The sequence below is a fragment of the Epibacterium ulvae genome (assembly GCF_018678075.1).
In the GTDB taxonomy this organism is placed as follows: domain Bacteria; phylum Pseudomonadota; class Alphaproteobacteria; order Rhodobacterales; family Rhodobacteraceae; genus Epibacterium; species Epibacterium ulvae_A.
In genome coordinates this window covers 112640-169678 of the sequence record NZ_JAHHIR010000035.1, presented here as the reverse complement: position 1 = coordinate 169678, position 57039 = coordinate 112640, and the positions used below count along the sequence as shown (strand labels likewise).

The 57039-nt window shown below is 57.9% G+C and carries 54 protein-coding genes, 1 tRNA gene and 2 pseudogenes (2 of these 57 only partly in view); 31 read left to right on the top strand and 26 right to left on the bottom strand.

All coding sequences use genetic code 11. From position 1 onward, the window contains the following. The 10 genes from KMP13_RS10065 to KMP13_RS10020 all read left to right on the top strand — a co-directional run. Window positions 1-747: the 3' portion of a LysR substrate-binding domain-containing protein gene (locus KMP13_RS10065; RefSeq protein WP_215265719.1), read on the top strand. It extends 141 nt beyond the left edge of the window; the window shows 747 of its 888 coding nt (coding positions 142-888); the start codon falls outside the window, past its left edge; the stop codon is at window positions 745-747. 44 nt (window positions 748-791) lie between these two features. Next, window positions 792-1676: a LysR substrate-binding domain-containing protein gene (locus KMP13_RS10060; RefSeq protein ID WP_215265718.1), complete on the top strand. Its 885-nt coding sequence runs from the start codon at window positions 792-794 to the stop codon at window positions 1674-1676. A 127-nt stretch (window positions 1677-1803) separates the two neighbouring features. Further along, on the top strand, window positions 1804-2853 hold the full coding sequence (locus tag KMP13_RS10055) for an ABC transporter ATP-binding protein (RefSeq protein WP_251363783.1): 1050 nt from the start codon (window positions 1804-1806) through the stop codon (window positions 2851-2853). Window positions 2854-2880: 27 nt separating this feature from the next. After that, window positions 2881-3993 (top strand): ABC transporter substrate-binding protein, encoded by a 1113-nt coding sequence (locus tag KMP13_RS10050; protein ID WP_215265717.1) that lies wholly within the window; start codon window positions 2881-2883, stop codon window positions 3991-3993. A gap of 49 nt (window positions 3994-4042) precedes the next feature. Then, window positions 4043-4849: an ABC transporter permease gene (locus KMP13_RS10045; RefSeq protein ID WP_215265716.1), complete on the top strand. Its 807-nt coding sequence runs from the start codon at window positions 4043-4045 to the stop codon at window positions 4847-4849. After that, complete coding sequence (locus tag KMP13_RS10040) at window positions 4846-5658, top strand: ABC transporter permease (protein WP_215265715.1); 813 nt, start codon at window positions 4846-4848, stop codon at window positions 5656-5658. The genes KMP13_RS10045 and KMP13_RS10040 overlap by 4 nt, the downstream gene beginning before the upstream one ends. Window positions 5659-5715: 57 nt before the next feature. Further along, on the top strand, window positions 5716-6693 hold the full coding sequence (gene speB / locus KMP13_RS10035) for an agmatinase (protein WP_215265714.1): 978 nt from the start codon (window positions 5716-5718) through the stop codon (window positions 6691-6693). A 34-nt stretch (window positions 6694-6727) separates the two neighbouring features. After that, complete coding sequence (locus KMP13_RS10030; RefSeq protein ID WP_215265713.1) at window positions 6728-7489, top strand: class II aldolase/adducin family protein; 762 nt, start codon at window positions 6728-6730, stop codon at window positions 7487-7489. Window positions 7490-7592: 103 nt separating this feature from the next. Continuing rightward, complete coding sequence (locus KMP13_RS10025; protein ID WP_215265712.1) at window positions 7593-8873, top strand: MFS transporter; 1281 nt, start codon at window positions 7593-7595, stop codon at window positions 8871-8873. Window positions 8874-9129: 256 nt separating this feature from the next. Continuing rightward, a complete protein-coding gene (locus KMP13_RS10020) occupies window positions 9130-10737 on the top strand; it encodes a glucan biosynthesis protein (protein WP_215265711.1) in 1608 nt (535 codons plus the stop codon). 122 nt (window positions 10738-10859) lie between these two features. On the opposite strand, the gene KMP13_RS10015 is transcribed toward KMP13_RS10020, so the two are convergent. After that, complete coding sequence (locus tag KMP13_RS10015; RefSeq protein WP_215265710.1) at window positions 10860-10997, bottom strand: hypothetical protein; 138 nt, start codon at window positions 10995-10997, stop codon at window positions 10860-10862. 528 nt (window positions 10998-11525) lie between these two features. Between KMP13_RS10015 and KMP13_RS10010 the strand changes: the two genes are divergently transcribed. Next, window positions 11526-12056 (top strand): carboxymuconolactone decarboxylase family protein, encoded by a 531-nt coding sequence (locus KMP13_RS10010; protein ID WP_215265709.1) that lies wholly within the window; start codon window positions 11526-11528, stop codon window positions 12054-12056. Between the two features lie 86 nt (window positions 12057-12142). Here the strand turns inward: KMP13_RS10010 and KMP13_RS10005 are convergent, their stop codons facing one another. Together KMP13_RS10005 and KMP13_RS10000 are read right to left on the bottom strand one after the other, a co-directional pair. Further along, on the bottom strand, window positions 12143-13207 hold the full coding sequence (locus tag KMP13_RS10005) for a winged helix-turn-helix domain-containing protein (protein WP_251363782.1): 1065 nt from the start codon (window positions 13205-13207) through the stop codon (window positions 12143-12145). Window positions 13208-13454: 247 nt separating this feature from the next. Beyond that, a tRNA-Thr gene (locus KMP13_RS10000) sits at window positions 13455-13530 on the bottom strand. Window positions 13531-13755: 225 nt separating this feature from the next. Between KMP13_RS10000 and KMP13_RS09995 the strand changes: the two genes are divergently transcribed. The 3 genes from KMP13_RS09995 to KMP13_RS09985 all read left to right on the top strand — a co-directional run bounded on the left by KMP13_RS09995 (window position 13756) and on the right by KMP13_RS09985 (window position 17002). Beyond that, entirely contained in the window at window positions 13756-14580 is an 825-nt protein-coding gene (locus tag KMP13_RS09995; RefSeq protein ID WP_251363781.1) for a hypothetical protein, read from the top strand. A gap of 44 nt (window positions 14581-14624) precedes the next feature. After that, window positions 14625-15614: a hypothetical protein gene (locus KMP13_RS09990; protein WP_215265706.1), complete on the top strand. Its 990-nt coding sequence runs from the start codon at window positions 14625-14627 to the stop codon at window positions 15612-15614. A gap of 95 nt (window positions 15615-15709) precedes the next feature. Then, on the top strand, window positions 15710-17002 hold the full coding sequence (locus KMP13_RS09985) for an O-acetylhomoserine aminocarboxypropyltransferase/cysteine synthase family protein (protein WP_215265705.1): 1293 nt from the start codon (window positions 15710-15712) through the stop codon (window positions 17000-17002). Between the two features lie 44 nt (window positions 17003-17046). On the opposite strand, the gene KMP13_RS09980 is transcribed toward KMP13_RS09985, so the two are convergent. After that, window positions 17047-17781 (bottom strand): SIMPL domain-containing protein, encoded by a 735-nt coding sequence (locus tag KMP13_RS09980; protein WP_251363780.1) that lies wholly within the window; start codon window positions 17779-17781, stop codon window positions 17047-17049. Window positions 17782-18036: 255 nt separating this feature from the next. Here KMP13_RS09980 and KMP13_RS09975 point away from each other — a divergent pair, with 255 nt between their 5' ends. From KMP13_RS09975 to KMP13_RS09965, 3 genes are all read left to right on the top strand, one after another. Beyond that, complete coding sequence (locus KMP13_RS09975; protein WP_215265704.1) at window positions 18037-21024, top strand: hypothetical protein; 2988 nt, start codon at window positions 18037-18039, stop codon at window positions 21022-21024. Window positions 21025-21275: 251 nt separating this feature from the next. Further along, window positions 21276-22496, top strand: a complete 1221-nt coding sequence (locus KMP13_RS09970) for a PAS domain-containing protein (RefSeq protein ID WP_215265819.1) — start codon at window positions 21276-21278, stop codon at window positions 22494-22496. A 256-nt stretch (window positions 22497-22752) separates the two neighbouring features. After that, window positions 22753-24645, top strand: a complete 1893-nt coding sequence (locus tag KMP13_RS09965) for a monovalent cation:proton antiporter-2 (CPA2) family protein (RefSeq protein WP_215265703.1) — start codon at window positions 22753-22755, stop codon at window positions 24643-24645. Between the two features lie 36 nt (window positions 24646-24681). Here KMP13_RS09965 and cobT read toward each other — a convergent pair whose 3' ends face one another. Further along, a complete protein-coding gene (gene cobT, locus KMP13_RS09960) occupies window positions 24682-25698 on the bottom strand; it encodes a nicotinate-nucleotide--dimethylbenzimidazole phosphoribosyltransferase (protein ID WP_215265702.1) in 1017 nt (338 codons plus the stop codon). A 103-nt stretch (window positions 25699-25801) separates the two neighbouring features. Here cobT and cobS point away from each other — a divergent pair, with 103 nt between their 5' ends. Beyond that, window positions 25802-26557 (top strand): adenosylcobinamide-GDP ribazoletransferase, encoded by a 756-nt coding sequence (gene cobS, locus KMP13_RS09955; protein ID WP_215265701.1) that lies wholly within the window; start codon window positions 25802-25804, stop codon window positions 26555-26557. A 69-nt stretch (window positions 26558-26626) separates the two neighbouring features. Here cobS and KMP13_RS09950 read toward each other — a convergent pair whose 3' ends face one another. The 5 genes from KMP13_RS09950 to KMP13_RS09930 form a co-directional block, all read right to left on the bottom strand. Next, a complete protein-coding gene (locus KMP13_RS09950) occupies window positions 26627-27145 on the bottom strand; it encodes a CarD family transcriptional regulator (RefSeq protein WP_215265700.1) in 519 nt (172 codons plus the stop codon). Window positions 27146-27470: 325 nt separating this feature from the next. Beyond that, window positions 27471-27809 carry a ferredoxin FdxA gene (gene fdxA / locus KMP13_RS09945; RefSeq protein ID WP_215265699.1) on the bottom strand — a complete coding sequence of 113 codons (339 nt, stop codon included), beginning with the start codon at window positions 27807-27809 and terminating at the stop codon, window positions 27471-27473. Between the two features lie 65 nt (window positions 27810-27874). After that, window positions 27875-28249 (bottom strand): RNA-binding S4 domain-containing protein, encoded by a 375-nt coding sequence (locus KMP13_RS09940; RefSeq protein ID WP_215265698.1) that lies wholly within the window; start codon window positions 28247-28249, stop codon window positions 27875-27877. A gap of 6 nt (window positions 28250-28255) precedes the next feature. Continuing rightward, a complete protein-coding gene (locus tag KMP13_RS09935) occupies window positions 28256-31174 on the bottom strand; it encodes a helicase-related protein (protein WP_215265697.1) in 2919 nt (972 codons plus the stop codon). A gap of 31 nt (window positions 31175-31205) precedes the next feature. Further along, window positions 31206-31772, bottom strand: a complete 567-nt coding sequence (locus KMP13_RS09930; protein WP_215265696.1) for a tetratricopeptide repeat protein — start codon at window positions 31770-31772, stop codon at window positions 31206-31208. Between the two features lie 104 nt (window positions 31773-31876). Here KMP13_RS09930 and KMP13_RS09925 point away from each other — a divergent pair, with 104 nt between their 5' ends. The 4 genes from KMP13_RS09925 (at window position 31877) to KMP13_RS09910 (ending at window position 35539) form a co-directional block, all read left to right on the top strand. Beyond that, complete coding sequence (locus tag KMP13_RS09925) at window positions 31877-32167, top strand: SCP2 sterol-binding domain-containing protein (RefSeq protein ID WP_215265695.1); 291 nt, start codon at window positions 31877-31879, stop codon at window positions 32165-32167. After that, the gene (locus KMP13_RS09920) at window positions 32167-33135 is read left to right on the top strand and encodes an alpha/beta fold hydrolase (RefSeq protein ID WP_215265694.1); all 969 of its coding nucleotides are present in this window, start codon (window positions 32167-32169) and stop codon (window positions 33133-33135) included. The genes KMP13_RS09925 and KMP13_RS09920 overlap by 1 nt, the downstream gene beginning before the upstream one ends. Before the next feature lie 77 nt (window positions 33136-33212). Then, window positions 33213-35033, top strand: coding sequence for a M3 family oligoendopeptidase (locus KMP13_RS09915; RefSeq protein ID WP_215265693.1), 1821 nt, complete (start codon window positions 33213-33215; stop codon window positions 35031-35033). Continuing rightward, a complete protein-coding gene (locus tag KMP13_RS09910) occupies window positions 35030-35539 on the top strand; it encodes a GNAT family N-acetyltransferase (protein WP_215265692.1) in 510 nt (169 codons plus the stop codon). The genes KMP13_RS09915 and KMP13_RS09910 overlap by 4 nt, the downstream gene beginning before the upstream one ends. Window positions 35540-35551: 12 nt before the next feature. On the opposite strand, the gene KMP13_RS09905 is transcribed toward KMP13_RS09910, so the two are convergent. After that, window positions 35552-36070, bottom strand: a complete 519-nt coding sequence (locus KMP13_RS09905) for an SRPBCC family protein (protein ID WP_215265691.1) — start codon at window positions 36068-36070, stop codon at window positions 35552-35554. A gap of 98 nt (window positions 36071-36168) precedes the next feature. On the opposite strand from KMP13_RS09905, the gene KMP13_RS09900 reads away from it, so the two are divergent. After that, window positions 36169-37014, top strand: a complete 846-nt coding sequence (locus tag KMP13_RS09900; RefSeq protein WP_215265690.1) for a LysR family transcriptional regulator — start codon at window positions 36169-36171, stop codon at window positions 37012-37014. 83 nt (window positions 37015-37097) lie between these two features. Here KMP13_RS09900 and KMP13_RS09895 read toward each other — a convergent pair whose 3' ends face one another. Beyond that, a complete protein-coding gene (locus KMP13_RS09895) occupies window positions 37098-37511 on the bottom strand; it encodes a cupin domain-containing protein (protein WP_215265689.1) in 414 nt (137 codons plus the stop codon). A gap of 202 nt (window positions 37512-37713) precedes the next feature. Between KMP13_RS09895 and KMP13_RS09890 the strand changes: the two genes are divergently transcribed. After that, complete coding sequence (locus tag KMP13_RS09890; protein WP_215265688.1) at window positions 37714-38250, top strand: MarR family winged helix-turn-helix transcriptional regulator; 537 nt, start codon at window positions 37714-37716, stop codon at window positions 38248-38250. Between the two features lie 344 nt (window positions 38251-38594). Here KMP13_RS09890 and KMP13_RS09885 read toward each other — a convergent pair whose 3' ends face one another. From KMP13_RS09885 to KMP13_RS09865, 5 genes are all read right to left on the bottom strand, one after another. Then, window positions 38595-38774, bottom strand: coding sequence for a hypothetical protein (locus tag KMP13_RS09885; protein WP_215265687.1), 180 nt, complete (start codon window positions 38772-38774; stop codon window positions 38595-38597). 380 nt (window positions 38775-39154) lie between these two features. Continuing rightward, window positions 39155-40516: an amidase family protein gene (locus KMP13_RS09880; RefSeq protein WP_215265686.1), complete on the bottom strand. Its 1362-nt coding sequence runs from the start codon at window positions 40514-40516 to the stop codon at window positions 39155-39157. A 33-nt stretch (window positions 40517-40549) separates the two neighbouring features. Then, the gene (locus tag KMP13_RS09875; protein WP_215265685.1) at window positions 40550-41812 is read right to left on the bottom strand and encodes a TRAP transporter large permease; all 1263 of its coding nucleotides are present in this window, start codon (window positions 41810-41812) and stop codon (window positions 40550-40552) included. After that, window positions 41805-42278 carry a TRAP transporter small permease gene (locus KMP13_RS09870; protein ID WP_215265684.1) on the bottom strand — a complete coding sequence of 158 codons (474 nt, stop codon included), beginning with the start codon at window positions 42276-42278 and terminating at the stop codon, window positions 41805-41807. The genes KMP13_RS09875 and KMP13_RS09870 overlap by 8 nt, the downstream gene beginning before the upstream one ends. A 53-nt stretch (window positions 42279-42331) precedes the next feature. Next, window positions 42332-43309 (bottom strand): TRAP transporter substrate-binding protein, encoded by a 978-nt coding sequence (locus tag KMP13_RS09865; RefSeq protein ID WP_215265683.1) that lies wholly within the window; start codon window positions 43307-43309, stop codon window positions 42332-42334. A 144-nt stretch (window positions 43310-43453) separates the two neighbouring features. On the opposite strand from KMP13_RS09865, the gene KMP13_RS09860 reads away from it, so the two are divergent. Beyond that, window positions 43454-44524 carry a LysR family transcriptional regulator gene (locus tag KMP13_RS09860; RefSeq protein ID WP_215265682.1) on the top strand — a complete coding sequence of 357 codons (1071 nt, stop codon included), beginning with the start codon at window positions 43454-43456 and terminating at the stop codon, window positions 44522-44524. Between the two features lies 1 nt (window position 44525). Here KMP13_RS09860 and KMP13_RS09855 read toward each other — a convergent pair whose 3' ends face one another. The 7 genes from KMP13_RS09855 to KMP13_RS09825 form a co-directional block, all read right to left on the bottom strand. Then, window positions 44526-45047 carry a RidA family protein gene (locus tag KMP13_RS09855; protein WP_215265681.1) on the bottom strand — a complete coding sequence of 174 codons (522 nt, stop codon included), beginning with the start codon at window positions 45045-45047 and terminating at the stop codon, window positions 44526-44528. Between the two features lie 841 nt (window positions 45048-45888). Further along, on the bottom strand, window positions 45889-46671 hold the full coding sequence (gene eutC, locus KMP13_RS09850) for an ethanolamine ammonia-lyase subunit EutC (protein ID WP_215265680.1): 783 nt from the start codon (window positions 46669-46671) through the stop codon (window positions 45889-45891). Continuing rightward, complete coding sequence (locus tag KMP13_RS09845) at window positions 46668-48050, bottom strand: ethanolamine ammonia-lyase subunit EutB (RefSeq protein WP_215265679.1); 1383 nt, start codon at window positions 48048-48050, stop codon at window positions 46668-46670. Before KMP13_RS09845 ends, eutC begins: the two co-directional genes overlap by 4 nt. 103 nt (window positions 48051-48153) lie before the next feature. Then, complete coding sequence (locus tag KMP13_RS09840) at window positions 48154-49188, bottom strand: TRAP transporter substrate-binding protein (RefSeq protein WP_215265818.1); 1035 nt, start codon at window positions 49186-49188, stop codon at window positions 48154-48156. An 82-nt stretch (window positions 49189-49270) separates the two neighbouring features. Continuing rightward, on the bottom strand, window positions 49271-50602 hold the full coding sequence (locus tag KMP13_RS09835; protein ID WP_215265678.1) for a TRAP transporter large permease: 1332 nt from the start codon (window positions 50600-50602) through the stop codon (window positions 49271-49273). Next, window positions 50599-51144 carry a TRAP transporter small permease subunit gene (locus KMP13_RS09830; RefSeq protein ID WP_215265677.1) on the bottom strand — a complete coding sequence of 182 codons (546 nt, stop codon included), beginning with the start codon at window positions 51142-51144 and terminating at the stop codon, window positions 50599-50601. The genes KMP13_RS09835 and KMP13_RS09830 overlap by 4 nt, the downstream gene beginning before the upstream one ends. Beyond that, window positions 51137-51919 carry a DeoR/GlpR family DNA-binding transcription regulator gene (locus tag KMP13_RS09825; protein ID WP_215265676.1) on the bottom strand — a complete coding sequence of 261 codons (783 nt, stop codon included), beginning with the start codon at window positions 51917-51919 and terminating at the stop codon, window positions 51137-51139. Before KMP13_RS09825 ends, KMP13_RS09830 begins: the two co-directional genes overlap by 8 nt. A 231-nt stretch (window positions 51920-52150) precedes the next feature. On the opposite strand from KMP13_RS09825, the gene KMP13_RS09820 reads away from it, so the two are divergent. From KMP13_RS09820 to KMP13_RS20450, 6 genes and pseudogenes are all read left to right on the top strand, one after another. Continuing rightward, the gene (locus KMP13_RS09820) at window positions 52151-52510 is read left to right on the top strand and encodes an FAD-dependent oxidoreductase (RefSeq protein ID WP_215265675.1); all 360 of its coding nucleotides are present in this window, start codon (window positions 52151-52153) and stop codon (window positions 52508-52510) included. Window positions 52511-52589: 79 nt separating this feature from the next. After that, window positions 52590-52958, top strand: a complete 369-nt coding sequence (locus tag KMP13_RS20800) for a (2Fe-2S)-binding protein (RefSeq protein WP_215265674.1) — start codon at window positions 52590-52592, stop codon at window positions 52956-52958. After that, window positions 52955-53938 (top strand): NAD(P)/FAD-dependent oxidoreductase, encoded by a 984-nt coding sequence (locus tag KMP13_RS09810; RefSeq protein WP_215265673.1) that lies wholly within the window; start codon window positions 52955-52957, stop codon window positions 53936-53938. Before KMP13_RS20800 ends, KMP13_RS09810 begins: the two co-directional genes overlap by 4 nt. Before the next feature lie 140 nt (window positions 53939-54078). Beyond that, a pseudogene (locus KMP13_RS20920) lies at window positions 54079-54192 on the top strand (hypothetical protein); the annotation flags it as partial. 16 nt (window positions 54193-54208) lie between these two features. Next, window positions 54209-54892 carry an FGGY family carbohydrate kinase gene (locus tag KMP13_RS20455; protein WP_251363777.1) on the top strand — a complete coding sequence of 228 codons (684 nt, stop codon included), beginning with the start codon at window positions 54209-54211 and terminating at the stop codon, window positions 54890-54892. Further along, window positions 54855-55472 (top strand): annotated as a pseudogene (locus KMP13_RS20450) (FGGY-family carbohydrate kinase). Before KMP13_RS20455 ends, KMP13_RS20450 begins: the two are co-directional and overlap by 38 nt. Window positions 55473-55585: 113 nt before the next feature. Here the strand turns inward: KMP13_RS20450 and KMP13_RS09790 are convergent. Together KMP13_RS09790 and argE are read right to left on the bottom strand one after the other, a co-directional pair. After that, window positions 55586-56266 (bottom strand): GntR family transcriptional regulator, encoded by a 681-nt coding sequence (locus tag KMP13_RS09790; RefSeq protein ID WP_215265670.1) that lies wholly within the window; start codon window positions 56264-56266, stop codon window positions 55586-55588. Next, a protein-coding gene (argE, locus tag KMP13_RS09785; RefSeq protein ID WP_215265669.1) for an acetylornithine deacetylase crosses the window boundary here: on the bottom strand, window positions 56259-57039 show its 3' portion. The gene runs 380 nt beyond the window's last position; 781 of the gene's 1161 nt are visible here — the last part of the coding sequence; the start codon falls outside the window, past its right edge; it ends in the stop codon at window positions 56259-56261. The genes KMP13_RS09790 and argE overlap by 8 nt, the downstream gene beginning before the upstream one ends.

Here is a 57039-nt window from a genome sequence, read left to right as displayed (position 1 = left end):
TTTGCGCTGACCATCGCCAAGGGGCGCGGTGTTGCCCTGACGGGTGAGGCGCGCCGATATGTTGCGGCGATCCGCCCGGCGCTGGCTCTTTTGCACGACGCGCATGATGGTCTGGATCAGGCCAAGGGCCGTCTTGAGATTGCGGTGACATCCGGATTTGCCGCCACATGGCTGGCACCGCGCCTGTCGGATTTCTTGAACCGCTACCCCGAGATCTCGTTCAAGATGCGCAGCGTCGCGGTTGGTGAGGAAGTGCCCGCCTGCGACCTTGGCATTGTGTTCACCGACACGCCGCCACGCGGGGCAAAGCGGTTGTTTGATGTCACCTTCTTCCCGGTTTGCAGTCCGGATTTTCTGCACAAACACGGAGCGTTGACGGCGGATGCAATCCTGCCGGACATGTTGTTGCATCTGGACACCCATGCCGATTGGGCGCAGTGGCTAGAGATGGCGGGACAGCCCCAGCAGGTAGAGGACGCGGGCGTGGTGTTCTCTGGGCTTTTGGCCATGTATGCCGCCGCCGAAGCGGGGTTGGGCCTGTGTCTGGGCGATGCTGTAACGTCTGAACATGCGCTCAGATCCGGGCGGTTGCTGCGCCCGTTTGAGGCGGAGATCCCGGCGCGCGCGGCCTATTGGATCACGCCCGCCCCGGGAGGGTTTACCGCGCCGGCTGCGGCATTTGCGGATTGGTTGCAGGACAGGTTTGATCGTGCCCCCAGAAGTTCATTTGCAGCTGACGGCAAATAAATTTAGTCTTCACCGGACAACCACCCCGAACAACAGGTCATTTTATGCAACGGGTCCCCTCCACCCAGGCGCTGCGGGCGCTGGAAGCTTTTGCGCGTCTCGGCACCATTTGGCAGGCCGCAGAAGAGCTGAACCTGACCAAAAGCGCCGTCACCCATCAGCTGCGCCAATTGGAGCGTGACCTTGGATTTCCGATCAGTGACAAGGTCGGAACCAAGCTTGCGCTGACCCCGGCGGGGCGCAGATATGCGTTAGATGTGCGCAAAGCATTGGACGCGTTGAATAATGCCGCCGCACGTTCCGCTACCTCTGGCCCCAGCGGCGTATTAACCGTCAGCTGCCCACCCGGCTTTGCCAGCCATTGGCTGTGCACCGTGGTCGAAGGGTTTCATACGGCCTTTCCCGACATCCATCTGAACCTAACAACACCGCGCCGTCTGGACGACGTCAGCAACCCGGAAGTTGATGTTTTCATTTCCTTTGGGCGCGAATTCTCTGGCGGTGTGGCATTGGAGTTGCTACGCGAGATTGCCTATACCCCCCTGTGTAGCCCGGCCTATCTGAATAAATTGGACGGGCTGGCAACCCCGGCTGCGCTGGCCCGTGCCACCTTGCTACACCTTAATGACTATGGGGAGTGGAGCAGTTGGATGCGGATGGTTGACCTGCCCGAGGAATGGGCGCGCAAAGGCATTCGATTCGCCGATATGAACCTGGCCTATTCGGCAGCGTTGGCCGGCCAGGGGATCGCGATGGGTGACGAATTTGTCTGTTCTGCAGATCTTTTGAGCGGAAAATTGGTGCGGCCCTTCCCCGATCGTTTGGCAACCCAGAACGCCTATTACCTGGCTGTGCCCCGAGATCGGCCGCGAAATGCAACAGTTGCCGCCTTTGTGAGCTGGATCAAAGAGGCTCTGCCTGAAATCTAGGCGGGAATAGGATGCGCGCCGCTATGACAAATTTTCTTTGTCATAGCCGTGAATATGTTTCACTTGTTCATAGCCGAATTTACCGCGCACAATTTTGTAACCGCAGCAAACTGCAGGATACAAAACCTTGTCCGCACGCAAACCCGCCATCGAAGCCATCGACATAGGCAAAGACTACGGAACGTTTACCGCGCTGAGCGATGTCTCTATGAAGATCATGCCCGGCGAGTTCCTGACCCTTTTGGGGCCGTCGGGATCAGGCAAGACTACATTTTTGATGATGTTGGCCGGGTTTGAAGCTGTCACCCGTGGGTTTTTGAAGATTAATGGCTTCGACAAGACCCATGCGGATGCAGAGTCCCGTGGTTTTGGCATGATGTTTCAGGGCTATGCTTTGTTTCCCCATATGACGGTCGAACAGAACATCGCCTTCCCGCTGAAAGTGCAGAAACGCCCCAAGTCCGAGATCCGCGACCGGGTCACGGATATGATCGATTTGGTTGGCCTGTCGGGACATGGGCACAAACGCCCGTCTGGCCTGTCGGGGGGGCAACAACAACGGGTCGCCCTGGCCCGTGCGCTGGCCTATGAACCGCCGGTTTTGCTGCTGGATGAACCGTTTTCCGCGCTGGACAAAAACCTGCGGGGCCAGATGCAGGACGAGCTGCGCCGGATCCATGCCAAAATGGGCACCACCTTTGTTTTTGTCACCCATGATCAAAGCGAGGCACTGGCCCTGTCCAGTCGGGTTGCGATTTTTGATCAAGGAAAACTGCAGCAACTGGCGGATCCGACAACTGTCTATGAACGCCCCAGCACCCGGTTCGTGGCGGAGTTTCTCGGCGATATCAACGTCCTGCCGGCCATTTTTGACGGACCAGTGTCCAAGGTCGGCGATTTCTCGGTGACCTTGCCAGAGGCGCCGGCCGCATCTGCCCGCCATATTGCGGTGCGCCCCGAGAAGCTGGCGCTTCAACCAGAGAGCAGCCAGATCGGCCTACCCTGCGTGATCACCGACCGCATCTATATGGGCGCGCAATCGCGGTTGCAGCTGAGCTCGGTTGCGGATGGCAGCCCCCTGGTGATCGACATCAAGACCGCAGACCTCAGCAGCGCGGCTGAACCTGGGCATCAGATCCGGGTCGGCTGGGCCGCCAAAGACAGTCTGATCTTCTGATCAGCCCTCCAACAGAAAGGTATCAAAATGCACAAGCACTTCCAGCAAGACCAAGTGATGATGTTGAAAGAGAAGCTGAAATCGGGTGAACTTTCACGCCGCGGCTTCTTGCAGGGCCTCGCGCTTTTGGGGGGCACCTCGGCCCTTGGCCTGTCCGCAGGCAGCGCCTATGCGGCTGACAAAGAGATGGTTTTTGTCAACTGGGGCGGCGATGCGATCGAGGCCATGTCCGAGGCCTTTGGCAAAGGTTATGCGGCAGAAACCGGTGTGAAGGTTCTGTATGATGGCTCGGGTCCCCTGGAAGGCTCGATCAAGGCACAGGCCGAAAGTGGCAATCCCACCTGGGATCTGGTCGATTGCGATCCCTTCTCCGGTCAGGCGCTTGGCAAATTGGGCCTGATGCGCCCCATCGATTGGGAGATCGTGGACCCCGGCAAGCTGCGCGATGGGTTCCAATGGGATTATGCCGCCAACAGCTATTTCTACAGCTACGTCATTGCCTATGACAAAACCAAATACGACACACCGCCGACCTCGATGGCGGATTTCTTTGACGCCGAGAAATTCCCCGGCAAACGCGCCCTGTATAAATGGGGTGTGGGCATGTGGGAGGCCGCGCTTCTGGCCGATGGCGTTGCGCCCGAGGACCTGTATCCGCTGGACATGGACCGCGCCCATGCCAAGATCGCAGGCTTCAAAGAGCACATCGGCGCCTACTGGGGTGGTGGCGCCGAAAGCCAGTCGTTGTTGTTGAACGGCGATGTGTCGATGGCGATCATCTGGAACACCCGCGCCATGCTGCTGGATCGCGACACCGAGGGCGAGGTGGCCATGACCTGGGCCGAGGGCATTATCGCGCCGGGCTCTACCGGCGTTTTGGCGAACAACCCGGCCGGTGGAAAAGCCGCGATGGAATACATCGCCTACTCGCAAGCGCCCGAAGCCCAGGCCAAGCTGTTTGCTCTGTTGGGCAATGGCCCCGCCAATCCGGCCGCAGACGCGCTAATCCCGGATGAGGACAAGTTCTATAACCCTGTAGATCCTAAGAACTTTGCCCAGCAGACTCCGTTGGATATGGCCTGGTATGAGGAAAACTATGGCGCCGCCCTTGATGCATACCTTGGTGTGATCTCCGCCTGATGAAAGGAGCTGTTCGCGGGGCAACGCGCGGACGGCTACACAATGCCTCATGTCCAGACTTCTTCTCCTGTCGCCCTTACTGCTGTTTCTGGGGCTTGCCTATCTGCTGCCGCTGAGTGGGGTGATGTTGCAAAGCGTCACCACGCCGGAACCGGGGTTGCAAAACTACAGTGCTGCGCTGGGGGATCCCCTGGTGTGGAGCGTGATCTGGCGCACTCTGCGTGTTTGCCTCTGTGTCACCGTTCTGGCGGTGGTGCTGGCCTATCCGCTGACGCTGCTCTGGCTCAAAGGCAACACCGCCACGCGGGTGCTGGTGGAGCTCGCGATTATGATCCCCTTCTGGCTTTCGGTGCTGAGCCGGGCCTTTGGCTGGCTGTCGCTTCTGTCCAATCGCGGCCTGATCAACAGCTGGCTGCAATCCCTTGGCATCATTGCCGAACCGCTGACGATGGTGCGCAATGAATTCGGCGTTGTCATTGGCATGATGCATTTCCTGATCCCCTTTGCCGTCTTTCCACTGGCCAGTGCCATGCGGTCGGTCGATGACCGGGTGATCTTGGCCGCGCGTGGCATGGGGGCCTCCCGTATGCGGATCTTCTGGCAGATCTTTGTGCCGATGACCAAAAGCGGCATCGTGGGTGCGGCGCTCTTGGTCTTTGTCTTCTCGCTTGGCTTTTACATCGTGCCGACCCTTTTGGGCGGTGGGCGCAGCGTGATGATTGCCGAACTGATCTACTTGCGGATTTTCCAAATTCCCAACTGGGGACTGGCCGCAGCCCTGTCGGCGCTGTTGATGGTCTCCATCGGGGCCTTCCTTGTCGCCCTGATCAAACGCGCAGGAGTATCCACCACATGACCGGACTGCGCCCAGGCCCCTTTGCCACCGCATTGGCAGCGATGACCGCCGTGTTCTTGCTGCTGCCGTTGCTGGCGGTGATCCCCGTCAGCTTCACCCCGAAACGCTTTCTCAGCCTGCCCAAGGACAGCCTGTCCCTGCGCCACTACCAGGCGTTGTGGACCAAACCCGAATGGGGGGACGCCATCGCCCTGTCGCTGCAGGTGGGGGTGACGGCGGCGATCTTGTCGACGCTTCTGGCCACGGCATTTTGTATGGGGCTGTGGATGATGCGCCCCCGATTTGCCGGGGTGATGGCAGGTCTTGCGCTGTTGCCCATGGTTGCGCCGCCGGTGGTTTCGGCACTGACGCTGTATTACTTCCTGCGCACCGTCTCGAACTGGAACAGCCTTGTGGTCTATGACGGCTGGCTCGGCGTTGCCGTGGCCCATACGGTGATGGTGGTGCCTTATGCGGTGGTGATCATCATGGTGGCCCTGTCACAGGTGGACCGCAAAATCGATCTCGCCGCACGGTCCATGGGGGCGCCGGTCTGGACGCGGATCTTTGCGGTGATATTGCCCAATATCCGCTTTGGCATGGTCTCTGCCTTTTTGCTGAGCTTTGTGCTGTCCTGGGATGAGATCGGCGTCACCCTATTTGTCACCTCGATCAAGGCGATCACCTTGCCCCGGCGTATGTGGATGGGGCTGCGCGACAATGTGGATCCGGCGGTGGCAGCGCTGTCTGTCGTGTTGATCGTGCTAGTCACGATTGTGATCCTGGGGCGTTTGATCTGGCAAAACAGAAGCCCGCGCAATTCGAGGTAAGCCACTGGCTGTCCCCACTTCCCAATTCTCATTCGAAACACAGGTGCAAGAAGTCTAATGCCAAATTTCAATCAACCCCTTGGTGGAAATGAAATGCCGCGCGTGGGTGGTCCGGCCACAATGATGCGGCTGCCGACCCAAGACACGGCCGCCGGGCTCGACGCCTGTTTCGTCGGCATCCCAATGGATATCGGAACCTCAAACCGACCCGGCACCCGGCTGGGTCCCCGTCAGATCCGCGATGAAAGCCGCATGATCCGCCCCTATAATATGGCAACCGGGGCCGCACCGTTTGAGCATTTGCAGGTGGCAGACATTGGCGATGTGCCGATCAACCTGTTTGATCTGAAGAAATCCGTCGACATCATCACCGCCTATTACCAAGGCGTGCTGGCCCATGGTGCGATCCCGTTGACGCTGGGCGGTGATCACACCCTCACCTGGCCGATCCTGCGCGCGGTGGCCGAGAAACACGGACCCGTCGCCCTGATCCATGTGGATGCCCATTCCGACACCAATGATGAGATGTTTGGCGAAAGCATCGCCCATGGCTGCCCCTTCCGACGCGCTCATGAGGATGGGGTGTTGGACAATGACAAGGTCTTTCAAATCGGGCTGCGCGGCACCGGCTACACGGCCGAGGATTTCGATTGGGGCCGTTCCAAAGGCTGGACCTGTATCCAGGCCGAGGAATGCTGGCACAAATCCCTCAAACCCTTGATGGCGCAAATTCGCGCGCGTATCGGCGATACGCCGGTCTATCTATCCTATGACATCGACAGTCTCGATCCCGGTTTTGCCCCCGGCACCGGCACGGTAGAGGTCGGCGGGTTGACCACATTGCAGGGGCTAGAGATCATCCGGGGCTGCGCGGGGCTCAATCTGGTGGGTGCGGATCTGGTGGAAGTTGCCCCTTCTTTCGACACAAGCGGCAATACCGCTATTATCGCTGCGGAATACCTTTATGAAATGCTCTGTGCGCTGCCAAATGTGCCGCAAACGCGTGCGCATGTGAAACCGCAAATCGAATTTTGACACCGCAGTTGCTGCGGCCAAGGAGGCTTCATCGATGGAACAGACCCAGCGCCCCAACGGGATTGGCCAAGCGGAGTGGGAGGCGCGCGTAAACCTTGCCGCCTGTTACCGGCTGGCCGCGCATTTTCGCCTGACCGATCTAATCTATACCCATATCACCGCGCGGGTGCCCGACGCGGACGGGCATTTCCTGATCAACCCCTATGGTCTGCGCTGGGAAGAGATCACCGCGTCGAACCTGGTGAAGATCGACGTGGACGGAAACAAGATCGCACCCTCTACCTATAATGTGAACCCGGCTGGATTTACCATTCACTCAGCCGTCCATCGCGCCAGCCACGATGCGGCCTGGATCATGCACACCCATTCGCGCGCAGGCGTTGCGGTCTCAACCATGGAAGAAGGTCTGCTGCCGCTGAACCAGATCGCACTGCAGTTTTACAATCGTGTCTCTTATCACGACTACGAAGGCATCGCGCTGGATCTCGCAGAACGGGACCGGATCGTCGCAAGTCTTGGCAACAACCAAGCGCTGGTGCTGCGCAACCACGGGCTGCTGACCACCGGCGCAACTGCGGCGCGGATGTTCAACAATATGTTCTATCTGGAGCGCGCCTGCGAAATTCAGGTGGCCACTCTCTCCATGGGCCGCCCCCTGCGTGTGGTTGAAGATGCTTTGGCCAAACACGTTGCCCAGCAATATGACAGCCCCATGGGTGAGGATGACGATCTTGATCTGGAATGGGCCGCGCATCTGCGGCTCTTGGACCAGATCTGCCCCGACTATAAGAGCTGACAAGGGCTGAGCGCGGGCCGCTGGATTGCGGTGGCCCGGCTAAACAGGCAAAGATTACCGAAATACGTTTCCCTCTCTGACGCGAAGCTCTCTGAAGCCGACCATGCCTGCTGAGATCGTATTTTCCTTCCGCCAACTGACCCGCGTCGCGCAACGCCACATTCGCGTTTTTCAGGTCCAGCAGTTTCTGGACCGTTTTGCGATGGGCTTGACGGTGGCCGTCGTGGCGCTGACTTTGATCGACCGTGATATGGATCTTTTCCAGATCTCACTTCTGTTTGGCGTTTATTCAGTCACAACCATGGCGATGGAACTGCCCTTTGGCGGGCTCGCCGATAACATAGGACGCAAGCCCGTGTTCCTGACAGCGGTCGTTGCCAGCCTGATCTCGCTGGTTATCTTTTTGTCGTCCAACGATTTTTACGTTTTGGCTCTTTCCTTCGCCTTTATTGGTTTTGGTCGCGCCTTGCGCTCGGGAACGCTCGACGCATGGTTCGTTGAGAGGTTCAAGGTCATGGCCCCGAACGTCGATATTCAAGCTGCGCTCGCCAAAGCCCAATGGGCAAACGCCATGGGGCTGGCTTTTGGTGCAATTTGTGGGGGCCTGTTGCCTGATGCCTTCGGTGACGTCGCAACCCGGCATGGTTTCAGCGTTTACGATACGTCCTACGCCGCTAGCCTGATCATGATGACTGGTTTGTTTTTCTTCACTCTAGTCGCCATCACCGAAAAGCCACGCCCACTGAATCCCAAGGCGCTCAGCCAAGGGTTTACGCGCGTACCTGCAGTGATCAAGGAAACCAGCCTCCTTGCCTTGAAACATCCGACCCTCTCGGTGCTTCTACTTGCCTTGGCGTTGGTATTAATGGCAACGAACCCAGTCGAAGTGCTCTGGCCCACCCACGTCAAAGGTATGTTGGACGAAGGCTACGCCAACACTGCAATTGGTGCTCTGACGGCGGTGTACTTCTTCTCAATCGCGATTGGTGCGGCGCTATCTCCCCACATCAATCGGATGTTCAAACGCCAAAATGCCGTCTCGCTTTGCGTGGCGTCGGCCTGTCTCGCAACTCTCCAAATCGTATTGGCGTTTCAGGGCGGCATTGTCGGTTTTGTTGGGATCTTCATATTTTTCTCTGTTGTCCTTGGCGCAACGGAAACGCCCGCCAGCAGCATTCTGCATGCCTGTGTCGAGAACCATCAACGGTCCACACTGCTGTCACTGCGATCCCTTGTGCAACAGTTTGGTGCGGCAACTGGTCTAATAGCCGTTGGTGGACTTGCGGAAAGCTACTCGCTGTCAATCGCTTGGATAGGAGGCGCCGGTTTCCTTATGATCGCCGTGTTGTTGACAGCCGCGCTGGCCAAGAGAGTAAGGCGCTGAGGCCGGCACCAACATCGTGGCTCCTGCCCTGTGCGGCATTTTGCCAATCCCCCGCCGTTTGGCGCAGCTACGTTGCCCCGGACGGCCCAGGCCTGATATCGCAACCGGGCATCCGGTTCCGGTCGCGCCTTGCGGATTTGGCAGGGTGTGCGCCCCATGAGTGTCAGTTTTCCTGCGTGGATGTGACTTAAGGACCGGCGCGAAACTGATATTGTTATTCTGGACACGTCCTGATCCCAATCGGAGCCCGATCGAAATGCGGTTTGCACCCTCTTTAACCCGACGCAGCTTTGTTGCCATGCTTTTGGCCACCACGGCCGTTCCCTCTTTTTCCGTGGCGCAAACAACAGCTGAGGCAGAACCGTTCTCGTTTGACTGGCTCAAATCCTACATGAAGGCCAAATCGGCAATGCCGGATACCCCCCCTGCGAAACTTGCAGGTTTTCTCGATCAGCTGTCTTATGACGACTACCGCAATATCTATTTCCTGCCCGAGGCCGCGCGGTGGAGCAATGACGGATCGCCGTTTCGGCTGCAGGCCTTTCACCCAGGCTGGTTGTTTCAGGAACCTGTTGAGATCTTTGAGATTTCCAACAGCACCGCAACGCCGATGGCGTTTTCCACCGATGATTTTGAATATCGCAACGCCCTGGAACGCCGGGTTCCTCCCCATGCGGAGCTGCCGGGGATTGCCGGGCTGAAAGTCACTGCGCCGTTCAACAGTGCGAAAAAATATGACGAGCTCATCACCTTCCTTGGGGCCAGCTATTTCCGCGCACTTGGTCGGGGCAACAGCTATGGTCTGTCTGCGCGCGGCCTGTCCATCGATACATGGTTGGGTGGCCCCGAAGAGTTTCCGCGGTTCTCGGCCTTTTGGGTGGTGAAGCCCGAAACCGAAACGGACGTGTTGGAGATTTACGCGGCGATGGACAGCACCTCGGTCACTGGGGCCTATAGGTTTGTGATCAAGCCCGGCGATGACACGGTGATCGAAGTGGAGGCCGAGCTGTATTTCCGCAATGCAGTCCAACAGCTTGGCCTCGCGCCGCTGACGTCGATGTTCTATTTTTCTGAACATTCCGAACGTCGGTTTGATGACTTCCGCCCACAGGTTCACGACACAGACGCGTTGAAGGTGGTGTTGACCTCGGGCGATGAATTGCTGCGCCCGTTGAACAACCCGCCGCGGGTATCCAACTCCTATTTCCCGGACACGGAGATGGCGCAGTTTGGCCTCATCCAGCGCGACCGTTCCTATGACGACTACCAAGACGCAGGCGCCCAGTACCACAACCGACCCTCGGTGATGATCGAGCCTGTTGGCGACTGGGGCGCAGGCAGCGTACGTCTGGTTGAGATCCCGGCAGAGCTGGAGATTGACGACAATATCGTCATGTTCTGGATCCCAGAGGACGCACCCCAAGCAGGCGACACGCGCAGCTATAGCTACAAAATGCACTGGGGTGCCCTGCCCCCGCTGGTGAATTCAGATCTGGCCTATGTCCTAAGCACCCGCACCGGCGTCGGTGGCCCCTCCGGCGTGCCGCTGACCAACCCCAATCTGCGGAAATTTGTGATCGACTTCGAAGGGGGCGCTTTGGGCGAGATGGCAGCCGATGCGGAACCGGTGCCGGTTGTGGCGACATCCGCCGGCGAGTTCTCCAACGTGGTGCTGCACAAGATCGACGACACGGCCAACCGCTGGCGGCTGTTCTTTGATGTTGATGGACAGGATGCGGATCTGATTGAGCTGACGGCTCATGTGGCCGGTGAGGCGCAGAAGCTGTCGGAAGTCTGGCTGTACCAATGGGTGCGCGACCCCGTTGTCGATACAGCACTTCAGACAGACCCACCGGGTCAGTAACACGCTGATCCCGGCATCTAATGCCCGAAAATGAGCGCCCGGTAAGGCGCTCAGATACGACAAGGAGAAGGCCGTCGTTTTTGCAGGTTCACCCCTATGGCTGGGGTCTAATCGGGCATTATTTAGCTGCCCTTGAGGTCTACCAATGTCGCCAGCGATTGGTTTGACAATGGCAGCTTCACAGGCTCGTCGACCTCGGCAGAGACGTCCGCCGTGGAGTAGGTCTCCATCACCATGCGGGCGTGCTCGAGGTCTACCATGACATTGCCGTCCAACGGCACCGCTTCGAGGAAGTGCAGCGCCTCTGGGCCCGTCTGCCCAGCAAAGGCATGGTCGACTTGGGATTTCGCGTGCCGTCCTTGACCGTGTTCAGCCAGTTGTCACGGCTGATGTCATTCAGGGTCAAGACGCCTTCGGTGCCGGTGATTTCGATCCAGGTGCCACAATAGTTCGGATAGCTCGGCGGCAAATTCTACCCGCCGCCGACAATGTTGGGAGAGGCGCTTTACACTTTCACCAACGAAGAACTGGTCCACAATATCGAGATCCTGGAAACTATCGCGCGTTCCGCCGAAGACCGCCGGACCGTTCATATCTCTGAGGTTTAAAACGCCAAAAATCTATCGAGCGACACGCGACGAATTTGGGGGAGACCATGTCACAACGACTAACCGGCACAATCCACGAAGACGCAACCGGAACCGCAAAACTGATCTTTGACGGATCGGACAAATTCCTAGGGCGCACAGCCAACCTGCAACGCATTCTGGCCACTCACAGCCCCTACCTTGCCCGATGGTTCGGCGATCTGGTGGCCGCGGTGCGTCAAGCCCGATCTGGGTGCCAGCACAGACCCGCGCCTGCGTGTACTAGCCTGCATCAAAACTTCGATTACCAATGCCTGCGAATATAGCACCGCGCATACAACGGTCTTTGGTCTGGGGCTTGGCATTTCCGAACCCGAGCTTGAGGCGATGCTGGACGACAGCTGTAAAACCAGCCCGCTGTTTGACGCCCGTGACAGCGCGACCATTGCCTGGTCAGAAGCGATGACCAAGAACACCGCCCAACGCGACAAGGCAGTGTGGGCCGCCATGAAAGAGAATTTCACCGATACAGAAATCGTCGAAATCTCCATGGCCTGCGCGATGCTCAACATGATCAACCGCCTCAACGACAGTTTCTGGACCGATCTTGAGACGGAAGAATACAACCAAAAGCAATGGGATGCCGTCGACGGTCTTTCGGTTGAAGATATCGAGGCCTTTGCCGCAAGCTTTGCCGAATTGAGCGCTGCGGAGCGCCCAGCGAAAGGCTAGCGTGACCCGCATGTAACATCACAGAAGGGCCCGGTGCAGCATGCTGCACCGGGCCCTTTTCAATTGGGGTCACAGGTCCATTGAGGTCAGCTTACGGCCCAATCCACTGTGCCCAAACCCGCAAGTTTCGCCAATCGGGCCAGCTCGGCCTCCAGCTTGGCCGCCCGTTTGGGCGTTTTGAGGCGCTCTGTTTCGGTCCAATAATTGGTCAATGTCAAAGTGCCTTTTGAGCGGTCGCCCTTGGCCTCGATCCGGCCAACGAATTTACTGCCCTCCAGCAGAGGATAGACATAATAGCCCCATTTGCGTTTGGCGGCGGGTACGAACATTTCAACCGTGTAGTCGAACCCGAACAACCGCGCCAGACGCACGCGGTCGCGAATGGCGGGATCAAAGGGGTTCAAGATCCGCAACCGCGTGGTGGGGTCTTTCAGTTCTTTGATCCGCTCTTCAATCTCCGCACAGGCCAGCGCGGGCGTCCAACTGCCATCGGCACCTTGCACGTCGACTTCAACCAGATCTGCCGTGTTGCTGTCGGCCCAGGCTTTGACCTCAGACGTCTCGCACGCTTCCCAGAATTTGCGGATCTCCCCCAATGTGCCAAAACCGATCCGGTCCAGGGCAGCATGGCACAGGTGGTCAACCTGTTGGCGGTCAGTCAGGTGCGGCAGGTCCTGCGGAAAGACCCGCTCCGCCAGATCATAGAACTTCTTGAACCCATCGCGGTGAGATGTCGCCAGTTCACCAGAATACCAAAGGTAGTCGAGCACCATCTTGTGGGGCGGCCGCTGCCACATGGCTTTTTCGCCTTTAACCTTGGTGTCAAAGTTTTGCGTGGACAAAGGCCCCTCTTCGGTGATCCGGCGCAGCACCTCAGCAATCAAATCGGGGTCGAGATGTTTGCAAAACCAATTGGACCGGCCGACCTGTTCCTTTTTGCGCTGAAACTGACGCTGCCACATGGGCAACGCATCCATCGGCAAGACCGAGGCATCGTGAGTGAAATGCTCAAACACCTGTCGCTTGTGACGCAAGAGCGGGTCCAGCATCTCTTCGCGGTAGTTCTGATTGCGGCTCCACAGGATATGATGATGCGCCCGCGAGACGACCTGGATGGTGTCGAGCTGCACGAACCCCAGTTGTTGGATCATCTGCAACACATCCAACGTACCCGTCGGTGTCTGCGCGAGACCATGCGACGTTAGCCAAAGCGCACGCGCTGTTGAATTTTTGATCTGTAGCCGAGCCATGCCGCCCCCTGTCGTTCACCTTTTGTTTCACACATGATCGCAAGATCGTTCGGATTTCAAGCGAAGTCTTTTGTGAGAAGGATCCCATCGCAATACGACGTCAAATTACCCCTGGGGCAAGACTACGGTGTTGCAACTAGGAGAAGAATGGTGCCCCCACACGGACTCGAACCGCGGACCTACTGATTACAAATCAGTTGCTCTACCAGCTGAGCTATAGGGGCATTGGCGGTGCTCCTACCGTATTGATTTGGGCTCTGCAAGAGACAATTGACCAGAAATTTCGAAAATTCTGCACGGCTGCGTATCAGTGTCGCCAAAAGCCAGCGTGAAATTTGACCCGCTCCCACCGAGGGGCTATGGCTGGATGCAACGACAGGTTTTTGAAAGTCCCATTTATGCAGGTAAACATTCATTGTGGCGCACATGCGACCGAGGAAGACCGGTTGATGAAAAGCTTGCTGCGCAACAAGGAAATCTTTGTCAAAACCCGCACCGCTGTGCCCGGCCCCGGAAAATATCGTGAACTGATCAAGGGTTGCATGGCCGCGATGGAAGATGGGCGACCAGCCGACACACAAGGACAGGCCCTGTGGGATGCTATTTTGGACGGCGAGGATACGGACCGCGTGATCCTGTCCAACCCGCATTTCTGGGGGTCCCAGCGTATGGCGTTGAGCGACAACCAATTGTACCCGCACGCCGAACAGCGCGTCTCTTATCTGAAGCAATTGTTTGCTCAGGACGACCTGCATTTGCACCTGTCCTTACGCAGCCCGGTAGGATTTGTGCCGGCGCTGCTGGAGAACGCCAACCACCAGCGCAAACGTGAGCTGCGGCGCGACAATGACCCGATACACATCCATTGGTCGGAACTTTTGCTGCGTCTGCGGCGAAACTTCCCTGAGATCCCGATCACTGTCTGGTGTTACGAGGATCTGCCGATGATCTGGGCCCAGGTGATCCGCCACATGGGCGGGATTGAACCGGGCGCGCGTATCAACGGGGGCATGGATCTTCTGTCTGCGATCATGTCCAAGGAAGGCATGCAGCGCTTACGGGCCTATATGCATCAGCATCAAGAGCTGAATGAGGAGCAGAAACAGCGGGTCACCCTGGCCTTTCTCGACAAATACGCGCTGGATGATGAGGTCGAGGAAGAGCTCGACATGCCCGATTGGACCGATAGCATTATCGAAGAGGCCTCGGACGCGTATGACCGCGATCTTGAGCTTATTGACCAGTTGGACGGTGTCACCCTTATTTCCACCTGACACCGTTTTCTCTTTTCTTCCTACCCTCGCGGAAATCCTGACATATGACCGATCCCGCCTTTAACATTGTCGTCGTCGCTCAGGCCGGCCGCCTGCAGTATGAAGCGCTGTTGTTTGCGGCCTCCTTGCGGCAGATGTCGCCGGATTTCAAAGGCAAGCTGTTTGTCGCCACGCCCCAACCCAATGATCTGTGGCCCCGTGATCCAAGCCTACGCGATGGCGCGGTGTTGGAGACCTTTGCCCGCCTCAACGCCACGATTTTACCGTTTGAGAACAAAGTCTTTGGCGCGCGCTACCCCCATGGCAACAAGATCGAGCTGCTGCAGGCCCTGCCCGCAGGTGAGCCCTTTGTGTTCTTTGACAGCGATACGCTGATCACCGGCGACATCACCAAAGTCCCCTTCGACTTTGATCGCCCGTCAGCCTCGCTCAACTGCACCCAGACCTGGCCGAAACCGACGCTGTATGGCCCCGGCTACACCGGCATCTGGAAATCGCTTTATGACCGGTTTGAGCTGGATTTCGACACCAGCCTCGATCTGGATCAGCCGGACGAGTTTTGGCGACGCTACCTCTATTTCAATGCCGGGTTTTTCTTTGGATCTTGCCCTGCGAAATTCGGCGCGCTGTTTCTCGACTATGCGCGCACCATTCAAGACGATCCGCCGATCGAACTGGTGGGCCAGCCGATGGATCCCTGGTTGGATCAGGTGGCCCTGCCGCTGGTGATCCATGCTTTGGGTGGGGGCCGCGACACATTGCCTGCGGGTTATCTGGACGGCGAAGTCAGCTGCCATTACCGTCTGTTCCCCCTGCTTTATGCCCGCGAAAGCGACCGCGTGATCGAGGTCTTGGAACAGGTGGCCGCCCCCAACTGGTTGAAAAAGGTCCTGAAAACCTATGAGCCGATGAAACGCATGATTTATCAGGGCAAGGGCCACAAGGTGCGCGCCCTGTTTGACCGCGACAATCTACCGGGGCGCGAACAGGCAATCCGCAAGCTGATCAAAGCCGAAGGCTTCTGGATCCGCTGAAGCCATTTTGCGGGCCTCCTTCTGCGCCCACCCTATTGTAAGCCACGCATACGATGCCTAACCTCCGCCCTCAGTAACAGGGAGGTTTATGAGTTATGACAGATGGTACCACCTATGGGTTCGACACGCTGCAAGTTCACGCAGGCAGCCAACCCGATCCCGCAACTGGCGCCCGCCAGACCCCGATTTACCAGACCACGGCCTATGTGTTTCGCGATGCGGAACATGCGGCCAAACTCTTTAACTTGGAAGAAGTGGGATATATCTACTCCCGCCTGACCAACCCAACCGTGTCTGCATTGCAGGAACGGATTGCGGTGCTGGAAGGTGGCGCGGGTGCGGTATGTTGTTCCTCGGGCCATGCGGCACAGATCATGGCGCTGTTCCCGCTGATGGGTCCGGGCTGCAATGTGGTGGCCTCGACCCGGCTTTATGGCGGCACGGTGACCCAGTTCAGCCAGACCATCAAACGCTTTGGCTGGTCTGCGAAATTTGTCGATTTTGACGATCCAGCAGCGGTTGCTGCAGCCATTGATGACAACACGCGCGCGATCTTTGGCGAGTCCATTGCCAACCCCGGTGGCTATGTCACCGATATTCGTTCGATCGCGGATGTGGCCGACGCGGCAGGCATCCCGCTGATCATCGACAATACCTCCGCCACGCCCTACCTGTGCAACCCGATCAAAGACGGCGCGACGCTGGTGGTGCATTCCACCACCAAATACCTGACCGGCAATGGCACCGTCACCGGTGGCTGCGTTGTGGACAGTGGTAAATTCGACTGGTCCGCCAACGACAAATTCCCCTCCTTGTCGCAGCCCGAACCCGCCTATCACGGTCTGGTCTTTCACGAGGCATTGGGCCCCATGGCCTTTACCTTCCACTCCATCGCCATTGGCCTGCGCGATCTAGGCATGACCCTGAACCCGCAAGCGGCGCATTACACGTTGATGGGGATCGAAACCCTGTCGCTGCGGATGGAGCGTCACGTTGAAAACGCGGTCAAAGTCGCCAGCTGGCTGGAACAACACCCGGCCGTCGACTATGTGACCTGCGCCGGGCTGAAGTCCTCGCCCTATTATGAGCGGGCGCAGCGCTGCTACCCCAAGGGCACGGGCGGTCTGTTTACCTTTGCGCTCAAAGATGGCTATGACGCCTGCGTCAAATTGGTGAATGCGCTGAACCTGTTCAGCCATGTGGCCAACCTGGGCGACACCCGGTCGCTGATCATCCATTCGGCCTCCACCACCCACCGTCAGCTCACGCCAGAACAGCAAGAGGCGGCTGGCGCCAACCCAAATGTGGTGCGCCTGTCAATCGGGATTGAGGACGCCAAGGATCTGATCGCCGATCTGGATCAGGCGCTGGCTGCGGCAACCGCCTAAGACTGAAAACCAGGCGCGCTGTTCAGGGCGCGCCCGTTGTTTTGCTATTCGCTGACATCCAGATCAAACACGACCGAGACGGAGTGATTGAACTCCAGCGATCCCGGCGCGATGGGAACAAAATCGCTGCGCGCGGCCTCCATGGCCATCATCTGCCCACCGCGATGCCCGCTTTGGTCGGTGATCTGGCGCACCGCCCCCAATTGGGCACCAGCGGCCTCGCTCAGAAGTGTCGCCTTGGCCATCGCGTCCTGAACAGCCGCCACGCGCAAAGCGTCTTGCAATGCGTCGGTGTCCTGCACGCCAAAGCGTAAACCCCTGAAATGATTGGCGCCAACTGCCAGAACCTGATCCAGAACCGGGCCAACATTGTCCAGATCAAACAGGCGGATGGTCAACATGTTGGAGGCTTCAAACCCCACGACATAGCGCCGCCCCTGACCATTGACCGTGCGGTCCTGCTCCCACCGGGGCGACAGGCTCAGCTGGCTGGTCTGCATATCCTCGGATGCGATCCCGGCTTCGACCAATGTGTCGATCACCGCCACCATCTTGCGTGAGGTTGTGCGCATGGCGGTCTGCGCCTCTTCGTCGAAACTGCTGACGCCAAGGGTCAAGGTCGCCATATCCGGCACCGCCGAAATCTGCGCCTCACCGCTCACTTGGATTTTGCGCACATGGGCGGCATCTGATTCCGCCGCAACCGGCGCAGCCGTCGCCAAAACGCACATAGATACAACCGCCACAGGGGCAAGTCTTTGATACCAACTTTGTTCCATCCGGAACCCTCCTCAATAACAGTTCAAATCAAGGCAACCCTCCGCCACTTTACAAGAGGTATGCGCGTCTTGTTCTTTAACTTTTGCACCTCCTTGGTTAAGATGCGACGATAAAAGAAAGCCCCAGCATGATGCGCAGGCTCACAATAAAAATGATGGTTTGACGGCGGAATGAAACCGAGTTTTGCACTTTCCTTGTCATCGACAGGCATAACCCTCTTGCACCGTGCGTCCGGGGGATGGCGCAATGTGGGGATGGTCACATTTGACAGCCCCGATCTGGATGCGGATCTGGCGGACTTGCGCAGCAAAGGGTTGGACTATGCCAGCCCGATGAGCTGTAAGCTGATCCTGCCCAATGACCAGATCCGCTATCTGACGCTGGACACCGGTGACATCAGTGACGAGACGCGCCTGGCCGAAGTCCGCCTCGCCCTCGCCGATGCCACACCTTATGAACTGCACGAACTGGCCTTTGACATCAGCGCCGATGGCACGCGCACCCATACCGCCGCCGTCGCCTATGAGACCTTGCAAGAGGCGGAACATTTCGCCCAGATCCACGGGTTTAACCCCGCGAGTTTTGTGGCACAGCCCGGCGAACATGGCTTCCTGGGCGAGCCGTTCTTTGGCCCTACTGCCGCACTGCAAGGCGCCGAAGTGACACCTGACGGCATCGCCGTAGTCGACATTGGCCCTGCCCTGCTGCCAGAACCGGACCCGGTCGGAGAAGCTGTTGAAGCCAGTGAAGCATCTGTCGCCGCCGAAAATGCAGCACAGGAACCTGAGCTGACTGAAACGGCGGACATTGCAGTCCCAGACGCCCCAGTTGACGCAGACCGAGTTGATGCGGGCTCAAGTGATCTGGACAGCCCAGCCGCTGACGATCTGGAAGATGAACTGGCCCCGCACTCGGCAGCAAATGATCTGACCAAGGCCGCAAGCGAAGACACACAAGACGCTGAAAACCAGACATCAAATGCAGCGCCACGTGACGCGTTGCCCGAGCAGGCAGACGACACCCCCGCGCCCGCAACGCCAGACGTGCCAACACCGCCCCGCCGTCCAACGGTGGAAGATGTGGCCGCGCAACTGTCCGCCCGTGCGGCGCAAGCTCTGGCGCGCGATGACCTGCCTGACAAGGTCTCTCCGCAGGAACCAACCGGCTTGCCAGAATCGCTGGACTTTAGCGCGGTTGCCAATTTGGCAGCCCCAACGCAGGACACCCCTTCGCCCACGCCCACGGCCAAGGCTCCAAAAGAAACGGTTGAAACACCTGAGGATACGCCCAAACCTCCCGTGGTTGGCTTTACCAGCCGACGCACCGCAAGCCCCGATCTGGGCGCTGCAAAACCCGTGCCTGCCACGCAACGCCCGGCTTCGCGCATTCCAACCCTATCTGCCGTGCGCTCAACAAACACGCCAGTCGGCGCCGCTGCTGCCGAGGCTTCAACAGCACCCAAAGTAACGGCCAAAGCCTCCAAACCACCTGTGGCCGATGCGCTCGCAGCGGCGCGTATTTTGGCCCAAGGGGATGCGTCAGAAAAACCCGACGCTGGCGCCGTCCTGGCACAGATCAAACCCAAGCAAATCGCAGTCCCCGCAGGCTCAAAAGCCGCGCGTGACGCAGCCGCTGCCCGCGCGGAATATGAGGCCGAAAAAACTGGCAAACCCAAAACCGGTGCGGTTGCGCGTGCGATTGGCGGCAAACCCCGGTTCCTGGGGCTGATGCTGACCTCGCTTTTGCTGTTGTTGATGGCCGTGGTTGCGGCGGTTGCTTTCTGGTCGGACGCTCGGTTTGATGACCGTGATCCGGCGTTTGAAACACCTGAACCGGCCACATTGCTGCCGGACCCTGTCGACACGACGCGCGACATCGCCCCCCAAGACACAACACCGACTGCCCCAACGGGCGCATCTGTCGAGGATGCGGCCCCGGCTGGGGATTCGACCCCAGCCGAACAACCGCTTGTTGGAGCAGCCCCCGACGCATCGCCCGCCACCGTGGACGAGCGCACTGACCTTGCCGAGATCACGCCACCCCCTTCTCCCGAACTCAGCCCCACCGACACGGCGGTTCTGGACGCGTTGCACGCCGAAGACATTGCTGCGCGTCCAGAACCGCCGGAGACGGCCCCGGTGCCCGCCACCGAACCATCCGACACGCTCCCCGCGACAGATGACGCCGCCCAATTGGCGCAGACCCCGCCTGACGTCGGAATTGACCCAGAGGCCGAAGCCGATGCACTGGCCCTGCTTGACCCTATTGCCACGCCCGAGCTTGATGATCTGTCCCACCGCACGACCTATGCCGCTACGGGAATTTGGCAGAAAATCCCCGAAGGGCTGGCGCCGGATGCAACCGCGAATCGAGCGGATCTGGATGACATCTATGTCGCCTCCATCGACAACAGCGATTTGGCACGCGATTCGATTGCCTTACCGAACTCTGGTCGTTTTTCCACCGATCGAATCCAGAACGCCCTGCCCTCTCCGGTGCCGGCCGACAGTGAATTCGATCTGGATGAACGCGGACTGGTCGTTGCCACCCCAGAAGGCGCGCTGAACCCCGATGGCGTCACCATCTATCTGGGCCGCCCGGCCAAAGTCCCACCGACCCGTCCTGAATTTGAACCCATTGTCGAAGCCCCGGTTGCGCCGCAAATTGCACGTGTCCGCCCTCGCCCACGCCCCGCGGACCTGCAGGACCGGGCAGAACGCGCGCGCTTTGGCGGTTTAAACCTGGATGAACTGGCAAAAGTGCGCCCCCGTGCGCGTCCCGCTGGATTGATCCCTGCTGTTGTCGAACCCGAGGCCCCTGCCGTCGCAAACGCCGCAGAAGACCTGCCGCCCGCCACGGCGCTCGCGGTTGGAAATTCCGTTATTCCGCGCCAGCGACCTTCAAATTTCCAACGTCTCGTCGCCCGTGCCAAGGCAACGCCACAACCAGCCGCCGCGCCCGTCGCTGCAGTGGCCACTGTGACCCCTAGCATCCCCTCCAGCGCGAATGTCGCCCGTGAGGCCACCGTTGCAAATGTGATTGACCTGCGGGATTTGAACTTGATTGGCATCAGCGGGTCAGCTTCGGATCGCCGTGCCCTGGTGCGCATGCCGTCGGGTCGTATTCGCCGTGTAAAGGTCGGTGACAACATCGACGGTGGTCGCGTCACCGCCATCGACAACCAACGCCTGCTGTATCAGAAACGCGGCCGCAACCACACTTTGCGCCTGCCCAACGGATGATCACAAAATATCCGTGATCCGCGAGTTTTTTGTCGCTGATCTATAGTGCAGAACTTGCGCTCAGCCACAGGCAAAACGCCGACAACCGCCTGCGATCATTTGATGAAACAGGCACGTCCGCGCCTTTTCCCCTGAGCAAATACCCGCAGTTACAGATTGTTTTTGAACGATTTGACAGTCGTCGTTTAACGGCTTGGGAACATTTAGTCGTTAGACCACAGGGTAACTTACCCTATAGGATGGATTTTGCCGTGTCATATGTGGATCGCCGTATAGAACAGCGCCCCAAAAGTGGTGAAGCTCCCTTTGCTCTGAACGAAGTCTTCTTCTCGCGCACGGATGGGCAAGGCACAATTCGTGCCGGAAACTACGTATTCAAGCGGGTCTCGAACTACAGCTGGGAGGAGCTTCTGGGAGCTCCCCATAGTGTCATCCGCCACCCCGACATGCCGCGTGGTGTCTTTCATATTTTTTGGGAGACGATCAAACAGGGCAAGATCATGGGAGCCTATGTGAAGAACCGCGCCAAGGACGGTTTGCACTATTGGGTCTATGCGGTGATTGTGCCCTGTGGCGACGGATACTTGTCAGCTCGAATCAAACCTTCTAGCAAGGTTTTCAGTGAGATCCAGCGCGACTACGCGGAGCTTTTGAAAGCCGAACAAGAATACAGTTTACAGCCCGAAGACAGCGCTGCGAACATGCTCGAAATCCTCAACGCAAAGGGGTTCGCCTCTTATGAGGAATTCGCGCTTCACGCCTTATGCGAAGAACTGCTAGCTCGGAGCGAAGCTCTGGGTAATAATTCCTGCCTCAACATCGATAACCTGCGCAAAATGCTAACGAATGCGAACACCCTGGTGGAAGAGACCGAAGGGTTGGTGCAAGACTTTGAGGCGATGAATACCATTCCCCATAACTTGCGGGTCATCGCATCGCGCATTGAACCTTCGGGAGGGCCGGTAACCGTTCTGTCGCAGAACTATGGCGCAATGTCGCGCGAGATGAGTGATTGGTTCTCGGCGCATGTGATGGGCAAAAACAGCAATTTTGCAGCGCTGCAAGATAGCGTGCACAACAGCCTGTTTGTCGAATGTATGGTTCAGATGCTCACCGAGTGTAATGACCAACTGCAAAAGGAGCGGCGCGATCTTGATGGAATCGACATGAGCACCGAGCGCGACATATTAGCTGAACTGGTAAAGACCCAAGTGAAAGACGCCGAAGCAGGAATGCAAAAGGTCGACAGCGAAGCAGAACGCATTCTTCGCGCCTGCCAGGTCATGCACCGTCATTTCCTTGGCCTGAGCTCGACACGTGTATTGTGTAAGATCGAAAGCGCACGCCTACCGGAATCCGGTGAAACGCTCTCTGATATCATCGACCAGCTTGGAAACTTCCAAGAACGGATCTCGCAGCGGCTGGAACGAATTGCCAACCTCAGCACGGATATCCGTGCAGTCGAAGACTAATCCCTTTCTCGACTTGGCCGCCTCAAAACAGCGCCGCCCTATAGGCGGTGCGCTTCAGTTTGGTTTGCGTCCATCAATCCAGCTCGCTTCAAAAGACATCTCTCCCGATAGATTGCACCTAAAATGCTTCCGTATGGACGGCTATCCATCGATTTTTCCCTGTCCGCATTGTTTACGTGACAAGCTAAGGGTGCAATCCGCCTACCCTTCGGTAAAATCGTTGCCCCTGCCCCCGTTACCTTGCCATAACAAACGCATGGAAAGTTTTCTGTACCAAGCCTCGATTTACCTGGCCGCCGCCGTCATCGCCGTTCCCTTGTCTGCACGCTTGGGGCTCGGCTCCGTGCTGGGATACCTTGCAGCTGGGATCATCATCGGACCCATCCTGGGGCTTGTCGGCGCAGAAACCGAAGATCTGCAACATGTGGCGGAATTCGGCGTTGTGATGATGCTGTTCCTGATCGGTTTGGAACTTGACCCGCGCGCTCTTTGGGCGATGCGGCGCAATCTGTTAGGACTTGGCGGCGGGCAAATCCTGTTCAGCACGCTGTTGTTGATGGGCGCCTCACTGGCCGCTGGCCTGACTTGGCAGATGGGACTGGCTATCGGACTGGCCCTGTCGCTGTCGTCCACCGCGATCGTGCTGCAAACCCTGTCCGAGAAAGGCTTGATGCAGACCGGAGGCGGTCGTGCGACCTTTGCCGTGTTGCTGACCCAAGACATCGCGGTCATCCCGATCCTCGCCATGTTGCCGCTGCTGGCTGTCGGCCAATCGCCGCAATTTGCCCCCGATGGATCCATTGCCCGCGGGCTGGAACATGAAGCGGGCCACGGCGGCGATCATGGGTTTAACCTTTCTCTGGTGGACGGGTTGCCCGGTTGGGGCGTCGCCCTAGTCACTTTGGCCGCATTGGCTGCGATTATTCTGACGGGTATCTATCTGACACGACCAGTCTTTCGCTTTATCCACGCTGCAAACCTGCGTGAGATGTACACGGCCCTAGCCCTACTGATCGTTGTCGGCATCTCATTCCTGATGACTTTGGTTGGCCTGTCCCCTGCCCTCGGCGCATTCCTGGCCGGAGTGGTTCTGGCGAACTCGGAGTTTCGCCATGAAATCGAAAGCGACCTGACACCGTTCAAGGGGCTGCTCCTGGGGCTGTTCTTCATCACCGTGGGCGCCGGCATCAATTACCACCTGTTTCTGGCCAATCCCGGAGATCTGATCGGCCTGGCTGTGTTGGTCATTCTGGCCAAGGGCGCGGTGCTGTTTGTGGTCGGGCGCATGTTTGGTCTGCGCCAGCGCAATCACTGGCTGTTCACCCTTGGCCTTGCCCAAGCGGGCGAGTTTGGCTTTGTGCTGCTGGCCTTTATCAACCAGCTGTCGATCCTGCCCGAAAGCCTGTCAGAAAAGCTGCTGCTGGTGATCGCCCTGACGATGTTGATCACGCCGCTGCTGTTTATCATCTATGATCGCCTGTCGCGGCACATGCGCGACAGCACGCCCGTTGAACCCGACGCCGATGAAATTGATGAGGTCGGCCCGGTGATCGTGGCTGGCATCGGCCGCTTTGGGCAGATCGTCAACCGTCTGGTGCGCGCCAGCGGCTATAACACTGTGGTGCTGGACAGCGATATCGAGACGGTGCAGTTGATGCGGCGCTTTGGGGTCAAAAGCTTTCTTGGTGACCCTACCCGCCCGGAGCTGTTAAAGGCCGCCGGCATCGCCAAGGCCAAGGTGCTGGTGGTGGCGCTGGACGATCCGGATTACACCACGCGGCTGACGGAATATGCCCGCCGCACCTATCCGGACCTGCATATCATTGCCCGCGCCCGCGATCGCCATCACGTCTATGACCTTTATAAAGCGGGGGCCGATGACATCGTGCGGGAAATGTTTGACAGTGCCCTGCGCGCCGGTCGCTATGTCTTGGAAAATGTTGGGCTCACCGAATATGAGGCCGCCCAGGCCGAGCAGACGTTTTTTGCCCATGACCGGAAAACCGTGCGGGATCTGGCCCAGCATTGGGACCCGGAACGCCCTGCTAGCCAGAACGCCGAATACATCGCCCGCGCTCGCGAGCTGGAAAAAGACCTGGAAACCGCGCTTCTGGAACTGGTCGAACAAAAAGTGCGCGACACCGGGTGACGCGCATTGTGATGTTTTTCGCCCGACCCGCGCGGATCAACCGTCGCTGACACCCGCTTCGTCAAAGGTCGCCATACCACTGTGGCACGCCAGCGCCCCGCGCAAAACTTGGATCGCCAATGTCCCGCCGGACCCTTCGCCCAGACGCATGTCCAGCGACAACAGCGGCACTTTGCCAATTCGGTCCAGCAACGCCTGATGCGCAGATTCAGCGCTGACATGACCGGCCACCGTGTGGTCCAGCGCGCCCTCTACCGTCTCCGCCAGACAGGCCGCCGCAGCACAGCAGATAAAGCCATCCAGGATCACCGGAATTCGCAGCATCCGGGCGGCGGCGATGGCACCGACCATACCCGCGATCTCGCGCCCGCCCAAACGGGTCAAGGCATCAAGCCCGTCGTTGATTTGATCCTTATGGGCCGCAACCCCGTCTTCGACAATCCGCGCTTTGGAGGCGAGGCCGTCGTTGTCCACACCGGTACCCCGACCGGTCCAATCGCTGGCTGTACCCCCAAACAGGGCGTGACACAGGGCAGCGGCTGCCGTTGTGTTGCCGATCCCCATTTCACCAACCACCAAGAGATCCGCTGCGGGGTCCACAGCCTCCCAACCAACGGCCAGAGACGCCAGAACTTCCTCTTCGCTCATTGCGGTGTCTTGGGTAAAATCCTGGGTTGGCCGATCCAGTTGCAAGGCCACGACATCCAGCTGCGCCGCAACCAGACGCGCCAACTGGTTGATCGCCGCGCCGCCGCGTTCAAAGTTCTGCACCATCTGTTCGGTGACTTCGGCTGGAAAGGCCGACACACCGCGCTTGGCAACGCCGTGGTTGCCGGCAAAGACGATTACCTGTGGCATATGTAGCTGCGGACGCAAGTTCCCGCGCCAGCTTGCATACCAAATCGCCAGATCTTCTAACCGGCCCAAAGATCCCGGCGGCTTTGTCAACTGACCGTTCAGCACCGCGGCGGCAACTTCGATATCACTATTTATTCCTGGCGCCGCGGCAAGCAGCGCTTTGAACTTTGTCAGAGAGGTAAGCTGTGGAAGCATTCCCGGCCCTCATTGCAACTTTATTTCGAACAGGCTTTAACCGGTATCGTCATCTTTATCCATCGCTGGCGCGCAATCATACTCCAACAAAGGCTCAAATAGGATGAAAACCGACATCAGGTTACGCGACATTGCTTTATCCTTACTCCTGCTTACACGGTTACCGGTCCCCAAAGTCCCTGACAGTGATTTGGACCGCCAAGCCCAATCCGCATGGGCATTTCCCGTTGTCGGCTTGATCATTGGTGGCTTTGCAACCCTGACAATATTGATTTTGCAACATCTTGGCCAGCCAGATGTGGTTTGCGCAGGTTTGGCGCTAACGCTCTGCATCTTTTTTACCGGCGCGATGCACGAAGATGGGCTTGCGGACACGGTTGATGGATTTTGGGGCGGCTACACAAAGGAACGGCGTCTGGAGATCATGAAGGACAGCCACATCGGCACCTACGGCGTTCTGGCGTTGATTCTCTCGTTGGGGCTGCGGTGGATGACGCTTGCGACGCTGATCGCCACAATCGGTGCCTGGGTGATGATCCCGATTGCTGCCCTGTCGCGGGCTGCGATGCCAGTTCTGATGATCTCACTGCCCAATGCGCGCGATCATGGGCTGTCGCATCACGTGGGCACCCCCAGCCGCCGCCCAGCCGCGTTGGGGCTGGGGATTGCCATGAGTGTCGCCTGGACCACCCTTGGCGTTGGCGCGGCGCTGGTCTGTGTGGTCGTCGGTGCGCTAGGGCTTTTTGGCCTATATCATTTGATTAAGTGCAAGATCGGCGGACGCACGGGGGACACGCTGGGCGCCGCACAACAACTCGCCGAAATCCTTTGCCTGCTGACGCTGGTCAGCCTGACCTGAAGCCGACACAGAAAAACCCACCGCCCGCAGAGACAGACGATGGGTCAAAATTCACAACTGCGATTGCGATTACGCAGCGGCGGCGGCGCGTGATGTCAGAACATCGTCCACTTTGCGGGCTGCCAGAACCTCATCATTGCCGCCAACGGCTGCAACTTCACGGGTCAGACGCTCCAACGCCGCTTCATACAGCTGGCGCTCGGAATAGCTCTGCTCGCGCTGATCATCGGCGCGGTGCAGATCGCGAACAACTTCGGCAATTGCGATCAGATCGCCCGAGTTGATCTTTTGCTCATATTCCTGCGCACGACGCGACCACATGGCACGTTTGACTTTGGCTTTGCCCTTCAGGGTTTTCATCGCCTGCTCAATCACATCAGGAGAGCTGAGCGAGCGCATGCCGACTTCGACGGCTTTGTTGGTCGGAACCCGCAGGGTCATCTTGTCTTTTTCAAAAGTGATGACAAAAAGTTCGAGCGCGAAACCTGCCACTTCTTGTTCTTCAATCGAAATGATCTGTCCCACACCATGCGCCGGGTAGACGACGTATTCATCGGGGCGGAACTCGAGCTTCTTCGATTTGGTCATATAGGTCTTTCCTCACTTGCGTACCGGTTCCACCGGCTTTTGAAGGACTGTCAGTGCGAACAGACCAACCAGCCGAGCTAACGCGTGTTGCTCGCATCGGTGATGGTTCTGAACATGAACTGACGCTGTGCGACTTCCCCCATCGCCCAGCCAGCGGTCCCCTACGAAACATTCTAGATCAAACGATTATACCACAAAAAAAGAGCCCCTAAAAGGCGCTCCTCTTTTCGAAAGCGAATTAGCTAGGCCCAATCAACCCAAGGGAGACCTCCCTTTCTGCGTCGCAGAATCTCGCAAGCGCAGAAATTAGTGCAGTCTCTGTGACTTAACCGCCTTCGCCGGGGGCTTCAGAGAAATATTTCTCCAGCTTGCCCTCTTCGCCGTCTTTCTCTTCGTGTCCGGGCATCGGGTCTTTCTTGGACACGATAACAGGCCAGAGTTCAGAGTATTTGCGGTTAAATTCTACCCACTTATCCATTTCTGGATCGGTGTCGGGGCGAATCGCATCCGCCGGGCATTCCGGCTCACAGACGCCACAGTCGATGCATTCGTCCGGATGGATCACCAAGGTGTTCTCACCCTCGTAAAAGCAATCAACCGGGCATACTTCGACACAATCGGTGTATTTGCATGCGATGCAGTTATCTGTAACGACGTAAGTCATCGGGTCTTGGTTCCATTCGTCTGTTTGGCGTCTAGCTAATCCAGCTTACCTGGTTCTTCAAGGGATCAATAGGTGTCGCGGCCACGAGTAAGATCAAGCGCCCTGCGCTCTTTCTTATCAGGACGCCCCTTTCCCTCAAATCGCGGATTTTTCGGCACAGCGTCCCGCCACTCGGTTTTGTCTAAATACAGGGTTTGCGCCTCTTTAGCCGGTCCTCGCCGCTGGCCAAGGTCCAAAACCTCGACAACACGGACTTGTGAGCCTTGTGAAAAGGTCAGCACATCGCCTGCGGTCACGTTCTGTGCGGGTTTCAGGGCTTTCTGCCCATTCAGCCGCACATGACCCGCACCAACTTCTTTGGCGGCCAGGCTGCGGGTTTTGAAAAACCGCGCATACCATAGCCACTTGTCGATGCGGATCTTGGCAACCGGGTCGACCATCGCGGCTTAATCGCCTTTGGTCAGCCCCATAAGCGCTGCTGCAAAGGGGTTGTCCGGGTCAATTGCTTTTTCCTTCTTGGGTGGACGAGACGAGAATGTCTTGGCCCCCTGGTTCTGGCGCGGGCTACCCTTTTTGCCGGGCTTGCCGCCCTTGGGTTTGCCTTTGCCGCCCCCACGTGGCTGACGGTCTCCCTGGCGTTCGCCACCACCGGCGCGCTCGCCCTGGGCTGCGTCATTGCGACGGCCACGGCCTGCGTTCTGGCGGTTGTTGTTGCGATTGCCACCCCAGGTGAAGGTGTAAAACACTTCGATCTCAGGCTCTGCATCCGTGGCCGCAGCTGCGGCTTCTGCTTCGACTGCATCTGGTGCGGCCTCGACAGCCACATCTGGCGCAGCGTCTGGTTCTGGTGCGGCCTCTGCTTCAACGGCAGGTGCCTCCTCGGATGCAGCACCCTCAACCGGTGCTTCAGCAGCGTCAGCCGCTGGTGCTTCAGCAGCGTCAGCCGCTGGTGCTTCAGCAGCAGGTGCGTCCGCAACCGGAGCCGCTTTGACCTTTTGACGTTCGCCTTTTTCAGCGCGGTAGCCCAGGCCCTGCATCAGGGTTGAGAACTGCTCCAGCGTCATGCCGGTGATCGACAACATATCGGCCTTGGCTTCAAACCCGCCGCGGCTGTCTTCGTTGCGCAGCATATCGGCCAGACGTTCCAGCATATCGATACGGATCATCCGCTCACCTGCGGCGCGATAGCCGCACATGGTGTCGTAACCCTGCGGCGCGCTGTCCACGGTTGGCACGGTGACCAGACCGGGGGGCGGTGCCACCGGGAATTCTTGCGAGCCATTGGCCAGCGACCACAGCACCAGACGCAGACGCGTCGGCGCGGGTTTCAGCAGCAAGGGCATAAAGATGGTGAACTGGCCAAAACGGATACCATGTTTGCGCAGCGCGGCGCGGGAATCCTGATCCAGGTCCTTTACCTCTTGCGCGACACCCGCACGGGGCAGAATGCCCAGCCCCTCAACCATGCGGAAGGCGAAGCCTCGCGCAAGACCGATCAGGGCTTCGTCGTTTTTGAGGTTTAGCATCGGCTCAAACAGAGTTGTCACCTTGCGGCTGATGAAATGCTGCAAGCGGCGTTCGACCTTTTGGGCGACCTCGGCTCCGGCGATTTCATCCACAAAGGCTTCGACCTGTGGCGACAATGGATCGCTGCCTGCGACCAATTTGCCAACCGCGTGTTCACCCCACATCAGCCCACCTTGATCGGTGAAATCGATCTCGGTGTCGGGCGCGTTGTAGAAACGATCTGCGCGCAGGTGGAAATGTGGCGCCAGCGCTTGCAGGGACGCTGATTTCAGCGCCTTTGCTTCTGCACCCTGTGCACTTTTGTCCGGTGAGAACCGGAACCCTTCGAGCCGTCCGACAAATTCGCCTTCGACGGTCACTTCACCCTGGTCATTTACTTCGGCCAAAAGGGCCTCCTTCTGTTTGAGCCGGCGCAAAAGCACGGATGTGCGCCGGTCCACAAATCTCTGAGTCAACCGCTCGTGCAGCGCATCTGACAATCTGTCTTCTACAGCGCGCGTTTGATCGCGCCAATGACTTTCGTCACTTACCCAACTGTTTCGTTGCGCCACATAGGTCCATGTGCGGATAAATGCCAATCTCTTGGATAAAGCATCGATATTTCCGTCGGTTCGGTCAATATGGCGGATCTGCCTGGCCAGAAAATCATCCGGAATACGGCCGCGTTCGTGAAGGTGTTCAAAAATAACTGTGAGTAACGAAACATGTTCGGCGTGGCTGATACCACGAAAATCGGGGATTCGGCATACGTCCCACAAAAGTTTTACGCTCGGTGCATCGCTGGCACGCGCCGCCACCATGCCATCCTGTCCCATGGTTCTGAGCGTGCGCAAATCATCCGCCTCGCGCGCCTTCATCAGCCGCTCATGAGTCGGGCTGTGATCAAGCGAACGCTCCAAAGCGTCGATACTGCCAAACCGCAGATCCGCAGAGCGCCAGTTCAGCTTTTTCAACGGCGTGAACCGGTGGTCCATAATCGCACTGGCGGTCTCTTCATCGAGCGGACGTGCATCACCGGTGACACCGAAACTGCCGTGGCTCATGCCCCGCCCGGCCCGGCCTGCAATCTGCGCCAGCTCATTGGGTGCCAGCGCCCGCATCCGGCGGCCATCAAATTTTGCGGTCGAGGAAAACGCCACATGGTCAATATCAAGGTTCAGCCCCATGCCAATCGCATCGGTGGCCACCAGATAATCCACCTCACCATTTTGATACATGGCGACCTGGGCATTACGGGTACGCGGTGACAGCGCGCCCATCACCACCGCCGCACCGCCTTTTTGGCGGCGGATCAGCTCGGCGATCGCATAGACATTGTCGACCGAGAACCCAACAATGGCGCTGCGCGGTGGCATGCGGCTGATCTTTTTGGAGCCCGCATAGACCAGGTCCGACATCCGTTCGCGCCGCATATATTCGACATCATCGACCAGATCGGCAATCGCGCCGCGCATGGTATCGGCGCCCAGAAACAGCGTCTCATGAGTGCCGCGCGCATTGAGCAGTCGGTTGGTGAACACATGTCCCCGTTCAGGGTCGGCGCACAGCTGGATTTCGTCGATCGCCAGAAAGTCACAGCCCATCCCTTCGGGCATGGCTTCAACCGTGCAGATCCAATAGGCGGCGCGCGGCGGCACAATGCGCTCCTCGCCGGTGACCAAAGCCACCACTGACGGGCCTTTGATCGCCACCACCTTGTCATAGACCTCGCGCGCCAAAAGACGCAGCGGGAAGCCCATGATCCCGGATCGATAGCCCAACATCCGTTCGATAGCGTAATGGGTCTTGCCCGTATTGGTCGGGCCCAGCACGGCCACAACCCGCGATGCGCGCATCATTGCATCACTCCTGAACAGCCATCTATGGGCCTTACAATTCCTTGCCCATCACGATGGGCGCCAGTCGTTCCAGCGCTGTGGTTACTTCCTTGTGATGCGGATGTATAGCCTTTGCACGCCGATAGGCCTCATAGGCTTTCTTGGGATCAAGGAAGTGCTCAAACACCGTGCCGAGTATATAGAGCGCGTCGTAATCATTGGGGTTCAGCGCCAGCGCCCGTTCCAGATCGGCAACGGCGGGGCCAAATTGATCCATCCGGGCAAAGACTTCGGAGCGTTTCAACCAGCCGCTAGCAAACTCAGGCGCGTGATCCACCAAGGCCGTCAGGTGATCCATCGCCACCCGCAGCTCACCGCGGTCGATGGCATCCTGGCCGCGCCGCAACAGCAGATCCATCGTGGCCGAGCCGCTTTTGTCCCATTTGTTGCGCAGTTCACGCTCCAGCCGCGTTGCCGCTTCGGCATCGGCTTCTGCCAGCTCTGCCAAAAGCTCTGTTTCGCCTTGTGATTGTGCGCTCACGATACCAGGGCTGGAAATCGTGACTATCGTAGCGGCTGTCGCAACGATAGCTTTGAACGTTAAGAGTTTTTCCAACATCATGGCTCCAGTCTATCTGCGCCGTGGCATATTTCCAGTATGAGTCTTTCACTCGTCACAAAGATGTGCACTTCTGGGGCGCAGGCAATGAAGGAAGCGCAATCATGAGCGATATTTTGGCGAAAGCCGTAGAAGTACTGAACGAAAAACTGGATGGCGCGGAATTTCCTGCATCTGCCAAATTTGAAATCGAAGGCCTGGGTGCCATTGTGCTCGACTCAGACGGTGCCCGCATCAGCAATGATGAGGCTGACGTGACCCTCTCCGCTGATGCCGAGGTGTTTCAGGACATGATCACCGGCGAATTGAACCCCACCAGCGCCTTTATGTCGGGCCGCCTGTCGATTGACGGCGACATGGGCACCGCGATGCAACTGGCTTCGGTGCTCGCTTGATGGATGGTGGATCCTTGCGCCGCACCGACGCCCCTTTGCACGAAGAGATCGCCCGTGGACCGGGCGGCGGCACGGCCCATTGGATCCACAGCAGCGACGGGCTGCGCCTGCGCGCCGGTCACTGGCCGGCACAGACCGAACACGGCCCCGCCAAAGGCAGCGTTTTGCTGTTTCCGGGGCGCACTGAATACATCGAAAAATACGGCGATGCCGCCGGCGTCTTTGGCAAAAACGGGCTGGCAACATTGGTCATCGATTGGCGCGGACAGGGTCTGGCTGATCGCCTGCTGAATGACCCGGTGATGGGTCACATTGACGAATTCACCAATTATCAGGCCGATGTGGCCGCCATGGTCGAACTGGCAACCACGCTCGACATGCCTAAGCCTTGGTTTTTGCTGGGCCATTCCATGGGCGGCGCCATTGGTCTGCGCGCCCTAATCGAAGGTCTGCCGGTACAAGCCGCGGCCTTTTCCGCGCCGATGTGGGACATCAAACTGCCCGGCCCGCTGCGCCCCTTGGCCTATATCTTTGGGGTATTTTCCCGCACGTTCTGTTTCAGCAATCACCTTGCCCCGTCAACCAGCCGCGTTCCCTATGTCCAGGCGCATGCCTTTATGGGCAATCTGCTGACCAATGATGCGGATATGTACAGCATGCTGCGCGACCAGATCAAAGCGGTCCCGGGTTTGGCAATTGCCGGACCCACTACCAATTGGGTCTATGAGGGGATGCGCGAATGCACCTATCTCACTGGTCAAACTGCCCCGGATATCCCAACGCTGTGTTTCCTTGGCAGCAATGAACAGATCGTCAGCCCCGATGCCGTCCGCACGCGTATGGACGCTTGGCCCAGCGGAGAACTGCGTATCGTTGATCACGGCCGTCACGAGGTCTTGATGGAAGATCCAGACACCCGGCATGGTATCTTGCAGGACATGGTTGAATTCTTCGCCCAAAACAGCTGACACTCTCCCCATCGCTTGTGCTTGCCCTTCCCGCACCATAGATGTTGATGCAGAAATTTTCACACTCAGGAGCCCCCATGTTCCAGCTTCCCTTCCCTGTTTTTGACGTCAACGCTTCGGCCGGGTCCGACAACCTCGGCGCGCTGCCCGAATGGGATCTAAGCGATCTCTACACCGGCGAAGACGCGCCAGAGCTTACCCGCGATCTCGACTGGCTCCAGGGAGAATGCGCCGCCTTTGCCACTGACTACGAAGGCAAGCTGGCCGAGCTGGACGCCGACGGGCTGCTGACCTGCGTGCTGCGCAATGAGAAGATCAACCAGATCGCCGGCCGCATCATGTCCTATGCGGGTCTGCGCTATTACCAGCTGACCACCGATGCGGGCCGGGCCAAATTCATGTCCGACATGCAGGAACAGATCACCGTGATCACCACGCCGCTGGTGTTCTTCACGCTGGAACTGAACCGGATCGAAGACGACGTGCTGGACGGCCATTTCGCCGCCAATACCGATCTTGCGCGCTACAAGCCGGTGTTCGGCCGCATCCGCGCGATGAAACCCTACCAACTGTCGGATGAGCTGGAAAAATTCCTGCATGACCTCGGTGTGGTGGGCGATGCCTGGGAACGTCTGTTTGACGAAACCATCGCGGGTCTGACTTTTACCGTCGACGGCGAAGAGCTGAACATCGAAGGCACGTTGAACCTGCTGACCGAACAGGACCGCAGCAAACGTGAGGCCGCCACGCGTGAACTCTCCCGTGTGTTTAACGACAACATCAAAATCTTTGCCCGCGTCCACAATACGCAAGCCAAAGAAAAAGAGATTGTTGATCGCTGGCGCGGCATGCCAACGCCGCAGACCGGGCGTCACCTGTCCAACCATGTCGAGCCCGAGGTGGTCGAGGCCCTGCGCAAAGCCGTGGTTGCCGCCTACCCCAAGCTCAGCCACCGCTATTACGAGCTGAAACGCAAATGGCTGGGTCTGGACCGCATGCAGGTCTGGGACCGCAACGCGCCGCTGCCAATGGAAGACACCCGCACCGTGGCTTGGGAAGACGCGGAAAAAACCGTGATGGACGCCTACAGCGCCTTTGATCCCCGCATGGGTGACATTGCGGAACCGTTCTTTACCAAGGGCTGGATCGACGCGGGCGTAAAACCCGGCAAGGCCCCCGGCGCCTTTGCCCATCCGACCGTCACCGATGTGCACCCTTATGTGATGCTGAACTATCTGGGCAAACCGCGCGATGTGATGACGCTCGCCCATGAACTCGGCCACGGCGTCCACCAGGTGCTCGCCGCCGAACAGGGAGAGATGCTGTCGTCGACGCCCCTGACCTTGGCCGAAACCGCGTCTGTCTTTGGTGAAATGCTCACCTTCCGCAAAATGCTCGACGCCGCCGAAACGCAAGAACAGCGCAAGATCCTGCTGGCCGGCAAGGTCGAGGATATGATCAACACGGTTGTGCGTCAGATCGCGTTTTATGACTTTGAATGCAAACTGCACGCCGCCCGCGCCGAGGGTGAGCTGACACCTGATGACATCAACATTCTGTGGATGTCTGTTCAGGCCGAATCCTTGGGCGAAGCGTTTGATTTTGTCGAAGGCTACGAGACTTTCTGGGCCTATATCCCGCATTTCGTGCATTCACCCTTCTATGTCTACGCCTATGCCTTTGGCGATGGTCTGGTGAATGCGCTTTATTCGGTCTACGCCGAAGGCGACGAAGGCTTTGAAGAGAAGTATTTCGACATGCTCAAAGCCGGTGGCTCCAAACACCACACGGAACTGCTGGCCCCCTTCGGCCTTGATGCCTCGGACCCCAAATTCTGGGACAAGGGCCTGTCAATGATCTCTGACATGATCGACGAATTGGAAGCCATGGAAACATGATCAGCCTTGCGCCACTGGAGCGGTCGCAAGACCACACGGTGGCGCATATCGCGCCCTTCCCCGACCAGATCCTTTTTGTCGGCACGGTTGAGGAAATCTTTCGCGAGCCGCCTGACCGCTTTGACCTGCACCAGATCCTGATGGAGACCGCCCCCGGTGAAACCACGCCGGTGGGGGTGTTCAAAATAGACCGCCACTATCACATCAGCTTTCCGGTCGCGCCTGCGGGCGAGATTGGCATGCGCGCGTTGATCATCGATTCCCGCGTTCAGGGCAAAGGGGTCGGAACCGCCGCCATGCGCGCCCTCGCCCCTTATCTGGCACCGCTCTATCCGCAGGCGTCTTTTGTCTATCTCACAGTGAACTTCCGCAATCTCGGCGCGCTGTCGGTCTATGCCAAGGCGGGCTTTGAAAACACCGGCGACACCTGGCCCCATGGCGCGGCTGGCCCACAGGCGGTGATGCGTCACCCACTGCGTAGTCCGACACCAGCCGAGCCCACCTAAGCGACACAAAAATCAACCAATTTCGCGCTCCAACGCCGCCCACGTCGCCTGCATGTCCTTGCGGGTCGCAGCTTCAAAGTGCAGCTTGAATAGGGTGGTCAAAATCCATCCCGACACCCGCATGATTTTCTCACACTTCACTTGGCCGTCCGGCAGTTGGGTGTAACGATTGTCCACTTCCAACGTGCCAATGCGCATCGTGTTGATCAGGGACCAGGACTGGTGTTCGGTGACTTCGATCAGCTCCCAATGGGCCGCCGGGCCGCCGCGTGGTTTTGAAAACGCTGTGGTCCCGGCCACAAACGGGCCATAGATCTCACCCGCTTCCTCATGCGGATCCCACTGCGGCCAGCCGGCGACATCCGTCGCCACGCGCCAAACGTCGTCTAACTCCCCGGAAATGGTTGCATGTTCATACAGTTCCATAGTTTGTCCCAACGGTCCCGCACCCAGAAAAGCCACAACCGCCATAATTGCTGCAGTCACGGCAAGCCAAATCCGATGCTTCCAGTGAAACATGACGCGGCGCATGGGCGGCTCTCCTATTACTTTCCTGAGTTCAGGATAAAACCCATCTCATCTGTTAAAAATTCTTCGAAACATCACGGCATCTGTGCAATAATGATCAGATGGATTGGGGCAACCTACAGGTCTTGGCCGTTTTATCCCGCGAAGGATCACTTGCCGGTGCGGCGCGGGCCTTGGGCGTGAACCATGCCACCATATCTCGCCGACTGGCAGCACTAGAGGCAGACGTCGGCCATAGCCTCGTACGCCGTCTGGCCCGGTCCACGCCCTTGACCGAAAAAGGTCAGGACATCGCAACCCTCGCCCTCGCGATGGAAGCTCAAACCTACAAGATCGACCGCCTGGTCAACTTGGCCCAAGACACGGTAACAGGCACCGTCCGCATCAGCGCGCCCCCTGCATTCCTGAGTGAGACGTTCATTCCCGAATTGACAGACATCGCCGAGGCGCATCCGGATCTGCAACTGAACCTGATGTCGGACACCCAAGTGGCATCGCTGGATCACGGGCACGCCGATATTGCCGTCCGTCTGGTGGAACCAACCTCCAAGCAGAACATCACCCGCAAACTGGGGACAATCACCTATTCGCTTTATGGCGCGCCAAACTATTTCGACCGCGCCCAAGACAGTTGGCGGTTCATCGGCTTTGACAGGGGCCTGACCCAGACGCCGCAACAAACATGGCTTGAAGACTACGCAGCAGGCCGCGTGTTTCAGATCACTTCAAACAACATCTATACGCATATCGCGGCGGCTGAGGCTGGACTGGGGCTTGCGCTTTTGCCGGATCGCATTGCGGGACAGTCCAAGCAGCTACAACGGCTGCCAGAACCTTCCCCCCTGTCCCGGACTGCGTGGATGGTTCTGCATCACGACGTGGCATCTTTGCCGGCTGTACGCCTTGTGGCGGATGCAATCCTACGCAGTTTTCAGCGCACACCCTAGAACGGAAAACAGGCGGCAGGTTGCCCCACCGCCCGCCGCTCAGATACCCTGATCTCGGCACATCAGGTCATCCAAGTCGTCGATCAATTCTCAACTGGAACGATGTCAAAGACAAAGAAATGCGCTTCACCGCCGTCGTTGGTGATCCAGTGATCCACGTCCTTGCTTTCCAGAACCGCAGTGCCAGGGGCCACGTGAATTTTCTCATCGCCGCGGTGCTCAGTCACACCGTCACCGGAGACCACGAAATACGCGCCCGGACGGGTGCCGTGATCGTGTGACGCAACAATGCCGCCCGGCTCAACGGTCACCTGACGAATACGGACCTGATAGCCCTCCATCGCGGGGATCTGTGCGCCCAGTGCCAGCTCGGCTTTGCCAAAGACGCTAACGCCCTTGTGCTCGGTTGGCGCGGTTTTGTCATGCGCCAGCGCCAATGTGGCGGTCATCAACAGAACGGCGGCGGGTGCGACAACGGCGGGAATAAGATTTTTCATGTGCGGGTCTCCTTGGAACTTTGAACCCCACGTCAGAACTGCGTGGTTGCTTGCTTAATTGCCTAACTCAGTTAGCTATTCAAATAACCTTTTTGCGAAGAGATTGTGAGCTAACAACCCCGTGTGCCCGCTTGACAGAATTCACACGCGCCCTTTACCTCCTGTTAGATCGGGCGCAACAAAAGGGTCATATCGACCAATTATGGATGGCAAATCTTTCACCTTTCCACGCACTGTCACGCGCGACGCGCTTTTGATCGACGGCAACGATCTTCTGCTGCGCCGACTGCTCTATGACGTGACCGCCCTGGCCACCCGGATCGAACAGATGCGGGCCGAATTTGCCAAACGGCTCGACGTGACCAAACCGCAGTACAATATCCTGTTGCATGTGGCCCAGCATCAGGGCGACCACGGCCGCACCGTCGCCCAGGTGGCCGAAGTGCTGCATGTCTCGGGCGCCCATGTCACCAAAGAGGTCGGCCGTCTGGTCGCCAAAGATCTGTTGCAAAAAGCCGCCAACCCCGAGGACGGCCGCAGCGTGTTGATCAAGATCACCCCGACCTGCGCCCAAGCCATCGAAGACCTCGCCCCCATCCTGCGCAATGTGAACGACAGCCTGTTCGCCTCGCTCGACCGCAACAGTTTCACCACCCTGACCGACGGCATCCACGACACCCTAAAAGATGCCGAGGCGACCTTGCGCAAACTGCCGTTCTATCTGGAAGAGAGCGAGTGAGGGCACGCAAAGATTTGCGCGCGCACTTTCCCTCGCCGCCCAAAAGACATCTCGAAAAGGAAAACCCGAATGGTCAAAAAACCTATCCTGTTCTGGGGGGCTGCCTTGCTTTTGACAGGCGCATGCACGTCCACCTATGAGTCTAATAAGCGCGACGCGTTCCGGCGCCTCAAGCCGGACTGTACATATAATCATTTCTATTGGGAGCCACCGCTTGCTGGCTGCGATAATGCACCACCCGCACCAAAGCCGCCTAAAATAATACGCGATCCCAATGACACAGGCCTCGAACCAATACCGGAGGCGATCTGAGATCACGTATCCTCGGAGTTAAGGCCCCAATCTCAGCGCGCTTTCTTGATTTTGATCTTGTCGAGCTTTGCCCGGTTTTTGGTAGATTCCTCAGACCGCGTCAGAGCCTTGGCAATGGCCTTCAACCCCATCCCCTTGGACACCAACAGATGCAGTTTTTGTATTTCCTCTTGCGTCCAAGCTTGACGGTGACGTTCAAATCGTTCTGCCATAGTTTTTGTCTACCTTATTGATACGCCCGCCCTATCATAACACATGGCCTGGTTACCGCGCAGGCGCAAAGACCGCGACGCGCATTAAGACACTGCCGGGAAAGCACAAGGCGCGATACAGTGTAACCCACCCCTATCGCGGCCTTAATGACCCAAGCTCAAGATTAAGAAAGCGGACACGTGCTGCGCATAGCGCCAACTTCGGCAACGCGGACAAAGCGGCCGAACAAAATTAAAGCGACAATGTCTGCTACATGCACTTTGTTACCTTGGCTAAGAAAAACCTTGTATGGTTTGCAAATTTAGCGGCGTTTCAAAGTGCTTCACTATCAGGTAGAATTTCTACAACCGCCGCATTCCTTTTGCCTCGCTAAAACCAGTTATTCCTTGCTCAAGTTCTGCTGAAGCGATAGCGCTTGCTGCAGGAGTTCGACATCGGTGGCATTTGGTCCTGATACAAGCACGCCAATTGGCAAGCCATCTGCATCATGTCCGATTGGTAGACTCACGCCAGGCATGCCAAGATAATTGCCCAACATGGTGTTTCGCAGCGACATAAGGTTGGTTTTAATATATAGGTCGTCATCTGCCTCGAGTTCGGCAATTAACGGCGCGGTGATGGCAACGGTTGGGAACAGCAAAAGCGCATCGCCCAGCACGTCTTTCACAGCCTGTTCCAGCCGCGCACGTTCCCATTGCAACAACACGTAGTCTTGTGCGGTGAATTGCGAAGCGGTCAACATGCGCTCACGCACGCGCTGGTCCATTTTCTCGGCATCTGGGCTGGCTAGCAAGTCTTTGTGGTAGGTGGCCGCCTCGGCAACGGTCAACGTGCCGTGCTTCCCAAAGAGCTGCGACACTTCACTGAAGATCGGAAAGTCTTTGTGCTCGATCTCGTAGCCCTGTGCTTCTAGAGCGGACAGCGTTTTCTGAAAGCAGCTTGCGACGGCATCTTCTAAGTCATCAAGAACGATAGTGGTGGGCACGATAATCTTGGCCTTAAGTTTTGCTGCCGGCACAGTGGCAGCAGTCACCCCGCGCAGAATTTGATCAAAGGTGACCAGATCCTCGATGGAATGGGCGAAGATGCCAAGGGAATCAAGGCTGGTGGACAACGGGAAAACACCCGTTTTGTCGTAATGTTGCTGGCTGGATTTGAAACCCATCACACCGCAGAAGGCCGCGGGCACACGCACAGAACCTGCAGTGTCGGTGCCAATCGCCAGCGAGACCAACCCGGCAGCAACCGCGGCAGCAGAGCCAGCGGATGAGCCACCTGGCGCGCACGGATTTTCCTTAGAATGCGGGTTCACCGGCGTGCCAAAATGCGGGTTCAATCCCAGACCCGAATAGGCGAATTCCGACAGGTTGGTTTTGCCGACCGAAATCAGCCCAGCCTTTTCGCAATTTGCATAGACAACGGCTGGTTGGTCTGGCGATGCGGCGTTCTCATATACGGCGGAGGCCGCTGTGGTGGGGGTTCCGGGAATGTCGACCAGATCTTTCCACGCGACTGGAATACCGTCCCAATCGCTCAGCGGAATGCCCGCGGCCCGGCGCTTGTCACTGGCCCGTGCAGCTTCGAGCGCGGATTCTTCTGTGAGCGTAATGAATATCGCCTCATCCCCGTGATTTCGGATGGCCTCAAAGCAGGATTTTACCAGGTCTTCAGATGTCAGCTCGCCTGCATTCAGGCGTTTGGCAAGCGCTGTAGCGCTTTGATGGCAAAAGGTGTTGTCCACGATGAAACTCCAGATCGTAGGAAGGTAAGATGGTTAGACAAAAATTGTGATGATCTCGGGAAACAGGATGATCCCAACAAGCACCAGCAGGTAGGCCCCGATATAGGGCAAAGCACTTTTGGAGATCTGTTCGATCCGAGACCCCGACAAGCCTGCCGCAATGAAGAGGTTCAGGCCTACGGGCGGTGTAAAGTTACCAACGGCAAGCGCCACAACGGTGAACACGCCAAAATAGATCGGATCGATACCGACAGCGGCGATCAAAGTGCCCAAGGTTGGCACCAGCAGCACCAAAGCTGCCACGTTATCGAGGAATGTCCCTGCGACCAACAGCAGAAGCAATATCAGAAACATGATCAGCGTCGGATCCCGGCTGATGTCCAGGATAGATATTGCCACCGTCTGCGGGACTTGTTCAGCGGTGATGATGAAGGAAAAGGCGTTTGCAGTGCCCATGAGGTACATCACAATCGCTGAGCTAATGGCGGTATTAATGAAAATCGGCCCCAGTGATTTGACCGAAATCGAGCGATAGATGAAGAGGCCAACAATTAGACCGTAAAGGCAGGCAACGGCGGCGGATTCCGTGGGTGTAAAAATCCCGCCGTATATCCCCCCCAGAATGATGACCGGCATAATCAGCGCAAGGCCGCTTTCAGCGATCACTTTGCCTTTTTTTATCTCTTTATTCGAGGCTTCCCCCTTAAGGCCATTTTTCTTGGCAAGGATGTAGTTCACCACGCCAAGGGCAAAAGCGATGGTCACACCGGGCAGGATACCAGCGATAAAGAGATCCCCAATCGAAACATCGGCAATGGTGCCATAGACCACCATGGTCAGGCTGGGCGGGATGATTAGCCCAAGCGCGCCCGAAGAGGCAACCACGGCCCCCGCATAGGGCGCAGGATAACCGCGACGTTTCATCGACGGGATCAGGATCGACCCGATGGCGGATGTTGTTGCTGGGGCGGACCCAGAAATCGCACCAAAGAACGCAGACGCGCCGGTCGACATTTGTGCCAGCCCGCCGGGGTAGCGACCCAAACCAAGCCCCGCCAGTTTGACCAGCCGTTCCGAAATCTGCGCCGCGGCCATGATGTTGCCAGCCAGCAGGAACAGCGGGATTGCCAGGAATGGAAAGCCATTCAGCCCGTTAAACAATTTTTGTGGCAGGATCAGCAGTGGGATCGGGCTGGCAAAATAAAGCGCCACAACCGAAGCCATCCCCAAGGAAAACGCGACCGGAACCCCCAGAATCAGCAGAACAAAAAGGGTCGGAAAGAGGATCTCAGTCATGGTGGTCTTCCGCAGGCACAGATACGAAGAGGCCTTCGATTAAGAAAATAAGAGCAAGGACAGAACCAACGGGCATCGCGAAGGCGATAAAGCCAACAGGCAGGCCTGCTGCGGGTGATCTTTGCAGCATTGCGCGTTGCGAAAGTTCATACCCTTTGACAATCACCAGACAGAGGAAAACTGCGAGCACCACGAAAATCAGCAGGTTCGCGATCTTGTCTAGCTTTTCGGGCAAACGCGCCTTCAAGATGTCCATGGCAATATGCCCATTGCGACGGAAAGCGACCGCAGCCCCCAAAAAGACCGACCAGATCATTGCGTAGATCGACAGTTCGCTTGCGGCGGCCAGGGAGAAATTAAATATGAAGCGACTAGCGACTTGGGCTGTTACCAAGGCAAAAACTGCAAAGAGACAAATCCCCGCTACCGCCCTAATCACAGTTTCTAACCAATTCAAAACTGCCATGTGAGCCCCCAGTTTGGCCTGCAGCGCATCGTCACGCTGCAGGGCTATTCAGTCTAGTTTGCAAGCTGTGCTTGGATTTCTTCGATAATCGCAGCGTCAAGCTTGCCTTTGAACATGTCAATCACAGGCGCTGTGGCTTCTTTGAAAGGGGTTGTGTCCACATCGTTGATCTGGTTGCCCAGTTCTGCCAACTCTGCCCATTGACCATCTTCCAGATCATTCACCATTTTCAAGTGTACAGCTGCCATTTCGGTTGCCGTGTCCAGCAACACTTTGCGGTGCTCTTCCGGGATCGACATCAGCTTGGCTTCGTTCATGATCAGCGGTGAACCAAGGTAGATATGCGCCGACTTGGTGGTATAGGCCTGAACTTCATAGAACTTCTTGGTCAGGATGTGCGCTGGTGGGTTTTCCTGAGCGTCAGCAGTGCCAAGTTGCAGAGCGGAATAAAGCTCGCCAAAGGAAATCACCACCGGGTTGGCACCCATGGCTTTGAAAGTCTCAACAAAGACTTCGCCTTCAGGCACACGGATTTTCACACCGTCCAAATCAGATGGCTGTTCGATCGGTTTCACGTTGTTTGTGATGTTACGCAGACCACCCATCCACCAGCCGATGACCAAAGCGCCGGAGCCTTCCATTTTGGCCTCCAGCTTATCGCCAACTGGGCCTTCCAGAACTTCGTGAACGTCATCCAAGGAAGAAAAGAGGAACGGCAGGTTCAGGATGCCCATGTCTGGGATCCAGTTCGACAGAACGGTATCAGAAACCAGGAAGATATCCTGTGTGCCCAGCATTGTGCCTTCTACAGCTTCAAGCTGCTTGCCAAGTTGGTCCGCAGGGAACACCTGGATTTCGACGGCACCCCCCGTGCGTTCTTTCACGGTATCCGCAAACATTTGCGAAATGGTTTGATAGTGGTGTGTGGGCGCACCAGTGTGGCCAAGGCGCAGTTGAATGGTTTCTGCCCATGCAGCACCAGACATCGCAACAGTAGCGGCAAGCGCTGAGGCGAAGGTGAATAGTTTCATTGGACGTTCCTCTCGTTGAACAGAGTATTCAGGTGGCCACTTTGTGGTCCTATTCTTGAGACCTTTAAGGTCATGCCCCGTGAAGGGATGAATTGGGAGCAAAACAAGTTCTGTCTTAGCGTATCCCCATTCACTGGATTAACTATGGCATTGCATTTTTCTGCGCAGGTAGCATTAACTTGCGATGAGCGCGTTGCTGAATCGGCAACAGCGGCATTTGCAAATTGCCTTAACTTTGAGCAACGTAACAGGGGTAAAGCTATGAATTTAAACGCTTTAAGATACTTCCTTGAAGTCGCCAAATGTAAATCGATACGGCGTGCTTCTGAAAGGCTTCACGTTGCCGCCTCTGCCATCAGCCGCCAGATCTCTGCTCTAGAGCATGAGTTGGACTGCGTGTTGCTAGACCGCAGGTCAGACGGCGTTCGCTTAACCGAAGCCGGAGAACGGCTTTGGGCGCATGGTTTGAAAATTGAAGCACAATTGCATCTTGTACAGTCAGATATCGACGATCTGCGCGCGCTGCACCGAGGTGAAATCCGCATTACCACGGTTGAAGGCATCACCGAAAATTTCCTGCCCCGAATTTTAACAGAATTCAATGAAGCCTACCCGGACGTGACCTTTGAAATTGTGGTCGCCAGCCGCGATGAAACCGTGGATGCATTGGATCGATATCAGGCTGACATTGGCTTTGTGTACGATTTTTCAAACCACCACGCGCTCGAAGCCTTCGCGCATTACCATCAGCCTTTGAAAGCTTTTGTTCCTTCGAAACATACGCTTGCAGATGGTCGGCCGATCGAATTGCCTGAGTTGATGGGCTATGATCACGTGCTTCCCGACAGCAGTTTTGGGATTAGCCAATTGATCAAACGCATCGCCAAAAAGCAAAAAGCACAGGTTGCACCTAAGACAATCAGTAACAAACTTCAGTTTCTGCGAAGCTACGCGCTTTTGAACAATGCGGTATTCTTTGTACCAGCGCAGGCGGTCTATTCAGAAATCAACGCGGATGTTCTGGTTCCCGTAAATCTACAATGTTCAGCCTTTGATCACCGGCACCTTTCGATTGCGCGCCGACGGCAGAGGGCTCTCTCTCCGGCGGCTGAACTATTCGCCAAATTCGCGGAAGATCGCTTTTCGGAGTGGGAAGAAAAAGATGAGGCAGCCTTGAAGGCCGCCCGCAAACGTTGGTGGATCAACGAAGATTGATTTAGGATTTCAACTGAACGGTCATTTCCGCTTCGACCGGTGCATCCAAGCCAAGTTCGTTTTGAAACAGAGCCGCACGCGCGTGTTTGCCGCGTTCTGTGCCCAATAGGGCTTCGTAGAGGTCGGACGCCCCGTTTAGAACCAGGTGCGCTTCGGTAAACCCAGGCGCAGAATTCACATATCCAACCATTTTTACGATGCGCTCAATTCGGTCCAGGTCACCGATGGCCTTTTTCATCAAAGCAAGGTGGTTTAGGGCCATAAGTTTTGCAGACTCGTAGCCCTGCTCGATGGTTAATTCGCCGCCCAACTTACCCTTGATCGGTATGATATCCTGATCATTTTCATCACGGATCGTGCCGAGCGTGCCTGAAACGTAGAGGATATTTCCAACTTCCACAGCAGGTAGGTAGTTGGCGATTGGACGAGGAGGTGACGGCAACTTCAATCCCATGGATTCTAGTTTTTGTTCGATCATGCTGAGAGACGCGGACATCGCTGAACCTTTCATTTCAATTTGCATCCGATGCTATGCGACACGAGATACGTCTGGAAGAATACTTCAAGCAGGGATGCGTTGCCCGATTGGCAACGCATTTTGTTTTTGTGAGAAGCACTACGTTACTCGGCCCGCCATTATTTGTGCCGCTCTTTTTTGTCACGGTTGTTCGCACTGAGGGAAGTGTATGGTGCGTGCCAAAGAAATTTTCATTGAATGCAAAACACAATCTCTAAGGCCACTACAAATGGATCAGCACCATTCGGGAGCCAAAGATCGCGCACTGTCGGTTCTTTGCTGCTGTTGGCATGGCATTAAGGCGCAAGATCAGTCTTAGTGGGCTTGGTCCTGTCCTCCGCCGAATCCTTCGCCAAGTCAGTCCAGCGAACTTTGATGCTGTTAGAGTTCAATTCGTGCCCGCTTACTGCGCTTTGCTGACATTTGTGCATCCCGCAGCATTGGTCGACATGGGCTCTTTTGAGACCTTCGCCGCATGCAGTATCTAGGTCTACTTTGTGGATTACATTGGGCGTTACACAAATTAATCGCCTGCGTAGGTTGCTGTGGCGCGCCGCCTGTTGACCGCCAAAAATCTCATTAAACTTTTAGCCAATGCAACGGGCTGTGAAGGGCAAACCTTTTAAACTCAGTGCCCCGCTCCCAAATCGTTGCAAAACTCTTTGATTGTCCAAACGGTCAATTGTTTCGCGTGCGAAACATTGCAAGCATCTGTTAACCCCGGGAAAGTTGAAGTTGCCTCGATCACGCTGCTTGCGCAGACGCTGAAAACTCATGGACATATGCGCCTTTTGCGCGTCCTTTGAGGTGGAACCAACACCCTAGGAACAACGGATGTAAACCCGACCTACGTCTGCGGCGTGTTCAGCGCCTGGGTGGCGTCGGATGCATCCGGGATCTCTGTGGGGTCGGCCTCTTCTTTCAACCCGGTGCCGGTCAGTTCCATCCGCAAGGCCGCGCGGGTGAGCCAGGCGATTTTCTCGGCCGCCAGATCATAGCTCATGCCGCCTTTGGCGTGGATGTTGGACAGGCAATTGCGGGCACTGTCTTTGACGCCGGGCGCTGGCCCATAGGTCAGATAGGCCCCCAGACTGTCCGCCACCGTCAGGCCGGGACGTTCGCCCACCAACAGCACGGTCAACCGCGCGCCGATGGCCTGGCCGATCTCATCCCCGATGGCAACCCGCGCCTGGGTGGCGATCACAACCGGGCCAATCGCAAACCCTGTGAGCTTTGCCGAAGCCGCTTCAATGACCGCCGCTGCATGGGTTTGCACCGCAGCCGAGGACAGGCCATCGGCAATGACAAACATCACATCACAAGGCTGGGCGGGCAGATTTGCGCCCTCATTCGCGCCCAAACGTCGCCCCAGATCCGGGCGGCGCAGATAGGTCGCCCGGTCCGGCGCGGCAGAGGTCACTTGGATCACCTCAAACGCTGCCAAATCCTGCTCAAGGCGGCTCACGTCCAGCGCCGAATGCACCGCATCACGCGCCCGCGCATGGGCAAATTGAAAGTCGAGATTGTCGGAGGTCGGCAGCCCGGTTCCAGCGCGTCCCAGCCCAATGCGCGCAGGCGTTGCAGCGCGCAGTTTTGCCCAGGGGTCACGAGTATCAGTGGGCGCGCTCATGATGCGGCCTCCAGCAGGCGCTGCGTGCCGTGTGTGCTGTCGATCAGATGGCCGTGGTCATTGATCAGCCCCATGCCCTCCAGCCAGCTCTCAAACTCAGGCGCGGCTTTTAGGCCGAAGGCGTTGCGCAAATAGGCCATGTCGTGGAACGAGAGGCTTTGATAATTCAGCATGATGTCATCCGCCCCCGGCACCGCGATCAGGAAATGGGCGCGCGCGTCCGCCAAGAGGGTCATCAGCACATCCATATCGTTTTGATCCGCCTCGGCGTGGTTGGTGTAACAAACATCACAGCCCATCGGCAGGCCGAGGAGTTTGCCGCAGAAATGGTCTTCTAGCCCGGCGCGGGTGATCTCCTTGCCGTCATAAAGATACTCTGGCCCGATAAAGCCCACGACCGTGTTGACGATCAACGGATCAAAGGCGCGACAGACCGCATAGGCGCGCACCTCAAGCGTTTGCTGATCCACCCCGTGGTGGGCCTCAGCGGACAAGGCGCTGCCCTGGCCGGTTTCAAAATACATGACATTGTTGCCCACCGTGCCCCGGTTCAGAGACAGCGCGGCTTCATGCGCCTCTTTCAACATCGCAAGCGTCACCCCAAAACCATCATTGGCCGCCTGGGTGCCAGCCACCGATTGAAACACCAGATCCAGCGGCGCGCCGCGGTTCATGATTTCGATCGAGTTGGTGACATGGGTCAACACGCAGCTTTGGGTCGGGATTTCATAGCGGGCGATCAGCTCGTCCAGCATCGACAGCAGCGACATGGCCGTGGGGATATTGTCGGTGGCCGGGTTGATGCCAATCACCGCATCCCCCACCGCATAGGACAGGCCATCCAGGGTGGAGGCCACGATGCCTTTTAGATCATCCGCCGGGTGGTTGGGCTGCAGCCGTGACCCGATCCGCCCCGCAAGGCCCAGGGTGGAGCGAAAGCTGGTCACCACGTCGATCTTGCGCGGCACCGCAATCAGATCCCGGTTGCGCATCAGCTTGGACACCGCCGCCACCATCTCGGGCGTCAATCCGGGCGCCAGGGATTTCAACACTGGTGCGCTGGCCTGATCCGACAACAGCCAATCGCGAAATTGGCCGACGGTCATATGGGACACCGGCGCAAAGGCCGCAGTGTCATGGCTGTCCATGATCAGCCGGGTGACCTCATCCGTCTCGTAAGGGATCAGAGCCTCAGACAGGAAATCCTTGAGTGGTAGATCGGCCAGAACCATCTGTGCCGCCACCCGCTCCACATCCGAGCCTGCGATCAACCCCGCCAGCGCGTCGCCCGACCGTCCCGGCGTGGCCTTGGCCATCACCTCGCCCAGACTGCCAAAACGGAACAGCTCTCCGCCCAAGTTACATCGGTAATGCGCCATGACGTGCCTAAATCAAATTCTGTGTCACACGCAGCCGGCCGGTGCCATCGCGTATGAGGGAGACGGGCGCATCGGTGATGCCAGATGCGCCCGAAGGGTTCGTTTAACGGTACGGATAACCCGCTTTTTCCATTGTTGCCGCATAGGTTTTGAACGCGTCGACAACTTTCTGCGGACGGCCACCTTTTGCGGCGATCTCATCCCAGAATTTCGAGGAATCCTGCACAACTGTTGACCATTCCTCATCAGGGATCGAGGTCAGCTCAAGCTTTTCACCTTCGGTGCGCAGCTTGGCTTCGCCACCCCAATACCATGTGGCGCGATAGTAGTGCGACTGGTCGATGGTGATCTTGAACAGTTCCTGCAAATGCGCGGGCACTTTGTTCCAGCTTTCGGTATTGGCAAAATACGACCCGAACCACGCACCGGTGACCGAGTTGGTCAGCGCGTAGTTACAGATGTCCGCCCAGCCGACCTCGTATGCTTCGGTAAAGCCACACCAGGCCACGCCGTCCAGCTCACCGGTTTGCAGTGCAACTTCCACGTCATCCCATGGCACGGTCACAGGGATCAGACCGTATTGCGACAGGAAGCGGCCGGCCGTTGGCACGCCAAAGACGCGTTTGCCGCGCATATCCGCCAGCGAGTTGATCGGATCCTTGGTGAAGATATGCAACGGATCCCAAGCGCCCGCAGACAGCCAGGTCACATTGTCGACCTCGTCATAGGCTTCTTTCCAGATCTCGTTCAGACCGTAGTAGTTGAACAGCGCCGGCACATCGAGCGAGTAGCGGGTGGCAAAGGGGAAGTAGCCGCCAAAGACAGAGATATCCACCGGAGAGGCCATGGTTGCCTCATCCGATTGTACCGCATCCAGGGTGCCGTTTTGCAGCGCGCGGAACAATTCGCCGGTTGGGACCAGCTGGTCTGCGTAATAAAGCTCGATCTCCATGTCGCCATTGGCGGCGGTGTTGAAGGCCTCGATCTGCGGCTTGATCACATGCGCCCCCAGCGGCGCGCCGGAATAGGTCTGCAGACGCCATTTGATCGGGCCCTGTTGGGCGATGGCCGCAGGCGCAGCAAGGGTAGCCGCCGCACCAACGGAAGTGGTGGTGAGGAACTTACGGCGGGATGTCAGGATTTTTTCTGACGGGCTTTGTTTTGTTTTCTCAGTCATTTTATGACCTTCCTGTCGGACGTGGATTTGGAGGAGGAGGTGATCAATTCCGCACAAGCTCAGGCAGCCAAAGCGCGATTTGTGGGAAAATCATTACCAGCGCGATCGTGAACGTCATCATCGCAACGAAGGGCCAGATCGAACGGTAAATGTCGGGAAGCGTGATCTCTTTGGGCGCCATCGCCCGCATGAGGAACAGGTTATAGCCGAAGGGCGGCGTGATATAGGCGATCTGACAGGTCATCGTATAAAGCACGCCAAACCAGATCATCTGATTGTCAAAGCCCAGGTCCAGCGTCTTGACCAGCGGCACATAAAGCGGCGCAACAATCACCAGCATCGCGGTGTCGTCCAGGAACATGCCCATCACCACGAAACTGATCTGCATCATGATGATCACCTGCCAGGGCGTCAGCTCCCAGTTGTTGATAAACAGGTTCTCAATCGCGCGCACCGCACCGATCCCGTCAAACACCGCGCCAAAGGCCAGCGCCGCCAGGATCAACCACAGGAACATGCAGGACACGCCAAGCGTCTTGCGCGCGGTCTCGTGCACCATCTTCAAGGACAGCCGCCCCTTGATCGCCGCCGCCAATGTGGCCGAGGTCGCGCCCACAGCCGCGCTTTCCACCAGCGAGGTGATGCCCATGATGAACAGACCCGTCATGGTAAAGAAAATCGCAAATGGGATAATGCCGGCCGACAGCAGTTTCAGCTTGTCCGACAACGGCATATTCAGCTCGTCGTCGGACACGGTCGGGGCCAGCGCAGGGTTTATCCGCGTGCGGATGACTACATAAATCACAAACATCGCCGCCATCATCAGGCCGGGGATCAATCCCGCCAGCCACAGCTGCGACACAGGTTGGCGGGCGATCATCGCAAAGAGCACCATCACCACCGAGGGCGGCACCAGGATCCCCAAAGAGGATCCCCCTTGCACAACCCCGGTGATCAGAACTTTGTCGTAGCCCCGCCGCAACATCTCGGGCAGCGCAATGGTCGCGCCAATGGCCATGCCAGCAACCGACAGGCCGTTCATCGCGGAAATGATCACCATCAAAAAAATCGTCCCAATGGCCAGCCCGCCGCCAACCCGGCCAAACCAGACGTGCAACATCTTATACAGATCTTCGGCAATCCCCGCCTCGGACAGGATGTAGCCCATGTAGATAAACAGGGGCAGCGTCAGCATCGGGATCCAGTTGAACAGCTTGAACGTCGCCGAAAACGGGATCTCGACACCGCCATTGCCATAAAGCAGCAGCACCATGATCGAGGCCACAAAGCCGATCGCCGCAAAGACACGCTGGCCGGTCAGCAACAGCACCATCATCGTGGCAAACATGGTCAGAGCAATAAGTTCGTAGCTCATGAAGTCGTCTCCTCAGCGGCGAGCGTATTTGCCGGGGTCATCGGTTCGCCGCACAGGTCAGCAATGTGTTTTATGATTTCAGAGACGGTCTGCAGGATCATCAGCCCCAGACAGATCACCATCAGCGCCTTGATCGGGATCAACGATGGGTTCCACATGGAAAACCGCCGCTCGCCCGTCTCAATCGCATATCCCAGGGACGACATGCCGCCGATGAACATGATCACCAGATAAAACAGCAGGCAGGAAATCGTCACCAGATCGGTGATCGTCTTGCCTCTGGGCGACAGGCGGTCATACAGCAGATCCATGCGCACATGGTCGCCGTCCTTCATCGTCTTGGCGCCGCCCATAAAGTAATAGGCCGCAAGGATGAACTGGGCGAGTTCGATACACCAATGCAGATAGATCTGCAGCCCGGATGTCACCGCATCCAGGATCAGCACGCCGACCATTGCAAAGATCAGGTACATGGCAAAAATACCGGTGTAATCCGACACGCAGTCGACCCACCGCACATAGGTTCGCAGGGACTTAGGCATTGTCATCCTCTTGTTCGGTGGAGATCTGGACACCGGCCAGCGCCAGCTCGGACGCCAGCGGTTCGGGCGGCGGATCCATCGTCAGCACTTTGTCAATTTCAGCCAGCCCACCGGTGCGATAGGCGGCGCGGCGTCCGAATTTCGACGATGTCACCAGATAGGTGACCTGTTCGCAATGGCGCACCATGGCCTCGGCCACCTCTGCCTCTTGCGGGTCGGCATAGGTAATGCCCGCTTTGACATCGAGGCCAGACAGGGTCAGCACCGCGTGGTCCGCATAAAAGCTTTCGATTTGCCGACGCACCATCACCCCCAGGGTTTGCTGATTGCCAGAGCCATAGACCCCGCCTAGCAAATAGACGGTGATCCCCGCCTCAGCCCCAAGCTTTTGCGCCACCAGAACCGAGTTTGTGATCACCGTCAGCCCGTTCATGCCCAAAAGCGCGTCACAGGCGATCAGCGTGGCCGATCCGGTGTCCATAAAAATCGTGTCGCCATCGCGCAGCTCGGCGCGCAATTTGTATCCGATGGCCTGTTTCTCTTCCAGATCCTCGGTCATCCGTTCCGCAAAGCTCGGCTCACTGTGCAGCTGCGCCGGTTTGGCACCGCCATGCACCTTGCGAATACGTCCCTGTTCGGACAGGCGCGCCAGATCCCGTCGCAGGGTTTCCAGTGAAACATCATATGTCTCGGCTAGGGTTTCGACGCTCATTTCGCCCTTTTGGGCGATGAGGTTAGCAATTTCGTTCTGTCGGTCTTTAGGCTTGAGTGCCATTGGTCGGTTTGGCTTTCGCAGTAGTTAAAACGTGCTGAGCGACTCGCTAAAAACATCGTTTTTGCGAGCCAGATCGATTTGATGAGGGCGTAGCGCTGCCCAAATAGTCAACGCATTTTCGCCCGATCAGTCTGCAGATTTGGATTTTCATTGACCATTCGGGCATTATTTGCGCGAAACGAACCCATGCGGTAGGTGCCTCCCGGAACCGGCGTCCTACGAGGAGACCATATGGCCGTTCCAAAACCACATGACGCATATGATATCGCCGTCATCGGTGCGGGCTTGGTGGGATGCGCCATCGCGCGCAAATTCACTCTGGAGGGCGCGCGCGTCATCGTTTTGGAAAAGGCGGTGGATGTGTTGGATGGCGCGTCCAAGGCGAACTCGGCCATTTTGCACTCGGGCTTTGACGCGCCCCAAGGGTCCGTCGAACTGGCCTGCGTCCAGGAAGGTTATCGCCAATACGAACAGATCCACGCCCAGCTGAACCTGCCGATCGACCGCTGCGGTGCCTTGGTTCTGGCCTGGGACGACGCGCAGGAGGCAAAGCTTGGTGAGCTGATGGATCAGGCCCGCCCTCGCGGATGAGGAAGTAACAACCACCCATGCCGGGCTGCGCCCCGCCAGCAACGACAAGGAATATCAGATCCGCCATCACAGCGAAAACATGGTGACCATCGGCGGCATCCGCTCCACCGGGCTCAGCGCAGCTTTGGGGATCGCAGAACGGGTGGCCAAGGCTTTCTCAGGCCAATTCGTCCCGCCCGCCGGTGTAACATGGCCGACGATGGCTATGATGGCAGAGAAAGGGACACGTGACTGGGCCCTGCCTGGCAATGATGGCATCGTCTGTCACTGTGAAAAAGTCACCCGCCGCGAGATCGAGATGGCGCTTGAGGGCCCCTTGGGCGCGACAAACCTCGCCGGGCTCAAACGGCGAACACGGGCCACAATGGGGCGTTGCCAGGGGTTTTATTGCTCTGGCGAAATCGAAAAACTGACTGGGTTCACCTGCCCGGAAGAGGCCAAGACATGAGCCCGCCACAAACCCTTGACGTGCTGATCATTTGTGCAGGCCCCGCCGGTCTGTCGGCGGCCTCCGTGCTTGCCGAGCAGGGGCTTGAGGTGCATGTGGTCGACCGCGAAAACGCGGCCGGCGGCATCCCGCGCCATTGCGGCCACTCGCCGTATGGCTGGCGCGAATTTCGTCGCATCATGGGTGGTCAAAACTACGCGCGCCGCCTGATTGCCTGCGCCCAGAACCACGGTGCGCACATCCATACCCGGACAACCGTTGTCGCGCTCCATCCGCAGGGCAGCGTGGATCTGTCGACCCCAACCGGGCTGCACCGGGTGCAGGCAAACCGGGTGCTGATCGCAACCGGCGTGCGGGAAACCAGCCGGGCGGCGCGGTTTATAGGCGGCACCAAACCTGGCGGCGTCATGAACACCGGCGCGCTGCAGGGGCTGGTCTATCTGGCACAGAAAAGTCCCTTCAAACGCCCGATCATTCTGGGCAGCGAGCTGGTCTCCTTTTCCGCGCTGATGACTTGTCGTCACAGCGGTGCCCGCCCTGTTGCGATGGTCGAGCCGAACGCCAACCTCACTACCTATGGCGCGGCGCGCTGGCCGCCGCGTGTCCTGGGTATCCCGGTGCATCTGAACACCCAGATCACCGCGATCCATGGCCGCGACTGGGTCACCGGCGTCACCCTGAAATCGGGCGAGACAGAGCGCCGGATCGCCTGCGACGCCGTGGTGATCACCGGCGCATTTCGGCCGAAAAACGCGCTGCTTCGGGCCAGTCACCTGGTGGTCGACCCCAGCACCCGCGGGCCCGAGATTGACCAGTTTGGCCGCTGCTCTGACCCGGTCTATTTTGCCGCCACCCAAGGCCAGCTGCCTGACCCGGCACCGACCCAGACCGTGCGGGCTGTGGACAACGCCATCGCCTGGCACACGCCCCAGCGCATCGCGCAGACCAGCGAGACCCCATCTAATGCTGCCTTTGGCTAGCTGCAACTCGGCCTGAACCACCCCGTCAAAGCCACGCTCACCTATGGCGGGATGCGCGCAAAACTGAACAGCCGCCCGGCACGGCGGATCGAAATCCCCTTGCCAAAAGACGCCACAACCATCGCGCTGCGCGAGGAGCCATGAGTTTTCTAGCCATCGGTCAAAGCACCACCTCGACCTCGGCCTTTTTGTTTGGGCGCTCAGGTCAGATGCAAAAACTCCACGCCGCTGCCCATGCGCAGATCCACCCGCATCCCGGCTGGGTGGAACATGTCCCAAACGAAATCCTATCCCATGTGGCGGATGCGATTGCGGCGGGGCGCGCAGGCCTTTGCCCTGTCAAAACAGGGAGAAAGCTGTCTGGCTTGGGACGCGCGAACCGGAACCCCCATCAGCCCCATCATCGTCTGGCAGGATGCGCGCACCACCGACCGCTGCCCCCAGATCGCCAAGACCGCAACCAATCATGTCGCGACGATCGCGCGCCTGCCAGTGACCCCTTATTTTTCGGCCTCAAAGCTTGGCTGGATTATGGAAAATATCCCGCAGGCTGCCGCCATTGCCACGGCCGGACACCTGCGCCTTGGCACCACGGATGTGTTTTTGCGCGACCGGCTGACGGGACGGTTTGAAACGGATGTCGCCACCGCCTCCCGCACGTCCCTGATGAACCTGCAAACCGGTCAATGGGACGCCGACCTACGTGCGCTGTTCGGCGTGCCGATCAACTGTTTACCCAAGATCGGCGATTGCAGCGGCGATTTGGGAGCGGTCGATGACCTGCCGTTGGTGACCGCCTTGGGTCGACCAGCAAGCGGCCCTGTATGGCCATGGGGTCACCCAAGCCGGGCAGACCAAATTCACCTTTGGCACCGGGGCCTTTGCCCAGCCGTTTGTCGGGCCGCAATGCCCAGCTCTGGCACATGGGGTGCTGCCAACGGTTACTTGGCGTGAGGCCGGGCAAGAGGTGCAGTATGCCCTGGACGGCGGCATTCACACGGCTGCGTCGGCAGTGGATTGGGCGCGCGGCTTGGGGTTGTTCTCAGACTACAGCGCGCTGACTGGATTTGACGGCCACGCCCTGTCGCGCGGTCTCGCCTTTGTGCCGGCGCTGGCCGGTCTGGCCTGCCCCCATTGGGACAACGGGGCCAAAGGCACCTGGCTGGGCCTGACATTGGCCACCACCCAACACGAGATGATGCAGGCCCTGTTGGAAGGGATCGCCTATCGCGCATCCGACCTTTACGGCGCGATGGAACAGGTCCTGCCATAGACCGGAGCATTGCTGGTGGACGGCGGCATGACCCAGAACCCCTGGTTCTGTCAGCTGCTCGCCAATGTGCTGGAGCGTGAGATCGCGGTGGCCCAGATGCCGGACATCACGGCCTTTAGCGCCGCCCAAATGGCCGCACGTTTTTGCGGTGTTGAACTGCCATTTGCAGCGTCGCAAAAGACCTATCGCCCCGAGACGGGCTTTGTCCCAGATCCCGCACGCTTTGCCGAGGCCTGTGCAATAGCCAAGGCCTGGCCCTGATTGCGGGTTGCCGACGCCAGCGTTGCCGTGAAATCACCTTGTCCAAACGGTCAATTGTTTCGCGTGCGAAACATTGCAAGCATTTGTTAACCCTCGGAGGCGCTGAAGTTGCCTCAATCCCGTTGCTTGCGCAGACGTTGAAAACTCATGGAGATATGCGCCCGCTGAATATGTGCCACCGCGTCCAGATCGCCTGAGTGCAGCGCAATTCGGATCGCCTCCAACTCGTGATGAAAGATACGAAATTCGGCCTGTAAATCCAGCTGCGCCTCAATCGCGGCGGTCAGCCAGATGCGTTTGGTTTTATAGTAAAGCCGCTCCAGCGTATCGCGCAACGGCAGGTTTCCAGTGAGCTGTAGCAGCACCTGAAACACCTCCATATCAAAGGCGGTGAAATCGCGCGGGGTGCCATCGCGCACCATCTGCGCGCCGCGTGCGATCAACTGATCCAACGTCGCCAGAAACACCGCATCCGGCATCACCGGGTCCAGCCGTCCGGTCAGCTCGGTCAGTTCAAGCCGCAGGTGGTATTCCTGCTCCAGCGCCGCGATATCAGCGTCGGTGACCAAGGTGCCAACCCCGTGCAACGACTGCACCAGCCCCTCATCCTCAAGCCGCGCAAGGACCCGGCGCATAGGCGTGCGGGAGGTGCCAAATTCCTCGGCCAAGGCGACCTCGGACAGGCGCTGACCGGGGGCGTAATCCAACAGGCAAATCCGGCGGCGGATCTCAGCGTGCAGGGCTTCGTGGCGGTCGCGTACTGTCGCAGAAGGATCGGGTGTCGTGTCACCCATTCAGCCGCGCTCCAAGCCCATCGAGCATCTCAAGACAGTCAGCCAGCTGATCCACCGCAAGGAACTCATCGGCCTTATGCGCCTGCTCGATCGAACCCGGACCACAGACAACCGCATGGGTGCCCAGCGCCTGAAAAATCCCGGCTTCGGTGCCAAAGGACACAAGGCTCGCCGTGTTCTGACCCGTCAGACTGGCGACCAGTTCGCGGGCGGCGTTGTCGGCTGTGGGCACCAGGGCGGCGGCCTCTCCGATCACCTCGGTCTCGATCACCGCGTCGGGGGAGATCGCCTGCATCGCGGGCAGCAGGTCTTGGGTGAAAAAGCGATCAATACTCTCCCACACGAACTGCACATCTGTCGGATGAACCGGGCGCATTTCCCAGGCGACCGTGGCCGTGGGGGCGATCACATTATGGGCCACCCCGCCGGAGATTTCGCCGATGTTGAGCGTTGGCCAAGGCGGGTCAAAGCGGCTGTCGGCGGGGGCCATGCCGCGCAGCTGGTCTTTGATCTGCAGCAGATGGTTCATGAAACGCGCCGCATATTCCACCGCGTTCACACCCTTGTCCGGTTGCGAACTGTGCCCCGGCAGACCGACAAAACGCGTGGTGTATTCGTGGCAACCTTTGTGGCCTTCGATGATGCGCATCATGGTCGGTTCACCAATGATCGCAACGGAGGGTTTAACACCTTGTTTCTGCAGCCGTTCCACCAGATGTTGCGCGCCCAGGCAACCGACCTCTTCGTCATAGGTGATGGCGAAATGCAGTGGG

Bases quoted from the DNA above. Each gene is read 5' to 3' on its own strand.
- KMP13_RS10060 (WP_215265718.1), top strand. From the start codon at position 792: ATGCAACGGGTCCCCTCCACCCAGGCGCTGCGGGCGCTGGAAGCTTTT.
- KMP13_RS10050 (WP_215265717.1), top strand. From the start codon at position 2,881: ATGCACAAGCACTTCCAGCAAGACCAAGTGATGATGTTGAAAGAGAAG.
- KMP13_RS10045 (WP_215265716.1), top strand. From the start codon at position 4,043: ATGTCCAGACTTCTTCTCCTGTCGCCCTTACTGCTGTTTCTGGGGCTT.
- KMP13_RS10040 (WP_215265715.1), top strand. From the start codon at position 4,846: ATGACCGGACTGCGCCCAGGCCCCTTTGCCACCGCATTGGCAGCGATG.
- speB (WP_215265714.1), top strand. From the start codon at position 5,716: ATGCCAAATTTCAATCAACCCCTTGGTGGAAATGAAATGCCGCGCGTG.
- KMP13_RS10030 (WP_215265713.1), top strand. From the start codon at position 6,728: ATGGAACAGACCCAGCGCCCCAACGGGATTGGCCAAGCGGAGTGGGAG.
- KMP13_RS10025 (WP_215265712.1), top strand. From the start codon at position 7,593: ATGCCTGCTGAGATCGTATTTTCCTTCCGCCAACTGACCCGCGTCGCG.
- KMP13_RS10020 (WP_215265711.1), top strand. From the start codon at position 9,130: ATGCGGTTTGCACCCTCTTTAACCCGACGCAGCTTTGTTGCCATGCTT.
- KMP13_RS10015 (WP_215265710.1), bottom strand. From the start codon at position 10,997: ATGGTAGACCTCGAGCACGCCCGCATGGTGATGGAGACCTACTCCACG.
- KMP13_RS10005 (WP_251363782.1), bottom strand. From the start codon at position 13,207: ATGATCCAACAACTGGGGTTCGTGCAGCTCGACACCATCCAGGTCGTC.
- KMP13_RS09995 (WP_251363781.1), top strand. From the start codon at position 13,756: ATGAAAAGCTTGCTGCGCAACAAGGAAATCTTTGTCAAAACCCGCACC.
- KMP13_RS09990 (WP_215265706.1), top strand. From the start codon at position 14,625: ATGACCGATCCCGCCTTTAACATTGTCGTCGTCGCTCAGGCCGGCCGC.
- KMP13_RS09985 (WP_215265705.1), top strand. From the start codon at position 15,710: ATGACAGATGGTACCACCTATGGGTTCGACACGCTGCAAGTTCACGCA.
- KMP13_RS09980 (WP_251363780.1), bottom strand. From the start codon at position 17,781: ATGGAACAAAGTTGGTATCAAAGACTTGCCCCTGTGGCGGTTGTATCT.
- KMP13_RS09975 (WP_215265704.1), top strand. From the start codon at position 18,037: ATGGTCACATTTGACAGCCCCGATCTGGATGCGGATCTGGCGGACTTG.
- KMP13_RS09965 (WP_215265703.1), top strand. From the start codon at position 22,753: ATGGAAAGTTTTCTGTACCAAGCCTCGATTTACCTGGCCGCCGCCGTC.
- cobT (WP_215265702.1), bottom strand. From the start codon at position 25,698: ATGCTTCCACAGCTTACCTCTCTGACAAAGTTCAAAGCGCTGCTTGCC.
- cobS (WP_215265701.1), top strand. From the start codon at position 25,802: ATGAAAACCGACATCAGGTTACGCGACATTGCTTTATCCTTACTCCTG.
- KMP13_RS09950 (WP_215265700.1), bottom strand. From the start codon at position 27,145: ATGACCAAATCGAAGAAGCTCGAGTTCCGCCCCGATGAATACGTCGTC.
- fdxA (WP_215265699.1), bottom strand. From the start codon at position 27,809: ATGACTTACGTCGTTACAGATAACTGCATCGCATGCAAATACACCGAT.
- KMP13_RS09940 (WP_215265698.1), bottom strand. From the start codon at position 28,249: ATGGTCGACCCGGTTGCCAAGATCCGCATCGACAAGTGGCTATGGTAT.
- KMP13_RS09935 (WP_215265697.1), bottom strand. From the start codon at position 31,174: ATGATGCGCGCATCGCGGGTTGTGGCCGTGCTGGGCCCGACCAATACG.
- KMP13_RS09930 (WP_215265696.1), bottom strand. From the start codon at position 31,772: ATGTTGGAAAAACTCTTAACGTTCAAAGCTATCGTTGCGACAGCCGCT.
- KMP13_RS09925 (WP_215265695.1), top strand. From the start codon at position 31,877: ATGAGCGATATTTTGGCGAAAGCCGTAGAAGTACTGAACGAAAAACTG.
- KMP13_RS09920 (WP_215265694.1), top strand. From the start codon at position 32,167: ATGGATGGTGGATCCTTGCGCCGCACCGACGCCCCTTTGCACGAAGAG.
- KMP13_RS09915 (WP_215265693.1), top strand. From the start codon at position 33,213: ATGTTCCAGCTTCCCTTCCCTGTTTTTGACGTCAACGCTTCGGCCGGG.
- KMP13_RS09910 (WP_215265692.1), top strand. From the start codon at position 35,030: ATGATCAGCCTTGCGCCACTGGAGCGGTCGCAAGACCACACGGTGGCG.
- KMP13_RS09905 (WP_215265691.1), bottom strand. From the start codon at position 36,070: ATGCGCCGCGTCATGTTTCACTGGAAGCATCGGATTTGGCTTGCCGTG.
- KMP13_RS09900 (WP_215265690.1), top strand. From the start codon at position 36,169: ATGGATTGGGGCAACCTACAGGTCTTGGCCGTTTTATCCCGCGAAGGA.
- KMP13_RS09895 (WP_215265689.1), bottom strand. From the start codon at position 37,511: ATGAAAAATCTTATTCCCGCCGTTGTCGCACCCGCCGCCGTTCTGTTG.
- KMP13_RS09890 (WP_215265688.1), top strand. From the start codon at position 37,714: ATGGATGGCAAATCTTTCACCTTTCCACGCACTGTCACGCGCGACGCG.
- KMP13_RS09885 (WP_215265687.1), bottom strand. From the start codon at position 38,774: ATGGCAGAACGATTTGAACGTCACCGTCAAGCTTGGACGCAAGAGGAA.
- KMP13_RS09875 (WP_215265685.1), bottom strand. From the start codon at position 41,812: ATGACTGAGATCCTCTTTCCGACCCTTTTTGTTCTGCTGATTCTGGGG.
- KMP13_RS09870 (WP_215265684.1), bottom strand. From the start codon at position 42,278: ATGGCAGTTTTGAATTGGTTAGAAACTGTGATTAGGGCGGTAGCGGGG.
- KMP13_RS09865 (WP_215265683.1), bottom strand. From the start codon at position 43,309: ATGAAACTATTCACCTTCGCCTCAGCGCTTGCCGCTACTGTTGCGATG.
- KMP13_RS09860 (WP_215265682.1), top strand. From the start codon at position 43,454: ATGGCATTGCATTTTTCTGCGCAGGTAGCATTAACTTGCGATGAGCGC.
- KMP13_RS09855 (WP_215265681.1), bottom strand. From the start codon at position 45,047: ATGCAAATTGAAATGAAAGGTTCAGCGATGTCCGCGTCTCTCAGCATG.
- eutC (WP_215265680.1), bottom strand. From the start codon at position 46,671: ATGAGCGCGCCCACTGATACTCGTGACCCCTGGGCAAAACTGCGCGCT.
- KMP13_RS09845 (WP_215265679.1), bottom strand. From the start codon at position 48,050: ATGGCGCATTACCGATGTAACTTGGGCGGAGAGCTGTTCCGTTTTGGC.
- KMP13_RS09835 (WP_215265678.1), bottom strand. From the start codon at position 50,602: ATGAGCTACGAACTTATTGCTCTGACCATGTTTGCCACGATGATGGTG.
- KMP13_RS09830 (WP_215265677.1), bottom strand. From the start codon at position 51,144: ATGCCTAAGTCCCTGCGAACCTATGTGCGGTGGGTCGACTGCGTGTCG.
- KMP13_RS09825 (WP_215265676.1), bottom strand. From the start codon at position 51,919: ATGGCACTCAAGCCTAAAGACCGACAGAACGAAATTGCTAACCTCATC.
- KMP13_RS09820 (WP_215265675.1), top strand. From the start codon at position 52,151: ATGGCCGTTCCAAAACCACATGACGCATATGATATCGCCGTCATCGGT.
- KMP13_RS20800 (WP_215265674.1), top strand. From the start codon at position 52,590: ATGGTGACCATCGGCGGCATCCGCTCCACCGGGCTCAGCGCAGCTTTG.
- KMP13_RS09810 (WP_215265673.1), top strand. From the start codon at position 52,955: ATGAGCCCGCCACAAACCCTTGACGTGCTGATCATTTGTGCAGGCCCC.
- KMP13_RS20455 (WP_251363777.1), top strand. From the start codon at position 54,209: ATGTCCCAAACGAAATCCTATCCCATGTGGCGGATGCGATTGCGGCGG.
- KMP13_RS09790 (WP_215265670.1), bottom strand. From the start codon at position 56,266: ATGGGTGACACGACACCCGATCCTTCTGCGACAGTACGCGACCGCCAC.